This is a genomic window from Streptomyces sp. NPDC058375, from assembly GCF_042723425.1.
GTDB classification, from domain to species: domain Bacteria; phylum Actinomycetota; class Actinomycetes; order Streptomycetales; family Streptomycetaceae; genus Streptomyces; species Streptomyces durocortorensis.
In genome coordinates, this window is the sequence record NZ_JBHXJG010000028.1 from 1 (window position 1) to 45,030 (window position 45,030).

The window sequence follows — 45,030 nt, forward strand, 5'->3', positions numbered from 1 at the left end:
GTGCCGTCCGGGGCCTTTTCGCGTCCCTGCCGCGCAGAATGCGTGCGCGGTGCCGGAGAAAATTCTCACCCCACAGTTTCCCGGAAGCGGCTTGATCGTTGATCAGGGAGAAAGCGGCAGAAGTCACAGGTAAAGAAAGCTTGTGTGCGGCACGGAAACGTGACCGAAGCAGACGCCGCGCAGAAGGGAACCAGAAAAGTGAAGTACGCGAAGACCGCCGCCCTCGTTGTCGGTTCCGTGGCTGCCCTCGGAACGGCCACCCCCGCCTTCGCCGCTACTACGCCCACGGCCCCCAACTTCAGCCTCGACAGCGGCCTCAACCAGGTCATGGCCAGTGCCCCGCAGGTCGTGGACCCGGTGGTGGACACGGCCGCCGAGACCACGGAGACGCTCGCGGAGGACGGCACGGTAGGCAAGCTGGCGGGCCAGGCAACCGGTGCGGTCGAGGGCGCCGCTCCGCTGCTCGGCGGTGTTCCCCTCGGCGGCTGACCCCCGCGACACGACCATTCCCCTGGCTTCCCCGCCTGACAGCACCACTTTCCAGAAGGGCATTTCCATGTTCAAGAAGTTCATGTCCTCGGCGGCCGTCGCCGTCTCCATCGTCGGCGTCTCCGCCGCGGCCGCCCCGTCCGCCATGGCCATCGCCAACGACGGCGGCACCACGACGGTCAACGGCAACGGAGCCGCGCAGGCGTACGGCAACTCCGAGACCCACGGCGACTGGAGCCCGCAGTTCGCGCTCATCCAGGGCTCGCTGAACAAGCCCTGCATCGCCCTCCCTGCCAAGGCGAACGTCGGCTCGCTGCTCGGCGTCGTGCCGATCTCGGTCCAGGACATCAACGTCCTGTCCTCCCCGCAGAACCAGCAGTGCACCGAGAACTCCACCCAGGCCAAGGGTGACGAGGCTCTGTCGCACCTGCTGAACGACATCCCGGTCCTCTCCGGCAACGGCGCCGGCAACAACTGAGACCGAGTAGCTCCGGTCAGCTCCCGCTGACCCGCCCGGGGCCAGTCCATCCGTGCGGCGACCATTCCTCGCCGCCCCGGACGGACTGGCCCCTTGCCGTGTGCCGCTGTCTCCGGTCGGGTCAACCGGTTGGGCCGGATGCCGTAACCCCGGCTGACGGCCCCAGCCGGGCCGGGTAGGGCCCCCGTATGGATCCGTACGACAGTCAGACCCCGCAGAGCGCCGAGCGGTGGCCCGCCCCGAGCGGCACACCGATCTACGACCGGCTCGTCGCTGAGTGGCAGGCGGCCGGAGGCGACCACCCCCTCGCGGAACCGCAGCCGGGCCCCGCACCCAGCCGCGGGGGTTTCGTGCCTGCGGCCCGCACCTCGGAGCGGGTTCCCGGGCCTGAGACGCCCGGGAATTGACGAGAAGCGTCGACCTTGCGCCGGAACGAACCCATTTGAGTGGTACTGCGCAACCGATCAGGGGCAACGGCAGTTGATCAGTACGTTCCACAACGGGACGCTCCGAAAGGTGAAGTTGATGAAGAAGATGATGGCCGGCGCTGCAGTGGCCGTGTCCCTGCTCGGTCTGTCCGCGGTCGCGGCTCCCACGGCCATGGCGATCGGCAACGACGGCGGCACCACCACGCTCAACGGCAACGGTGCCGAGTCGGAGATCGGCAACGCCGAGACCGAGGGCGAATGGAGCCCGCAGAACCAGCTCGTTCAGGGCACCCTGAACAAGCTGTGCGTCGGCCTGCCCCTCAAGGCCAACGTCGGCTCGCTCGTCGGCATCGTGCCGGTCGCGGTCCAGGACGTCAACGTCCTGTCCAACCCGCAGAACCAGCAGTGCGCCGACAACTCCACCCAGGCCAAGGGCGACGAGCCGCTGTCGCACATCCTGGACGACATCCCGGTCCTCTCGGGCAACGGTGTCGGCAACAACTGACGCACCCCAGCCTGATGGTGTGAGCGCGGGCGGTCCGAGGTCACTCCTCGGGCCGCCCGCCCTCGTTGTCACCGCACCGCACCGCACCGCACCGCATCCGGCACCGGGCACGCGGCGAGGCCCACCACTCCACGGGGGGTGGTGGGCCTCGCCGTGCGCGGGGCGGGGAGCGCTTCAGCCCAGGGAGCGGACCGGGAGGAGGCAGTGGGCGGCGGTGCGGACGACTTCCTCGTCGGCGGCGAAGGCCCGCAGCCGGTCCTCGCTGACCGGCTGTCCGGGAACGGCGTCCGGCCACGGGCTCGTGGCGAACATCCCGTACACCTGGCCCTGCGTCTGGGCGGCGGCCAGCCACTCCGCGGGGGCGGGGTACTGCGCCGAGAGGTGAGGAAGCGTCAGGACGGCCTGTCCTGCCTGGACGAGGAGCTTCGCCTGGACGCCCGGGCTCTGGGCGGCGTCCTGGATCGGGCCGCCGACGTGGAGGCCCGCGCGCTCCAGCGCGGCGCGCATGGCCGAGCGGCCGACCTCCGGACCGTCCTGCCCGTCGCCCAGCGAGTAGGCGAGGAGGTAGGCGGTGTCCTGGTCCGCGTCGGGCTGCCGGCCGCTCCAGCCGATCAGGATCTGGGTGCCCAACTGGGCTTGGGTGAACGTTCCGGTGGAGGCCTGGGGTGTGGTCATGCTCGGCACCCTAACGGCCCCGGACCGGGGCCTATGCATGCGTATCACCCGATCGAGGGAGATTGCGGGTATCCCCGGCGAACTCCCCGTCCGAACCTTCCCCGACCGGGGGCCGGGATAAATCTGTTGACGGTGCTCCCGGGGGCCGGGCTAGGGTGATCACCGTTCCGCCGGAAGCCAGTTCCGGGAACCCGAGGACCAGAGGAATCAGGAGGTGAGGACATTGATGGCTGTCGTTGCGATGGGCACTGCCCACAACCGGAAGAGCATCGTCCTCATCCCCGTGGCCACCGGCTGATCACTTCTCTCCTTCCCGCGCCGAGCGCGCGTGCCGGGGCCACCCTGTGAAGGGTTTCCCTTGTCTTTCTCGTTTCCTTCCCTCTCTTCCTCCGCTCTCTCTTCCTCGCACCCGCTGACTCCGTACGGCTGGGACGAGGACTGGGCGGCCGCTTTCTCCCCGTACGCCGAGCAGGGTCTCGTGCCGGGACGGGTCGTGCGGGTGGACCGCGGTCAGTGCGACGTGATCACCGCCGACGGCACGGTCCGCGCCGACACCGCGTTCGTGGTGCCCCGTGACCCGATGCGGATCGTCTGCACCGGCGACTGGGTGGCGCTCGACGCCGACGGCGACCCGCGCTTCGTCCGTACGCTGCTGCCGCGCCGGACCGCCTTCGTCCGCTCGACCTCGTCGCAGCGGTCCGAGGGCCAGGTGCTCGCCACCAACATCGACCACATCGCCATCTGCGTCTCGCTCGCCGTCGAGCTGGACCTCGGACGGGTCGAGCGGTTCCTCGCGCTCGCCCTGTCCAGCTCCGAAGGCGCCGCACTGCTGGGCGACGGCCCCGGCGGAGAGCACCGGCCCCAGCCGATCGTGGTCCTGACCAAGGCCGACCTGGTGCCCGACGCGGTCACCCTGTCCCACCTCGTCCAGGACATCGAGGCCATCGCGCCAGGCGTTCAGGTGCTGCCCGTCAGCTCCACCACCGGCGAGGGACTCGACATCTTCGGGGCCGTCGTCTCCGGCGGCACGAGCGTGCTGCTCGGCATCTCCGGAGCGGGCAAGTCCACCCTGGCCAACACGCTGCTCGGCCAGGACGTGATGGACGTACAGGCGGCCCGCGACGTCGACGGCAAGGGCCGGCACACCACCACGACCCGCAATCTGCTGCTCCTGCCGCACGGGGGCGTCCTCATCGACACCCCCGGGCTCCGCGGGGTCGGCCTGTTCGACGCCGGGGCCGGGGTCGGCGAGGTCTTCTCCGAGATCGAGGAGCTGGCCGCGGGGTGCCGGTTCCACGACTGCGCCCACGAGGCGGAGCCGGGGTGCGCCGTCCTCGGCGCGCTGGAGGACGGAACCCTGCCCGAGCGGCGGCTGGAGAGCTACCGCAAGCTGATCCGCGAGAACCAGCGGATCGTGGCCAAGACCGACGCCCGGGTACGCGCCGAGATCCTGCGGGACTGGAAGCGCAAGGGCGCGGAGGGGCGCGCGGCCATGCAGGCCAAGCGCGGCCGGGTGCGGTAGCCGGGGGCGTACGGGTTCGACGTCCGAATCCCGCGAGTGCGGCGGCCCCGGCTGCCGCACACTGGACGGTGTGATGGACGATCGGACCCGGTACGAGGCGGTGAGCAGCCGCGACGCGCGGTTCGACGGCGCGTTCTTCTTCGCCGTCGTGACCACCGGCATCTACTGCCGGCCCAGCTGCCCCGCCGTCACCCCCAAACGCGCCAACGTGCGCTTCTACCCCACCGCGGCGGCGGCCCAGGCGGGCGGCTTCCGGGCCTGCCGCCGCTGCCGCCCGGACGCCGTGCCCGGCTCCGCCGAATGGAACGTCCGCGCGGACGTCGTCGGCCGGGCCATGCGCCTGATCGGCGACGGCGTCGTCGACCGCGAAGGCGTCCCCGGACTCGCCGGGCGGCTCGGCTACAGCGCCCGGCAGGTCCAGCGCCAGCTCAACGCGGAGCTGGGCGCGGGGCCCGTCGCGCTCGCCCGCGCCCAGCGCTCCCACACCGCCCGGGTGCTCCTCCAGACGACCGGGCTGTCGGTCACCGAGATCGCCTTCGCCGCCGGGTTCGCCAGCGTGCGGCAGTTCAACGACACCATCCGGCAGATCTACGCCCGCACCCCCAGCGCCCTGCGCGCCGAGGCCGGTACGGGGCTCGGCGGCGGACGCCGTGAGGGGCTGCGGGCCGGGGTTTCGCTGCGGCTCGCCCATCGCGGCCCGTACGCCACCGCCGCCCTGTTCGACCTGCTGGCCGCCGAGGCGGTCGACCGGGTCGAGGAGGTGGCGGGGACACCCGGCTCCCGCACCTACCGGCGCACCCTGCGGCTGCCGTACGGCTCCGGGCTCGTCGCGGTCGACGAGGCGTCGCCCGGCGGCCCGTGGCTGGAGGCCCGGATCCAGCTCACCGACCTGCGCGACCTGACCACCGCCGTTCAGCGGGTCCGCCGGCTGTTGGACCTGGACGCCGACCCGTACGCGGTGGACGAGGCGCTGGCCGCCGATCCCCGGCTGGCCCCGCTGGTCGCCGCCCGCCCCGGGCTGCGCTCGCCGGGCGCGGCCGACCCGGAGGAGGCCGCGGTGCGGACCCTGGTGGGGCGCGCTGAGGCCGGAAAGCTGGTCGAGCGGTACGGGAAGGCGCTGGACGTGCCGTGCGGCGGGCTCACCCATGTCTTCCCGGAGCCGGGCGTGCTCGCGGGTTCGGCCGAGGACCCGGCGCTGCGGGCCCTGGCCACCGCGCTCGCCGACGGCCGGCTGCGGCTGGACGCCGGGGCCGACCGGGACGAGGCGGAGGAGGCGCTGCTGACGCTGCCCGGGATCGGCCGGTCCACCGCCGCCCTGATCCGGATGCGGGCGCTCGGCGACCCCGACGTCGACCCGTACGGAACGCCGGGTGCGGAGCGGTGGCGGCCCTGGCGCTCCTACGCCGTACGCCACCGGGAAGCGGCGGGGGAGGCGGTCCCGAGCTGACGCGGGCCGCGGAGGCTCTCCGGCCACGCGCGGGCGCCCGGCCCTCCCGGGTGACGCGCGGGTGCCGGGCCCCCGGCCATGCGCGGGTGCCGGGCCCCGGCCATGCGCGGATGCTGGCGCCCGGCCCCCTCCGGCTCATGCGCGGGCGCCCGGCTCTCCGGCCCCTCCCGGCCCGCCGGCCACCCCCGCCCCGGTCAGCCCCAGAGCACCGCCCCCAGCCAGGCGCCCGCCACCAGCAGACAGCAGAACAGCTCCACCAGCACCGCATAGCCCGTCGCCCGCATCACCGACCGCACCGACGCCCAGCCCGCGCCCCGACTGCCCAGCCGCAGCCGTTCCGCGCCGAAGACGCCCCCCACGTACCCGAGGATCCCGCCGACCACGGGCACCACGAAGAACCCCACGATCCCCGCGACCCCGCCGATCATCAACGTCCGGCGGGGCGCCCCCGACTCACCCGGGCGGCGCGGTGGCAGCAGCGGTTTGAGGGCCTGGTTCAGCAGCATCAGCCCCGTCGCGCCGATCAGGACGCCCCAGGCGGCCGGTGTCATGTCGGTCAGGGCCCACCACAGCACCGCCGCCCAGACGATCGCCTGCCCCGGCACACCCGGCAGCAGTACGCCGACCAGACCCAGCAGCATGACCAGGCCGACGGCGACGAGCTGCCACACACTCATCTGACCAGCGTGCCGGAGAGTGTCCGGCTCCGCCCGTCAGCGCCCCGGCGACCTGCGGCGATGAGGCGGCGGGGCCCACGAACCCCAGGCCTCAGCCCTGCGGCCCGGTACGGGCCACCCAGCCGCGCTCGTACGCGTGCCAGCCCAGCTGGAGCCGGGTCGAGACGCCGGTCAGCTCCATCAGGCCCTTGACGCGGCGCTGGACGGTCCGCAGCCCCAGATCCAGCTGCTTGGCCACACTGGCGTCGGTCAGCCCCGCCAGCAGCAGCGACAGGATCTCCAGGTCCGTCGGATCCGGCCCGACCCCCTCCTCGCGCACCCCGCCGCCCTCGCCCAGCCGCAGCGGCATCGCCTCCCGCCACACCGCCTCGAAGAGGCCCATCAGCGACTCCAGCAGACCGCTGGCGTGCACGACCAGGGCGGCGGGCTCCGCGTCGCGCGCGGTCAGCGGGACCATGGCGAGGCTCCCGTCGGCCACCACCAGCTTCGTCGGCACCCGGTCCACCACCCGGCACTGCTCGTCCCGGCTCAGCGCCGCCGACAGCTCCAGGATCCCGTACGGCGTCGACAGCACCTCGCGCTCGACCACCACCCGGTAGCTCACCCCGCGCGAGGCGGCCCGCTCCTCGGACTCGTTCTCCATCCCGGTCACCGCGATCGGCTTCCCCGTCACCAGGGCGCACACCTCGGACACCGCGCCCAGCTGCAACTGGTGGAAGCGCTGGGTGACGGCGCTCGCCCCCGTCACCACCTCCACCAAATCGTGCACCGCCGGTTCGCTCGCCTCGGCCCGGTACTCCTCGGCGAGCAGCGCGGACGCCAGCTCCGCCTGCTCCAGCTCGTGCCGCTGCTGGATCAGCAGCGCCCCGAGCGCCACCCCGGGCGGCGCCGCCACCCAGCGCCCCGGCCGGGCCGAGGACTGGGCCGCCAGGCCCTGCTGCTCCAGCCGCCGCAGCACGCGCTCGGCGTCCGCCTCCGGAAGCGCCAACCGGTGCGCGAGATCGGTGAGCTCAGCGGCTCCCGCCGCGACGAGCGCGCGGTACGCGGTCTCCTGTCTCTCGTCGAGACCTATGGCCCCCAGCATTCTCCGACCTCCCCGGACGGTGGTGATCGCGCATCGCGGCGCCCCTGCGGCGGGTCCTGGGTGGCGGGAAAGGGCCACGGCGTAAACCCGCCGCCCACATCATCCCCCGTACCTCTGGCCCCTCTGCCACTGTGGCGCCACCGCAGCACCAACAATCTCCGGGATGCGGCCCCTTGGGCTGCTTTGTTCCGGATTGACCTGGGGAGAGCGATGCGCCCGATATCGCGTACGGCACTGGGAGCGGCGACCGCCGCCGTGCTCGCCGTCACCGTGATCGCGCCGTCGGTGGCCGCGCCACCGGACGGGCGAGACGCGAACAGACCGATCACCGGGAGCGCGGCCACCGCCGCCACCGGCCCGAAGCCCGTCACGCTGACGCTCGTCACCGGCGACCGGGTGCTGGTGACCACGGACGCCTCGGGCGCGCCCGCCGCCTCCGCCCTGCCCCGCGAGGACGGCAGCACCCCCCTCGTCCAGACCCGGCAGTCCGGCCCGGACCTGTACGTCTACCCCGAGTCCGCCGTCGCCGCCCTCGCCGCGGGCACCGTGGACGAGGAGCTGTTCAACGTCACCGGGCTCATCCGCCAGGGTTACGACGACAGCCGCGCCGACTCCGTCCCGCTGATCGCCACCTACACCGGCGATACCGCCCGCCGCACCCTCGTCACCCCGCGCGGGGCCGAGCGCGGGGCGACCCTCGACGTCATCGACGGACTCGCCCTGAAGGCCGACAAGAAGCAGGCCGCCGACTTCTGGGCCGACCTCACCGCGCCCCGCTCCCGCTCGGGCGCCGGCCTCAAGAAGCTCTGGCTCGACCGCAAGGTTCAGGCCAGTCTCGACAAGTCGACGAAGCAGGTCGGCGCGGACCGTGCCTGGGCCGCCGGCTACGACGGCACCGGCACCAAGGTCGCCGTCCTGGACACCGGCGCGGACGCCGAACACCCCGATCTCCAGGACCGGATCACCGCATCGGAGAACTTCACCGACTCACCCGACCCCGACGACCGCCAAGGCCATGGCACCCATGTCGTCTCCACCGTCGGCGGCTCCGGCGCGGCGAGCGACGGGAAGAACAAGGGCGTCGCGCCCGGCGCCGACCTGATGGTCGGCAAGGTCCTCAACGACAGCGGCTCCGGCGCCGCTTCCTGGATCATCGCGGGCATGCAGTGGGCCGTCGACAACAAGGCCGACGTCGTCTCGATGAGCCTCGGCAGCGCCGAACCCACCGACTGCACCGACCCGATGAGCCTGGCCGCCGAGGAACTCGGCAAGAACAAGGACACGCTGTTCGTGGTCGCCGCCGGAAACCTCGGCCCGTCCCTGAACACGGTCTCCTCGCCCGGCTGCGCACCCGGTGTCCTGACCGTGGGGGCCGTCGACCGCGACGACTCCACCGCGAACTTCTCCAGCCGCGGCCCCGCGATCGGCTCGCACACCCTCAAGCCCGAGATCGCCGCGCCCGGCGTCGCCATCTCCGCCGCAGCCGCCGGCGGCCGGGGCCCGGACGCGTACCGCTCGATGTCCGGTACGTCGATGGCGACCCCGCATGTCGCGGGCGCGGCAGCCGTGGTGAAGCAGCGTCACCCCGAGTGGACCGCCCAGCAGATCAAGGCGGCCCTGGTCTCCTCGGCGAGCAGCGCCGTCCCCGGTGACGTACGCGAGACCGGAGGCGGCCGTCTCGACGTCGACCGCGCCGTCCGTACGCCCGTGACCGGCGCTCCCGCCGTGCAGGGCGGCACCTTCAACTGGCCGCAGGACAAGAGCGACCGCACGACCGTCGCCGTGCCCTACACCAACACGAGCGGCAAGCCGGTGAAACTCTCGCTGAAGGTCGCGGGCGTCACCGGCAACGACGGCTCGACGGTCCGCTCGAAGATCGCCTCGCTCGGCCGGACATCCGTCACCGTGCCGGCCAGGGCATCCGTCGAGGTGCCCCTCACGCTCGCCCCCCGACGCCCGGCTGACCGCCGCCCAGTACGGCGATGTCACCGGCCGGGTCCTCGCCACGGCCACCGGGGGAGTGAAGGTCTCCACCCCGTTCTCCCTGTACGTGGCGCCGGAGACCGTCACCCTGCGCGTCAAGCTCGTCGACCGCACCGGAAAGCCCGCTGACGGCGTCTCCTCCCTCGACCTCATCGGCACCGACACCGCCTCCGGTGAACGACGCTTCAACGAGGGCGCCACGGACCAGACCTACCAGGTCCGTCCCGGCGCGTACTTCGTCTCCAGCTTCATCGGCTCACCCGACACCGCCGACCCGACCGGGCAACTCGTGGATTCTGTCGCCTATCTGGCGCGCCCTCAGCTGAATGTCACCAAGGACACCACCCTCGTCCTCGACGCCCGCAAGGCCCACCGCCTGAAGGTACGGACCGAGGACCGGGCCGCCGAGACCCGCGGCGCGACCCTCGCGTTCGGGCGCTCCTGGGACGACACCTGGCTGCACTCCGGATCCATCTCCGGCACCGGGATCATCAAGGACTACCTGATCGACGTCCAGGGCAAGGCCCGTGACGGGGAATTCGAGTTCGCCTCCTTCTGGCGCGCCTACGCCCCGCAGATCCAGAAGTTCTCCCTGGTCGGCGGAGCGGTCCTGCACCCCCGGCCCGCCACCACGGGCTCGGTCAACCTGGACGGCACCGGCCGCGCCGAGGTCGTCGACGCCGGTGCGGGCAGCGCCGCCGAACTGGAGGCCGCCGGAGCGAAGGACCGGATCGCCCTGGTGAAGGTCGGCGACGACACCTCGGGCGTCCTAACCCAGGCACGGGCCGCCCAGGCCGCCGGGGCGAAGGCGCTCCTGGTGCACCGCCCCTCGGCCGGCGACTGGCAGCCGGGCCTCGGCTACGGCGCCGCGCCCCTGCCGGTGCTCGGCCTGCGCGCCGACGAGGCCGCCGTGCTGACGACCGCCCTCGGCAGGGGGAAGGCGGAGGTCTCCTGGACCGCCACGGCCGTCAGCCCCTTCGTCTACAACCTGTCGTTCCCGGAGACGGGGCGGATCACCTCGGACCGCACCTACAAGGTCCGGGACAAGAAGCTCGGCTCGGTCGTCTCCACCCATGAATCCATGGGCGTGGCCGCCGACTTCGTCGACACGCTCCTCGTCTCCCGCCCCTACGGCGCGACCTACAGCGCGTCCTCCCTCGCCCTGGCCGCCGCCCCCGGAAAGCGCACCGAGTTCTACACGGCGGGGGACACCGTCTGGCAGAAGATGCTCTCCTCCAGCTTCCCCTGGGGCGAGCTGATGACGGGCGACGCCCGTGCGTACCAGGCCGGTCGGGCCACGACGGAGGAGTGGTACCGGGGCCTGCTGGTCCCGGGCGCCCCGCGCGACGCCCAGGGCGACGAGGCGCTCGCCGGTGAACGGCAGGGTGATCAGATCGGTTTCGCCCCGGCCTTCATGACCGACTCCGAACACGTCGGCCAGCAGGGCTCGTTCGGCGACATCGGCAATACACGGCTCACTCGGGAGGGCGAAGTCGTGGGCGAGAGCGGCTATCCGTTCGGTGTCTTCACCGTGCCCGCCGAGGACGCCGCGTACGAACTCACCCTGACGACCATGAAGATCGGCTCGCCCGCGGCGGTCTGGAAGCGGTCCACGCAGACGCAGACCACCTGGTCGTTCCGTTCCGAGCGGAAGCCGGACGTGGCGTCCCAGGGGCTCCCGCTGCTCTTCCCGCGCTACGACGTGCCCACCGACGGGATGAAGACGGTGCCCGCGAAGAACGGTCAGCGGATCGGACTCCAGGCGACCGGGCACGCCGGTTACACCCCCGGCGAACTCACCGGCGCGAAGGTCTCGTTCAGCTACGACGGCGGCGAGACCTGGCACGCGGCCACCACCGCGCAGCAGGGCGGCCGCTGGACCGCGACCGTCGACCACGCGGACGCGACCGGCCAGTCCGTCACCCTGCGCACGGAACTGAGCGACGCGAACGGCAACTCCGTCGTCCAGACCGTCAACGACGCGTACGCCGTGCGCTGAGAGGGCGGACACAGAGAGCCGTTGTACCGATGATCGGCTGAGCGTACGAGCGGCTGAAACGCCGAGATGCCGATCACCCGGACCGGTCCGCCGGGCGTCCTTCCCGTGGGGGGTGGGGCCGCCCGGCGGACCCCATTTACGGGCCACTTTTTCCCGATGCCCCGTTTTCGGGCCGCCTTCGCGGTGGACAATAAGGGCATGAGTCAGCAGGGGGAGAAGCCCGCCGCCCACGAGGACGACTGGTGGCGCAAGCTGTACGACGAGTCCGCGCCGGACACCGGTCCCAGCCGCGCGGCCGACAGCCTCGACGACCGCTTCGACTCCGTGTCGGACACGGTGAGCGGCCCGGCGGACACGCGCCGGGCCACCGGGCGCGAAACCGCCCGCGACCCGTACGCGGACGCCTACGAGGACCCGTTCGCGGACCGCTACGAGGCCCCGGACGCCGAGAGCGACGAGGCCCCGTACGCCGATCACTACGAGGCCCCGGCCCCGGATGCGTACCGGCCGCCGCCGGAGCAGGGCCGGTCCGTGGTGGCGCAGAGGGGGCCGGGCGGGGGCGCGGGCCCGGACCGGGCTGCTGCCCCGGACGCCGACACGAGCGTGGCCCCCGGCCCGCCCTCGGCCCCTGGTCCTGGAGCGGCGCCAGGCCCGTCGGCGGCCTCGGGCCCGTCCCCGGCCCCGGGACCGGGCCGGGTGCCGGACCTGGGAGACGCCTCGGATCCGTCGCCGGCCCCGGGCCGTACCCCGGTTTCCGCAGCGGGACCGGGGCCGGACCTCGTGGCGGACCGGCCCGATGGGCCGCCGCCTCCGGGCCGTTCCCCGGCCCCGGCAGCGGATCCGGGCCCGATCGCGGCCCCCGCTCCGGATACCGGCCCGGCCCCGGACCCCCGGCCTGCCCCGGCCGACAGTCCGGGACCGGCCCGGGCCCCCGGCTCGGGGGCGGCCGCGCCGTCGGCCACGGCAAGGGCCTCCGTCCAGCCCACGCCCCCCGCCCCCGCCCCCCGCCCGGGGGCCCCCCCCCCCCCCCCCCCGGCCGCGGCCCCGGAGGGGGCGCCCCCCCCCCCCCCGCCCCCCCGCACCGCCCCCCCCCCCCCCCCCCCCCCCCCCCCCGGCACCCGGCCCTGTGCCCCCGCCCCCCGGCCCCGTGCCGGATCCCCGTATGTCGACCCCGCCCCCGCCTCCCCCCGTAACGTCGCCACCCGCACCCCGGCCCGTATCGCCTCCGGCCTCCCCTCCCGCCGCGCCCCCCACCACCGTCTTCCCCGCCCCCTGGGAAGCGCCCGCCGGGCAGTCGGGGCCCCGGACGTTCGTCACGCCGCGCGTGCCGGAGCAGAGCGAGCCGGACGCGGGGCCCGTCGCGTCCGACCCCAGCGCCCTGCACGAACTGCCGCCGGACCCGGCGACCGCCGTCGACGCACGGCCCGCCGTCGGGCATCTCGGGGACCGGCCGCCCACCTATGACGCCGAGCCCTCCGCCCTGCCCTCCGCCACCTCGGAGAACCTGGACGGCCTTGTCCCCGACACCGTCCTGGACGGCGCGCGCTACGGGACGTACACCCTGCGCGCCGCCTCCGTGCGCGGCGACTCCGCCCGCTTTCGGGGCGAGCCCCGGCGCGACGGGCTGCTCACCGCCCGCTTCGGGGCCGCCGAGAGCGCCCTCGTCCTCGTCGCCGTCGCCGGGGGCAGGCGGGACGGCGAGGCGGCCCACCTCGCCGCGGCCGACGCCTGCCGCTGGATCGGTGGGGCCGTCGCCCGCAGCCACCTCCGGCTCTCCGAGGACATAAGAGCCGGCCGCCGGGGCGACCTGAAGTCAGGTCTGCACCGGCTCACCGACCGTACGTACGGCAAGCTGCGCGCCCGCGCCGCCGAACTCGGCGTCGAACCCGACGCGTACACCGCGAGCCTCCGGTGTCTCCTGCTGTCCGCCGACCCCGACTGCCGCACCCGGGTCTTCTTCGGCGTCGGCAGCGGCGGCCTCTTCCGCCTCCGCGACGGGCTCTGGCAGGATCTGGAGCCCTTCATCCCGGAGGGCGGCCCGGCCGCGCGGCCCGGCGACGAGCCGGAGGCGGGACCGGACGGGGACCGGCTGACCATGGACCTCCAGATCACCGGGCCGGCGTCCCCGAACGCCGAAGGGCCCCCGCAGTCGCCGGCTCAGCCCTTCCGGTTCCGGGCCTCCGTGGCGCGGCCCGGCGACACGCTCATGCTGTGCAGCAACGGACTCGCCGAGCCCATGCGCGGCGAACCGGCCCTCCCCGGCGAACTCGCCGAGCGCTGGGGGAGCGGAGGGCCGCCCGGCCTGCCCGCCTTCCTCGCCGACACCCAGCTCCGCATCAAGGGGTACGCCGACGACCGCACCTGCGCCGCCGTCTGGGAGGCGTAACCGCGCGCCCCGTGGGTTGATGGACTCCGGAGTCCGGCGAACGGCGTTTCGGGCTCCGGAGTCCGGACAACCGAAGTGCACGGAGCACGGGCAAGGAAAGGGCGCGCACCCATGGCCAAGCAGAACGTGGCGGAGCAGTTCGTCGACATCCTCGCCAGGGCGGGCGTCAAACGTCTGTACGGCGTCGTCGGCGACAGCCTGAACCCCGTCGTGGACGCCATCCGGCGTAACTCGGCCATCGACTGGATCCACGTCCGCCACGAGGAGACCGCCGCCTTCGCGGCCGGAGCCGAAGCGCAGGTCACCGGCTCGCTCGCGGCCTGCGCCGGCTCCTGCGGGCCGGGCAATCTGCATCTGATCAACGGCCTGTACGACGCGCATCGCTCCATGGCCCCGGTGCTGGCCCTCGCCTCGCACATCCCCTCCAGCGAGATCGGCCTCGGCTACTTCCAGGAGACCCATCCGGAGCTGCTGTTCCAGGAGTGCAGCCACTACAACGAGATGATCTCCAACCCGGAGCAGATGCCGAGGCTGCTCCAGACGGCGATCCAGCACGCCATCGGCCGCGGCGGCGTCAGCGTCGTCACCATGCCGGGCGACATCGCCTCCAAGCCCGCCCCCGAGAAGTCCATCGAGCATGCCCTCGTCACCGCGCGGCCTACCGTACGGCCCGGCGACGAGGAGATCGACAAGCTCTGCCGCATGGTGGACGAGGCCAAACGGGTGACGCTGTTCTGCGGCAGCGGCACGGCCGGGGCGCACGCCGAGGTCATGCAGTTCGCGGAGAAGGTCAAGTCCCCGGTCGGGCACGCGCTGCGCGGCAAGGAGTGGATCCAGTACGACAATCCGTACGACGTCGGCATGAGCGGGCTGCTCGGTTACGGGGCCGCGTACGAGGCGACGCACGAGTGCGACCTCCTCATCCTGCTCGGCACGGACTTCCCGTACAACGCCTTCCTCCCGGACGACGTGAAGATCGTCCAGGTCGATGTGCGTCCCGAGCACCTGGGACGCCGCTCCAAGCTCGACCTCGCGGTCTGGGGCGATGTGCGCGAGACCCTGCGCTGCCTCATCCCCCGGGTGCAGCCCAAGTCCGACCGCAAGTTCCTCGACCGGATGCTGAAGAAGCACGCGAACGCCCTGGAGGGCGTGGTCAAGGCCTACACCCGCAAGGTCGAGAAGCACGTCCCGATCCACCCCGAGTACGTCGCCTCCGTGCTGGACGAGATGGCCGACGAGGACGCCGTGTTCACCGTCGACACCGGCATGAACAACGTGTGGGCCGCCCGCTATCTGACGCCCAACGGCAAGCGCCGGGTGATCGGTTCGTTCAGCCACGGCTCGATGGCCAACGCCCTGCCGCAGGCGATCGGCGCCCAGTTCACCGACCTGAACCGGCAGGTCGTCGCGATGTCCGGCGACGGCGGATTCTCCATGCTGATGGGCGACTTCCTCACCCTGGTCCAGTACGACCTGCCGGTGAAGGTCGTCCTGTTCAACAACTCCTCGCTCGGCATGGTCGAGTTGGAGATGCTGGTGGCCGGGCTGCCGTCGTACGGGACCACCAACAAGAACCCCGATTTCGCCGCCATCGCCCGCGCGGCCGGCGCCTACGGCGTACGCGTGGAGAAGCCCAAGCAGTTGCAGGGCGCGCTCAAGGACGCGTTCAAGCACAAGGGCCCCGCGCTCGTCGACGTGGTCACCGACCCGAACGCGCTCTCCATCCCGCCGAAGATCAGCGCCGACATGGTCACCGGCTTCGCGCTCTCCGCCAGCAAGATCGTGCTGGACGGCGGAGTGGGCCGGATGCTCCAGATGGCCCGCTCCAACCTCCGTAACGTGCCGCGTCCTTAAGCCCTTCAGGCGGGTGTCAGGCGCACCGTCAGGATCTGGAACGGCCGCAGGTCGAGGACCAGCCCGTCCTCGTCGGTCTCCGCCGGGTGCAGCGGCCGCTCCAGCAGATCGGTGATCCGGGCCTCCGCGACCGGGGACGACACCGTCAGTCGGGTCCGCGCCCGGCCGCCCGCCGACTCGTAGAGCCGTACGATCACGTCCCCGCTGCGGTCCTCGGCGAGCTTGACCGACTCGACCGTCACCGCCGGGTGCCCTGTCGACACGAGTGCGGGCACCACCGGGGCCACCGCCGCCCGCAGCGGGAGGTTCAGCGCCAGGCCCTCCCGTACGGCGTCCGTCACCCCCGCGCCCGGCGCGAGCGCGTAGCGGAAGCGGTGCACGCCCAGGTCGGTGTGCGGGTCGGGGCTGTGCGGGGCGCGCAGCAGCGTGAGCCGGACCGTGGTGCCGAGGCCGTCCGGGTGCGGGGTGCGGGTCACATCGTGGCCGTACGTCGAGTCGTTGAGCAGCGCGATGCCGTAGTCGGGCTCGGCGACCCGCAGCCAGCGGTGGGCGCAGATCTCGAAACGGGCCGCGTCCCAGGACGTGTTGTCGTGGGTCGCCCGGTGGACATGGCCGAACTGGATCTCGGCGGTGGACCGTTCGGCGTGGACGTCGAGCGGGAAGGCCGCCTTGAGGACCTTCTCCGACTCCTGCCAGTCCACCTCGGTGTCGACGTCGAGCTGCCGGCCCCCCGCCGCGAGCCGCAGCTCCTGCACGACGGTCGACTTCCCGAACGAACGCACCACCCGCACGGCCGCCCGGAGCGGCCCGTCCTCCACCAGCGACACGGAATCGGCGGCGGTGAGATCGGTGCGGGTGCGGCGGTAGTGCCGGTCGATGTCCCAGGCGTCCCAGTGGTTGGGGTGGTCCGGGTGCAGCTGGAGGAGGTTGGCGCGGGTGCCGGGGATCAGCACCTCGCGCCCGGCGAGCAGATCGCGGACCGACGGGACCAGCCCGTCGCCGTCCACCACGACCCGCACCAGCCCGTTGTCCAGGACGATGGCACCTGAATCCGAGGCTTCCGCCGTCACCGCGTGCTCCGGGACCGAGGCCCCGTCGAGCAGGCCCGCCCCGAGCCCCGGACTCCGCGCCAGCACCGCGGCCCGGCCCTCGCCGAGCTCCTGGACGTGCGCCCCGGACGGCAGCACCCCGGCCGCCTCCGTGTCCAGCTCGACCACCTGGACCCGGTCGTACGGCGAGGAGTTGAGCGCCACCATGCCCTCGGCCGCGCCCAGCGAGGCCACCGCCTCGGCCACCAGGTCCGCGAGCTCGGCGCGCACCTCCTCATAGGTGTCGCGGGCCTCGCGGTGCACCCAGGCGATCGACGAACCGGGCAGGATGTCGTGGAACTGGTGCAGCAGCACCGTCTTCCACACCCGGTCCAGGCGCTCGTACGGATAGCGGTGGGCGGGGGAGCGCAGCGCGGCTGCCGTTGCCCACAACTCGGCCTCCCGCAAAAGGTGTTCGCTGCGGCGGTTGCCCTGCTTGGTCTTCGCCTGCGTGGTGTACGTGGCCCGGTGCAGCTCCAGATACAGCTCGCCCGACCAGACGGGCGCCCGCTCCCCGTACTCCTCCTCGGCCGCCGCGAAGAACGCCGAGGGCTTCTCGACCGTCACGCGCGGCGAGCCCTCCAGGTCCCGCAGTCGGCGGGCCCGCTCCAGCATCTCGCGAGTCGGTCCGCCCCCGCCGTCGCCCCAGCCGAACGGCACCAGCGAACGCGTCGCCCGGCCCTTGTCGGCGAAGTTCTCCTCCGCGTGCGCCAGTTCGCGGGCATGAAGCTGGGCGTTGTACGTGTCGACCGGCGGGAAGTGCGTGAAGACCCGGGTGCCGTCGATGCCCTCCCACCAGAAGGTGTGGTGCGGCATCTTGTTGTGCTGGTTCCACGACAGCTTCTGGGTGAGGAACCACCGCACCCCGGCCAGCCGGGCCAGTTGGGGGAAGGCGGCGGTGTAGCCGAAGGAGTCCGGCAGCCAGATCTCCTCCGTCTCGACGCCCAGCTCCTCCTCGAAGAACCGTTTGCCGTGCACGAGTTGGCGGGCCAGCGCCTCACCGCCCGGCATGTTGGCGTCCGACTCCACCCACATCGAGCCGACCGGCGACCACTGCCCGGCCGCCACCGCCTCCTTGATCCGCTCCCAGACGTGCGGCTGGTGCTCCTTCACCCAGGCGTACTGCTGGGCCTGCGAACAGGCGAAGACCAGCTCCGGGTAGTCCTGCGCGAGGGCGGTGACATTGGCGAACGTACGCGACGCCTTGCGGACGGTCTCGCGCAGCGGCCACAGCCACGCCGAGTCGATGTGCGCGTGCCCGGCCGCCGAGATCCGGTGCGCGCTCGCGGATGCGGGCCGCGCCAGCACCTCGGCCAGCGCCGCCCGGCCCGCCGCCGCGGTGCCGGAGACGTCGTGCAGATCCAGCGCGTCGAGCATCGACTCCAGCGCCCGGAGGATCTCGTGCCGCCGTGACCGGTCGGCGGGCAGCTCGTGCATCAGCTCGGAGAGCACCTCGATGTCGAGGACCAGATGCCAGACCTCCTCGTCGAGGACCGCGAGGTCGGCGCAGGCGAAGCGGTACAGCGGCCGGTCGCCGGCGGTCAGCACATCGCCGAGGGGGGTCGGCTCGAAACCGTGCTCCAGGACCGCCGGATTGGCCGCCGCCTCCAGCAGCAGATCCACCGGCTCCCCGCCTGCCGCCGGGTGCGCGAGCGGCAGATGCCGATTGCGGGGATGCACACCCTTCAGGGGGACGCCCAGATGGTCGTACAGCATGCCTTCCGCCTGGAACCCCGGCCCCTGGCCGGTGAACCCCGGATCGACGACCACCTCCACCCGGCGCCCCGACCAATCGTCGGGCACCGCGCCCCGGAGCCGGAACCAGCTGGTGGACCAGGGCTTCCCCCACTCCGTACCGGCCGCGAACGGCTCGAAGTCCGCCCCGAGGGCCTCCGACACCGGTACCGGCTCGCCCGGAACGTGCCACACGGTCAGGGCGAGCGGGGTGCGGGCGGCGTACTGGGCCGGGCGGACGAACTGGTGGAGGGCCCTCTCCAGGCGGCCCTCCACCAGGGTGCGGTCGTCGTGCATCACAGCTCCTCGGGAAGGTGCGGGGCTCAGGTTCCTTCCCCGGGAGCGTGCGGAACACCCCTCGGAAGCGGGGTTCAGCAGTCGTGGTCGACCAGGTCGAAGGAGGCGTAGTGGTCGGCGGTGTAGTAGTCCTCCTCCGTCTGCTCGCCGGTGACCATCCGGCGGGCGCCGCGGGTGTCCGAGCCGGGCGTGATGACCGTGTACTCGTGGTAGTAGCCGGTGGACCGGTCGGGGAGCAGGCCCTCCCGGTTCTGGAAGACGGTGCCGTCCTGCTCGTACGGGAACGGCCCGCCCTGCTCGATCAGATCCAGGGTGTCGTGCGCCTGGGGCGGCAGGGCGGAGTAGCAGATGCTGCCCACGGCCGCCGCCCGGAACGCGGTCGCGGAGTAGGCGGTGGTGGAGGTCGTCGCCGGGGTGGCGGCCTGGGCCGTGACCGGTCCCGAGGCGAGCAGGAGGGACAGGAGGGCGGCCGAGCCGCCGAGCCGGGTGATGCGTGGGGGGATGCGCATGCCATCATGATGACGCGCGTAGAAGCCGAGTCGTCAACGTCAACTCAGCGGTGTTCGCGGGACGTTGACCGGAGCTGCGCCTATGTGGTGATGGCGTGCGCGGGTGGGATGTTCCGTGCGCCCCTCACCGCTTCCGACCGTTCACTTCTTGACGGGCCCATAAGCGTGACCGTGTGCGTACAGGGGCATGCATCCCGTGAGGCTGTTCGACGGACAGCCGAATCGAAGGAGGTCGGTTCACTGTGCGGGCGGGGGAAATGGCGAAGCGTCAGAAGAGGACCGTGGTCGTCGAGGGGCGCGGCCCCCGGGGCCGGAGACCGGGTGAGGCGCCGCAGCCGGCCCGGATGCGCCGAAGAGTCGGGCACGCCGAGCGGTCGGCGGTGGGGGAAGTCCGCCGGGAGCTGCGGGAGTTCCTCCGACACCGCTCCGGCCAGGAACAGACCGAGGCGGCGGAGCTGCTCGTGAGCGAGCTGGTGACCAACGCGCTCATCCACACCCGGCACGGGGCCGTGGTCACCGCCACGGCGACCTCCGCCCGACTGCGGGTGGAGGTTCAGGACTTCGCGTCCGAGGATCTGCCCGCGCCGTACGTACCGAACGCCGACGACGGTACGCACGGCAGGGGCCTGATCCTGGTCCGGAGCCTGGCCGACGCCTGGGGCGTGCAGGCACAGGCCCTGGGCAAGACCATCTGGTTCGAGCTGCACGGCGGAAGGGCCTGAGAAGCCCACCGCCGCGCGGCTCGATCAGCCGAACTGCTGCTCCAGATCCTTCAGTTTCTGTTCCAGCGAGTCGAGCCGCGGGAGTGTCTGGGTATCGTCCTCAGCGGTGAGGTCGACGGTCCGAGGGTCACTTCCCTGGTTCGGCGCGTCCAGGCTCTTCGGGCTCGAACCATCGGCTGTCTGCTTCGGGCCGACGGCTTGCAGGGATGGCCGGGGTCGCAGGGGCAGCTGACCCGGCTCCGCTATGGCGGGCTCCGCGACGGCCGGCGTCCCGCCTCCCGAGGCCGGGGCCAGGGCGGGCACATCGACCTGCTGCCCGCTCCGGCCGCGTCCCCAGACCCGGTTCTGCCGGTTCAGGGCCTTGATACGGGCCCGGTCCAGCTTGGCCTGGTCCCTGCGGCGCAGCCGGTCCTGCTCCTGCTCCTTCCGGTCCTCCCGGACCTCGTCCACCGCCTCGTCCAGGGTGCGGACGCCCTCCAGGAGCATCAGCGACCAGGCGCCGAAGGTCTCCCGGGGGGCCCGCAGCCAGCGGACGATCCGGATCTGCGGCAACGGACGGGGCACCAGGCCCTGTTCGCGCAGTGCCGCACGGCGGGTCTGCTTGAGCGCGCGGTCGAAGAGCACCGCGGCCGAGAGCGACATCCCCGCGAAGAAGTGCGGGGCGCCCGCGTGGTCCATGCCCCGGGGGGCGTGCACCCAGTTGAACCAGGCGGCGGCCCCGGCGAACGTCCACACCAGCAGCCGGGAGCCGAGTGCCGCGTCTCCGTGGCTCGCCTCCCGTACGGCCAGCACGGAACAGAACATCGCGGCCCCGTCCAGTCCGAACGGCACCAGATACTCCCAGCCGCCGCTGAGGCTCAGGTTCTGCCGGCCGAAGCCGACGAGCCCGTGGAAGGAGAGCGCGGCGGCGACCGCCGCGCAGCAGAACAGCAGGACGTAACTGGCGGTGGCGTACAGCGCTTCCTTGCGTCTGCGGCGTTCCTCGCTGCGTTCCCAGGAGTCGTCGGCCGCGGCCTTGCCGGCGGCACGCTTGCCGCGTGCGACCACCGTCACCGCCGCCATGACCCCCACGAGCAGTACGGCGCCCGGAAGCAGCCAGTCAAGCGATATGTCGGTCAGTCTCATGCGCGGTCCCTTGCGTCACGTAGGGCGTTTCGTGCGCCATCGTGACGGAATTCCCGTCCCGCTCCGGTGGTTTCGGGACAAGAGCACGCCATGGGGGTGGGAGAGGATATCGATGGGTGGAATCTTCTCGAACGACCGCCCGGTGAGCCGAGTTGCGTTCGATTCCACGTCATCCGGACGGGCGGTGTGGATGCCGCGCGGATCAGGAAGCGGTGGCGAGCTTCCGCACCCGGTCCGCGTCACAGGTACGCGGGCAGGTCACACAGGTGTCCTCGGGGCGCAGGGTGTAGAAGAGGCAGCAGCTCGCCCGGTCCCGGGTCGGCAGCGACTGCCCGTCTGGCCCGGTCAGCTCACGGAAGCCCGCGGTGCCGACGTACGGCTTCGTGGTGCCGGGGAGCAGCAGCTCCAGCTCGGCCATCGCCCGGCGCTCCTCGCCCAGCAGATGCGCGATGTACCAGAGGCCCTCGACGATCTCGTCCGTCGCCATCCCCCACAGGGCCCGCTTCCCGCGCCGCATGCGCGGCCCGAAGCCCTCCAGCACCGGACCGAGGTGCTCGGTCAGCGAGGCCAGGACCTCGGCCCGCAGCGCCGTCCCGTCCGGAACGACCCGGGCCCCGGGCAGGGTCGCCGCAGGGTCGTCCGGCAGGCAGGCGAATTCCCTCACCCGTACGGTCAGGTGTCCCAGCGCCCGCTGGAAGGCCACGTCCTCGACCGGGATCCGCGGCACCCGGCGCTGGAGGAACCACGGCACCGTCACCAGGAGGCAGGCGGGCCAGGCGTACCGGTGGAGGCCGAAGCTCGCCACCACGTCCGGGCGGGCCTGCCGGCCGTAGTCGCGCAGCACCTGGGCGTTGTCCCAGGCCAGGAAGGTGTCCACGGCGGGGCCGCCGGCCGCCAGCTCCGCGGCGCCGACCCAGCCCGCGCCGGACGGGGCGACGGCGTCACCGTCGAGCACGTCGGCCCGCAGACCGGGGAACACCTCGGTCAGGCGGGTGTACGCGGCGGTCACGGGGGACGTCGCGGCACCGGTGAACGGCGGGGAGAGGGTCATGCAGGGGACCACCGAATCGGGATCGTTTGCAGGTAAGGCTTACCTTACCCGACGTCATCGATGTTTGAACCGCGGCCTCCTCCCTCTATCGTGCACAGGAGGTCCGGCGCACGCGAGTCGGCCCGCAGCAGGCGGAGGAGGTCCGGTGGAGCAGGGCAGCGCGCGCGAGGGCGTACGTCCGGCGTACGCCCCCGGAGCGTTCCCGCACGCCCCGGCGGAGAGCCGGACTCCGGGGAACAGAGTGCCGCAGGACCGCGTGCCGGAGCAGGCCCGGGGCGAACACACCCACAGCGAGCCTCCCGCGCCGCGTGCCGTCCAGCGCCACTCCGTGCGCGGCCAGGTCCTGGACGCCCTGCGCTCCGCCCTCGTCGACGGCGAGCTGGTGCCCGGCCAGGTGTACTCCGCCCCCGCGCTCGGCGCCCGCTTCGGGGTCTCCGCGACGCCGGTGCGCGAGGCCATGCAGCGGCTGGCCGTCGAGGGCGCCGTCGAGGTCGTGCCGAACCGCGGCTTCCGGGTCAGCGAACGCGGCCCCCGCGAGCTGGCCGAGCTGGCCGAGGTACGGGCCCTGATCGAGGTCCCGGTGATGCTGCGCCTGGCGCGTACGGTCCCGGCGCACCGCTGGAGCGTCCTGCGCCCGCTGGCGGACGCCACCGTCGCGGCGGCCGCCGTGGGGGACCGGGCCGCCTACGCCGATTCGGACCGGGCCTTCCACCGGGCGGTCCTCACGCTGTCGGGCAACGAGCAGCTCGTGACCGTCGCCGACGAACTCCACCGGCGCTCCCAGTGGCCGCTGGTCGCGGGCCCCGCCACCCGCCGGGCCGAGCTGCTGGCCGACGCCGCCGAGCACACCGCCCTGCTCGACGCCCTCATCGCCCAGGACCTCACCGTCGTGCAGGCCCTGGTCCGCGAACACTTCACCGGCGCCGACGGCTGACCGGCGGCGGCCTCGCGGCCCCGCCGCCGGCCCGCCCGCACGCCTCCGCTCAGCTCGCCTCGGCGGTGCGCGGGGCCGGGGGGCCCAGATACGGGGCCAGCCAGGTGGGCACGCCGCCCAGCAGCCGGAACAGCCGGCCGGCCTCGGCGCGCAGCCGGGTCGCCTCCGGTTCGTCCTCCGCCCCGGCGAGGGAGATCAGCGCCGGGGCCGTACCGACCAGGAACCCCAGCTCCTCCCGGATCCGCAGCGACTCCGCGAAGCCGTGCCGGGCCTCGGCCAGCTCCCCCTCGCGCAGCGCGAGCGCGGCCAGATGGCGCCAGGTGGAGGACAGGAGCAGCTCGTCGCCCAGCGTCGCCGCACCGGCGTGCGCCCGGCGGAAGGCGGCACGCGCCGCCTGCGGCGACTCCGCGATGTTCTGGGCGATCAGCCCCCGGCGGAAGTCCAGCAGCGGCCGGGCGGGTGACGCGGGGGCCAGCAGGGCCGCCGACCGGCTCAACGCCACGCTCGCCTCGTCGGCCCGGTCCCGCACCGCCAGGAGGGTCGAGGCGTACGCCAGATGGCCCCGCTCGGAGGCGGCCGAGCCCCGCTCGTCGTCGCTGCGGGCGATGGCCTCCGCCGTGCGCAGGGCGTCCTCGGCCTCGGTCCAGCCCTGTCCGGTGTACAGGCACCGCTCGGTCAGCAGCGCGGTGCGCTGGAGCGCGGCGGCCGGATCGGTGCTCGTGTGGTGCTCCAGCAGGGCGGCCGCGTCCGTCCAGCAAGCGCGTGACCGCAGCCGCCATACCGCGGTCTGGAGCGGAGGATCGTCATCTGCTGTCGTTCCGGAACCAGACATGGCGGTATGCGCCACATTGCCCTCCCCGAGCGCGCCATTGTGCTGTTGAGTGCTTGAGTGATGCCGCATCTCAGCATGGATCGGCACTCCGGGCCAAGGGGTCCGGGCAATGTCAGGTGAAAGATTTCACAATCGGTCGGAGCGCGACGGGGCCCGGCGGACCCCGTGCGCGGCCGGAAGATCAGCTCATGCGCAGGGCGAGGAAGAAGTCGAGCTTGTCCTCCAGGCGCGAAAGGTCACGCCCCGTCAACTGCTCGATGCGCCCGACGCGATAGCGCAGTGTGTTGACGTGGAGGTGCAGCCGGGCCGCGCAGCGGGTCCAGGACCCGTCGCAGTCCAGGAAGGCCTCCAGCGTCTCGATCAGCTCCGCCCGGTGGCGCCGGTCGTAGTCGCGCAGCGGGTCCAGCAGCCGTGCGGTGAAGGCGCGCCGGACGTCGTCCGGGACGAACGGCAGCAGCAGCACGTGCGAGGCCAGTTCGTGGTGACCGGCCGCGCAGACCCGGCCCGGGCGGGCCGCGGCCACCCGGCGGGCGTGCCGGGCCTCCTCCAGCGCGCCGCGCAGTCCTTCGGCGGAATGCACGGCCGCGCTGACACCCAGTGTCAGCCTGCCGTCCTCGGCCAGTCCCGCCGAGAGCGGTTCGCGCACCGAGGCGAGCAGCGCGTCGGCGTGCAGCCCGGGCTCCCCGTCGAGGGCGTCGGCGTCCTCGCCGCCGGCCGCGTCGACCTCCGTACCCTCGCCGGGCTCGGTGGGCGCGGTGACGATCGCGGGCAGCGGCACCAGGGCGATGGCCTCGTCGCCCGTGTGGGCGACGGCGATCCGGTCGGCGGAGTCGGGGCCGCTGACCGCCGGGTCGACCAGGATCTCCTCCAGCAGCGCCTGGGCCACCGGACCGCTCGCGATCTCGCCCGCGGCGGCGGCCTGGCCGGGGTCGGTCCAGTCGACCCGGGCCACCACGACCTGCCACTGCGGGGCCACGCCGAGGCCGGGCAGCAGGACCGGTGCGGCGACCCGCAGCCTGGCCGCGATCTCGGCGGGGGCGGCGCCCGCCTGGACCAGCTCCAGCACCTCCTGGGCGAGCCTGCGGCGTACCGTACGGGCCGCGTCGCGGCGGTCGCGTTCGACCGCGATCAGCTGGGTGACGCCCTGGAGCAGGTCGAGCCGGGCCGCGGGCCAGTCCGAGGCGTCCGCCTCGACCGCCAGCAGCCAGTCGGACAGCACCGACTCCCGTACGTCGCGGGCGGCCGGCGCCGCGCCCCGGCCGGTGTTCCGGATCGGGAAGAGCGAATACGTCGTACCGGCGACCGCCGCACGGTGCGGACCCCGGCGGCCGGTCCGGGTCGCGGCCAGGTGGTGCCCGGCCAGCGCCGCGCCCAGCGGCCCGGGCAGCGGAGCGCCCGCCCCGGCGATCTGGCGGCCGGTGGGGGAGAGGACCCAGGCCCGCAGGTCCAGGTCGGAGGTGAGGAGGTCCAGGACCACCTCGGGGCCGCCGCCCGCCGGGCCCGAGGTCATCAGCCGCCGGTGCCGGTCCACCACGGCCGCCAGATCGCCCGCCCGCTCGCCGGAGACCTGACGTACGACGTACTCGGTGATCGTCGCGAACGCAACGGTCTCGTGCACGGCGAAAAGAGGGAGGCGGTGGTGCAGGCACGCCTCGACCAGATCGGACGGGATGTCGCCGAGCTCCGCCTCGCCGGCCGCGAGACCGGCCACCCCGGCGCCCGCCAGGATCCGGACGAACGGCTCGGAGTCCGCCGCGTCCCGGCGCCAGGCCAGGCCCGTGAGCACCAGTTCGCCGCCGGAGAGGTAGCGGCTCGGGTCGCGCAGGTCGGTCGTCATGACGCCCCGGACCGTGCGGTCCAGCTCGTCCTCGCCGCCGAGCAGCCGCAGGCCCAGCGCGTCGGTCTCCAGCAGTGCGCGCAGCCGCATCTCGTCGCCGCCGATCTTTTCGTGGAAGGAGCAGGTGAAGGTGGTGGAGGGGGAGGTGGTGAAGGAGGTCGTGGGGCGGGGGGTGAAGCAGGTCGTGGGGTGGGGGAGCGGAGGGGCGAACGGGTATCTGTGAATTACGGAGAGGTTACTGATCTCCGCCATTCGTTCGAATCTACAAGACGAGGACGGAGACCAGCCAACTCCTTCAGTGTTTCGGTGACTGCACCGGCCGGGGCTGGGCTTGTGTACTGGGCCACACACCACGTGAACACCATATGAACGAGCCAGTCGAGGCAGGCCGTCCCCGGCCCCGGCGAACGACCGATTGAGAAGAAGAGAGCCACTCATGGACTTCCTTCGCCCCGCCAGCTGGGAGGAGGCGCTCGCCGCCAAGGCCGAGCACCCCACGGCTGTGCCCATCGCGGGCGGCACCGATGTGATGGTCGAGATCAACTTCGACCACCGGCGGCCCGAGTACCTCCTGGACCTGAACCGCATCGGTGAGCTGTCCGAGTGGGAGGTGGGCCAGGAGAAGGTGCGGCTCGGCGCCTCCGTGCCGTACAGCAGCATCATGGACCACCTGCGGGCCGAGCTGCCCGGCCTGGCGCTCGCCTCGCACACCGTCGCCTCCCCGCAGATCCGCAACCGCGGCGGCGTCGGCGGCAACCTCGGCACCGCCTCGCCGGCCGGCGACGCGCACCCGGCCCTGCTCGCGGCCGACTGCGAGGTCGAGGCCGAATCCGTACGCGGAACGCGGCTGATTCCTATCGACGCTTTCTACACAGGCGTCAAGCGCAACGCCCTGGAGCCGGACGAGCTGATCCGCGCGGTGCACATCAAGAAGGCCGACGGACCGCAGCAGTACTCCAAGGTCGGCACGCGCAACGCCATGGTCATCGCCGTCTGCGCGTTCGGTATCGCGCTGCACCCCGAGACCCGCACCGTGCGCACCGGCATCGGTTCCGCCGCCCCGACCCCGGTCCGGGCCAAGGAGGCGGAGGACTTCCTGAACGCCGCGCTCGACGAGGGCGGCTTCTGGGACAACGGAAAGATCATCACTCCCGCGATCGCCAAGCAGTTCGCCGCCCTCGCGTCCGGCGCCTGCAACCCGATCGACGACGTGCGCGGCACGGCGAAGTACCGCAGGCACGCGGTCGGCATCATGGCCCGCCGCACACTCGGCTGGACCTGGGAGCAGTACCGCGGCGCGGGCCGCACGCTGGAAGGAGCTGCGTAACCATGCGAGTCAATTTCACGGTCAACGGCCGTCCGCAGGAAGCCGACGACGTGTGGGAGGGCGAGTCCCTCCTGTACGTCCTGCGTGAGCGCATGGGCCTGCCCGGCTCCAAGAACGCCTGCGAGCAGGGCGAGTGCGGTTCCTGCACGGTCCGCCTGGACGGCGTCCCGGTCTGTTCCTGCCTGGTCGCCGCCGGCCAGGTCGAGGGCCGCGAGGTCGTCACCGTCGAGGGCCTGGCCGACTACTCCAAGCACCGCGAGGACGCCCACCCCGGCAGCGGCTGCGCCTCCGGCGCGTGCGGCACCTCCCTGGACTCCGCCAAGCGCTGGCAGGCCCGGCCCACCGACGGCCAGACCGGCGAGGCCGTCGAACTGTCCCCGATCCAGCAGGCGTTCATCGACGCCGGAGCCGTCCAGTGCGGCTTCTGCACCCCCGGCCTGCTGGTCGCCGCCGACGAACTGCTGGAGAACAGCCCCTCCCCGTCCGACCAGGACATCCGCGAGGCCCTCTCCGGCAACCTGTGCCGCTGCACCGGTTACGAGAAGATCCTCGACGCGGTCCGCCTCGCGGCCGCCCGTCAGGAAGAGGCGGTCCAGTCATGACGACGCGCCCCGAAGCCACCAAGCGCCCCGCGGCCACGATGCCGAAGGCCCAGAGCGTACCGTCCGGCACGCCCACCAAGATCACCCAGGGTTCGCCCACCAAGGGCGGCATCGGCGAGTCCACGCTCCGCCCCGACGGCACCCTCAAGGTCACCGGCGAGTTCGCGTACTCCTCCGACATGTGGCACGAGGACATGCTGTGGGGCCAGACGCTGCGCTCCACCGTCGCGCACGCCGAGATCGTCTCCATCGACACCTCCGAGGCGCTCGCCACCTCCGGCGTCTACGCGGTGCTGACCTACGACGACCTGCCCGCGGAAATGAAGAACTACGGCCTGGAGATCCAGGACACGCCGGTTCTCGCCAACGGCAAGGTCCGCCACCACGGTGAGCCGGTCGCCATCGTGGCCGCCGACCACCCGGAGACCGCGCGCCGCGCCGCCGCCAAGATCAAGATCGAGTACCGCGAGCTGCCGCTCATCACCGACGAGGCATCCGCGATCGCTCCGGACGCCGTGCTCGTGCACGAGGGCCGCGACGACCACCACATCGGCCACGTCCCGCACCCCAACATCGTGCACCGCCAGCCGATCATCCGCGGCGACGCCGAGGCGGCCGCCGAGCGCGCCGACGTCATCGTCAAGGGCGAGTACACCTTCGGCATGCAGGACCAGGCCTTCCTCGGCCCCGAGTCCGGCCTCGCCGTGCCCTCCGAGGACGGCGGCGTCGAGCTGTACGTCGCCACCCAGTGGCTGCACTCGGACCTCGGCCAGATCGCCCCCGTCCTCGGCCTCCCCGAGGACAAGGTCCGCATGACGCTCTCCGGCGTCGGCGGGGCCTTCGGCGGCCGCGAGGACATCTCGATGCAGATCCACGCCTGCCTGCTGGCGCTCCGCACCGGCAAGCCCGTCAAGATCGTCTACAACCGGTTCGAGTCGTTCTTCGGCCACGTCCACCGGCACCCGGCGAAGCTGTACTACGAGCACGGCGCCACCAAGGACGGCAAGCTCACGCACATGAAGTGCAAGATCGTCCTGGACGGCGGGGCCTACGCCTCCGCCTCCCCGGCGGTCGTCGGCAACGCCTCCTCGCTCTCGGTCGGCCCGTACAAGATCGAGGACGTCGACATCGAGGCGATCGCCCTCTACACCAACAACCCGCCCTGCGGCGCGATGCGCGGCTTCGGCGCGGTCCAGGCGTGCTTCGCCTACGAGGCGCAGATGGACAAGCTGGCCGCGAAGCTGGACATGGACCCGGTGGAGTTCCGGCAGCTCAACGCCATGGAGCAGGGCACCCTGCTGCCCACCGGACAGGCCTGCGACTCCCCGGCCCCGGTCGCCGAGCTGCTGCGCCGGGTCAAGGCCCGGCCGCTGCCGCCCGAGCAGGAGTGGCTGACGGCCGGCAGCGAAGGCACCTCCGTCGACGTGCGTGCCCTGCCCGGCGGGCTCTCCAACACCACCCACGGCGAAGGCGTCGTCCGCGGCGTCGGCTACGCGGTCGGCCTGAAGAACGTCGGCTTCTCCGAGGGCTTCGACGACTACTCCACCGCCCGGGTGCGGATGGAGGTCATCAACGGCGAGCCGGTCGCGACCGTGCACACCGCGATGGCCGAGGTCGGCCAGGGCGGCGTCACCGTCCACGCCCAGATCGCCCGTACCGAACTCGGCGTCAACCAGGTCACCATCCACCCCGCCGACACCCGCGTCGGCTCGGCCGGATCCACCTCCGCCTCCCGCCAGACGTACGTCACCGGCGGCGCGGTCAAGAACTCCTGCGAAGCCGTACGCGAGAAGGTCCTGGAGCTGGGCCGCACCAAGTTCGGCACCTACCACCCGGCCTGGGCCACCGCCGAACTGCTCCTGGAGGGCGGCAAGGTCGTCACCGACGGCGGCGAGGTGCTCGCCGACGTGGCCGACGTGCTGGAGGACGAGGCGATCGACATCGAGCTGGAGTGGCGCCACCGGCCCACCGAGGCGTTCGATCTCCGTACCGGACAGGGCAACGGCCACGTCCAGTACTCCTTCGCCGCGCACCGGGCGGTCGTCGAGGTCGACACCGAGCTCGGCCTGGTCAAGGTCATCGAACTGGCCTGCGCCCAGGACGTCGGCAAGGCGCTCAACCCGCTCTCCGTCCTCGGCCAGATCCAGGGCGGCACGCTCCAGGGCATGGGCGTCGCGGTGATGGAGGAGATCATCGTCGACCCGAAGACCGCGAAGGTGCGCAACCCCTCCTTCACGGACTACCTGCTCCCCACGATCCTCGACACGCCGACCATCCCGGTCGACGTGCTCGAACTCGCCGACGAGCACGCCCCGTACGGGCTGCGCGGCATCGGCGAGGCCCCCACCCTGTCGTCCACCCCGGCCGTCCTCGCGGCGATCCGGAACGCGACGGGCCTTGAACTCAACAGGACACCGGTGCGGCCCGAACACCTCACCAGCACCTGAGAGCCTGCCGGGTGACCTCCCACCGGACGTCACCCGGCACGCTCCGAGCGGTCCCCCCCCGAACTCTCCGGGCGGTGTGCTGAGCCGAGAACGTCACACTTTTCCGCACCCCGCACCGCCCGGAGGCCCAAGTACCGCACCGCTCGCGGTTCTTCACCGCCGTGCCCGTCAGCACGGCAGCGCCTCACGGATCATCCGTGCCGCCGGCACATCCGTTCTGCTTCAACAGTTCGTCCCGGCCGTCCCCGGGTCGTGCAGCCGACGCAGTCATCCCAAATCCCGCAATCAGCAATCTCCAAGCGGGTGCCCCTGTGAACCTTGGGAGTCAGGCATCATGACCCAGCAGTCAGTGGAACCGAAGACCAGCCCGGAAGGTGCGGGCCCCGGCTCGCGCGTCCCCGCCGGAAGATCATGGCTCGACCGGTACTTCCACATATCCGAACGAGGATCCACGGTCGCGCGCGAACTGCGCGGCGGCGTCACGACCTTCATGGCCATGGCGTACATCCTCCTGCTGAACCCGATCATCCTCGGCGGGGAGGACGTCAACGGCAACGTTCTCGGCCAGCCCGGCCTGATCACCGCCACCGCCTTCGCGGCGGCGGCAACGACCCTGCTGATGGGCTTCGTCGGCAAGGTGCCCCTGGCCCTCGCCGCCGGGCTCAGCGTCTCCGGTGTGCTCGCCTCGCAGGTCGCGCCCAACATGACCTGGCCGCAGGCCATGGGCATGTGTGTGATCTACGGTGTGGTGATCTGTCTCCTGGTGGTCACCGGCCTCCGCGAGATGATCATGAACGCGATCCCGCTCGCGCTCAAGCACGGCATCACCATGGGCATCGGGCTCTTCATCGCCCTCATCGGCCTCTTCAAGGCCGGCTTCGTCCACCAGGGCGTGGCGACCCCGGTCTCGCTGGGCCCGGCCGGTGAACTGGCCGGCTGGCCCGTCCTGATCTTCTGCGTGACCCTGCTGCTCATCTTCATGCTCCAGGCGCGCAACATCCCCGGCGCGATCCTGATCGGCATCGCCGTCGGCACCGTGTTCGCCGTCGTGCTCAACGCGATCGTCGACATCGACGCCAAGTCGTGGAGCCCCAGCGGTCCGCCGGAGCTGGACGGCAGCGCGGTCTCCATGCCCGACTTCTCGCTCTTCGGGAACGTCGAGTTCGGCGGCTGGGGCGATGTCGGCGTCATCACGGTCGGCATGATCGTCTTCACCCTGGTGCTCGCTGGCTTCTTCGACGCGATGGCCACCATCATCGGCGTCGGCACCGAGGCCAAGCTCGCCGACGAGAAGGGCCGCATGCCGGGCCTGTCCAAGGCGCTCTTCGTCGACGGCGCCGGTGGCGTCATCGGCGGTGTCGCCTCGGGCTCCGGTCAGACGGTCTTCGTCGAATCGGCCACCGGCGTCGGGGAAGGAGCCCGGACCGGGCTTGCTTCCGCCGTCACCGGCCTGTTCTTCGCCGCCTGCCTCTTCTTCACCCCGCTCACCGCGATCGTGCCGACCGAGGTGGCCTCCGCCGCCCTCGTCGTCATCGGCGCGATGATGATGCAGAACGCCCGGCACGTGGACTGGAGCGACCGTTCCGTCGCCATTCCGGTCTTCCTGACCGTGGTCCTCATGCCCTTCACGTACACCATCACCACCGGTGTCGCCGCGGGTGTCATCGCCTACAGCGCCATCAAGCTCGCCCAGGGCCGGGCCCGCGAGGTCGGGGCCTTCATGTGGGGACTGACGGTGATCTTCATCGTCTTCTTCGCCCTCAACCCGATCGAGAGCTGGCTGGGCGTCCACTGACGCCCCGGCCCCCTTCACCCTTGAGGAGACAACGCCATGCTGGACATCGCCGAAGAGCTGCACCGGTGGGTCTCGCAGGGACGCGAGTTCGCCGTCGCCACCGTGGTGGCGGTCGGCGGCAGCGCGCCCCGGCAGCCCGGCGCGGCCCTCGCCGTCGACCGCGACGGCACGGCCATCGGTTCGGTCTCCGGCGGATGCGTGGAGGGGGCGGTCTACGAGCTGTGCCAACAGGCCCTGGAGGACGGCCGGCCCGTCCGTGAGCGATTCGGCTACAGCGACGAGGACGCCTTCGCGGTCGGTCTGACCTGCGGCGGCATCATCGACATCCTGGTGACACCGGTACGGGCGGAGGATCCCGCCCGACCGGTGTTCGCCGCGGCGCTCGCGGCCGCCGCGGAGGGGACGGCGGCGGCGCTGGCACGGGTCACGGACGGGCCCGAGGAACTGCTCGGCCTGCCGCTCCTGGTCCGCCCCGACGGAAGTTACGAGGGCGGGCTCGGCGGCCACCCGGCGCTCGACCGGACCGCCGCCGCCGAGGCCCGGGCCCTGCTGGACGCGGGCCGCACCGGACCGCTCGCCATCGGCGCGGAGGGCTCCCGCTGCGGCCGGCCCATCGAGCTGCTGGTCGAGTCCAGCGTGCCGCCGCCCCGCATGATCGTGTTCGGCGCGATCGACTTCGCCGCCGCCCTCGTCCGGGCCGGGAAGTTCCTCGGCTACCGGGTCACCGTCTGCGACGCCCGCCCGGTCTTCGCCACCGCGGCCCGCTTCCCCGAGGCCGACGAGATCGTCGTCGACTGGCCCCACCGCTACCTCGCCGGGACGGAGACCGACGCCCGCACCGCACTCTGCGTCCTCACCCACGACGCCAAGTTCGATGTACCCCTCCTTGAGGCCGCGCTGCGTCTTCCGGTCGCCTACATCGGGGCGATGGGCTCGCGCCGCACCCACCTGGAGCGCAACGACCGGCTGCGCGAGGTCGGCGTCACCGAACGCGAACTCGCCCGGTTGCGCTCCCCGATCGGCCTGGACCTCGGAGCCCGTACGCCGGAAGAAACGGCCCTGTCCATCGCGGCCGAGATCGTCGCGGTCCGGCGCGGCGGCAGCGGCGTACCGCTGACCGGGGCCCACACCCCGATCCACCACGACAGCAGCGGACAGCCCCTCGCCTCGGTGGCCTGAAACGCCCGTCAACCCCCGTCCACCTCGGCGGGTTACCGCCACGGCGGTTTCCCGCCCGCCCGGAACGCAGCGGACACGCCGGGTCAGCCGGTAGATCAGCTGCATGACTTCTTCCCCCTCCTCCGTTCCCGGCCGGGCGAGATCCGCTCGCCCAGGACGCAGACCCCTGCTCCTGGCGACCTCGGCGGCCCTCCTGGGCGGCATGCTGGTCCCCTTCGCCGGTGCGGGCACCGCCGGCGCCGCCCCCGCGCCGGGTGCCGACGCCCCAGGTTCCGCCCCGCGCACCGACAGCCACACCGTCACCCTCGTCACCGGCGACGTGGTGCGGTACGTGGACGGCCCCGGCGGCCAGGACACCGTCACCGTGGACCGCCCCGACGGCGCGAGCGGCGGCGTCCGGATCCAGCAGGCGGGCGAGGACGTGTACGTCCTGCCCGACGAGGCCACCCCGCTGATCGCGGCGGGCACTCTGGACCGGCGGCTGTTCAACGTCTCGGCCCTGGTCCGGATGGGGTACGACGACGAGGGCACCGGTGCCATCCCGGTCATCGCCACCTATCCGCCCGCCCGCGCCAAGGCCCTGCCCGCCGCCCCGCGCGGCGCGAAGAAGGTCCGCACCCTCGCCTCCATCCACGGCGCCGCGCTCAGCGCCGACAAGGACGGGGCGCGCACGTTCTGGGACGCCATCACCCGTACGCCCAGCGCCCGTTCGCTCGACAGCGGGATCGCCAAGCTCTGGCTGGACGGCCGCTCCGAGGCGCTGCTCGCCGAGTCGGTGCCTCAGGTGAACGCCCCCGAGGCGTGGGCCGCCGGCTTCGACGGCAAGGGCGCCAAGGTCGCCGTCCTGGACACCGGCATCGACGCCGACCACCCGGACGTCAAGGACCGCCTCGTCGGATCCCGCAGCTTCGTCCCGGGCGAGGAGGTCGACGACAAGAACGGCCACGGCACGCACGTCGCCTCCACCATCGCCGGATCCGGAGCGGCCTCCGACGGCGCGAACAAGGGTGTCGCCCCGGCGGCCGACCTGCTCGTCGGCAAGGTCCTCAGCGACGAGGGCTCCGGCGCGGACTCCGGGATCATCGAGGCCATGGAGTGGGCGAAGGCCGAAGGGGCCGACATCGTCTCCATGAGCCTCGGCTCCCCGGTGCCCGACGACGGCACCGACCCGATGTCCCAGGCGGTGAACTCCCTCTCGGCGGACGGCGGTCCGCTCTTCGTCATCGCGGCGGGCAACGCGTACGGGGCGGGCACGATCGGCTCGCCGGGCTCGGCGGAGCAGGCGCTCACCGTCGCCGCCGTCGACAAGCAGGACGCCCGCGCCGACTTCTCCTCCATGGGCCCGCTGGTCCGCTCGCACGGACTGAAGCCCGACCTGTCGGCACCCGGCGTCGACATCAACGCCGCCGCCTCGCAGTCCGTCCCCGGCACCGAGGGCATGTACCGGTCGATGTCCGGTACGTCGATGGCCACGCCCCATGTCGCGGGCGCGGCCGCCATCCTGAAGCAGCGTCACTCGGACTGGAGCGGTCAGCGCATCAAGGACGCGCTGATGACCTCGTCCAAGAAGCTCGACGCGTACACCCCTTACGAGCAGGGCACGGGCCGCCTCGATGTGAAGGCGGCGATCGACACCACGATCGAGGCCACCGGCTCGGTCGAGGTCGCCTCCTACGCCTGGCCGCACAGCCCGTCCGACGAGGTCGCCGAGCGTACGATCACCTACCGCAACACGGGTGCCACGGACGCCGTGTTGAACCTCGCCCCCGACACGGACGAAGCGGCCTACACGCTCTCCACCGAGACGCTGACCGTCCCGGCGGGCGGCACCGCCGAAGCGGTCCTGTCCCTGGACCCGGCGAAGGTCGCCAACGACACGACCTTCTCGGGCCAGGTCGTCGCGACCGACGCGGCGGGCACGACGGTCGCGCACACCGGCTTCGCGCTCACCAAGGAGAAGGAGCTGCACGATCTGACGCTGAAGCTCCGCGACCGGTCGGGCAAGCCGATGGACGGCCTGGTCGTCCTCGCCGAGCTGGGCGACCCGCAGCTCGGCCTCGTCCAGATCAGCGGCGGCGAGACCACGCTGCGCCTGCCGCCCGGCAACTACTCCGCCTGGGCCTCCGTGGACGTGGACGGCGACCGCCCCGACTCCAAGGCCGTCGCGTTCCTCGCGGCCCCCGAGACGCTCCTGACCGGCTCCACCACGGTCACCCTCGACGCCTCCAAGGCCCGCAAGGTCAGCGTGCGCACCCCGAAGGAGACCGAGACCCGCCAGCTCCGCTACGACATGGCGCGTACCGCGCCGGACGGCACCGTCCAGCGTGACGCGTACCAAATACCGCTCACCCACGACCAGTTGTGGGCGAGCCCCACGAAGAAGGTCAAGGAGGGTGACTTCAGCTTCCTGACCCGCTGGCGGCAGGGAGAGGAGCTGATCGACGTCGAGGCCGACGGCCGTGACGTACCCGTCTTCGCCCAGGGCGGCGCGGCGATCGCCGAGGACAGCAGGCAGAAGCTGAACGCGGTGTACGCGGGCCAGGGCGCACCGGCGGACTTCAAGGGGCTGAACGCGCGCGGCAAGGCCGTCGTGATCACCCGTAGCGCCGACGTCACCCCCGCCGAACGTCTCGCGGCGGCGCTGGCCGCCGGGGCCGAGGCCCTGTTCGTCGTCAACGACGAGCGCGGCGTGGCGATGGAGAGCTACACCCCGTGGGGCGAGCAGACCACGATCCCCGTCGCCTCGGTCCAGAAGTCCGCGGGCCAGGACCTGATCCGCGCCGCACAACGCGGCAAGAAGATCGAGGTCGACCAGAAGAAGTTCGCGGACCACCTCTACGACCTGGTGGACCGCCACGACGGCAGGATCCCGGACCGCTCGCTGGCCTTCGCGCCCTCGACCCGGCAGCTGGCGGAGGTGGAGAACACCTTCTACGGCCACAAGAAGACGCTCGGCGGCGGCTACCGCTACGACATCCCCGACTACGGCCCCGGCCTCGGCTTCGAGGAGTACGAGCAGTTCCCCGACGTCCGCACCGAATGGGTCAACCCGCTGCCGGGCGACTCGTTCTGGTACGAGAACCACTCGGTCCTCAATGCCGACGAGTCCGACCGGGCGCACGAGATGCGCAGCGCGGAGCTGGACTACCGGGCGGGCAAGGACTACCGCGCCGAGTGGTTCGCCCCGGTGACCCGCCCCCGTCTCGGCACCGGCTACTGGGGCCCGTTCCGCACGGTCAACAACGACCTCCAGTTCAACATCACCCCGTGGACGGACGCGGGCGCGGGCCACTCCGGCTCGATGCCCGAGAACGAGTACGACACCACCTCGTACGCCTTCTACCGGGGCGACACGGAGCTGAAGAAGGGCGCGGGCCGGGCCGGTTACATCGGCGACCTCTCCGCCGATGAGCAGTCCTACCGCCTGGTCATCGACTCGCAGCGCGACGCGAAGACCTGGAAGACGTCGACCCGTACGCACTCCGAGTGGGGCTTCGTCTCCGGCGCGCTGGAGGAGGGCGGCCCCTACCAGGCCGACATTCCGCTGCTCCAGCTGGACTACGCCGTCGACACCGACCTGGCCGGCGACGTCCGGGCCGGCCGCACGACGGAGATCGGCCTCACCTCCGGCACCCAGGAATGGCTGCCGGGCGCCGTGAAGGCGAACAAGGCGTCGCTGTCGGTCAGTTACGACGACGGCAAGCACTGGACGAAGGTGGACCTCCGGAAGAAGAAGACCGGTGAGTGGGCCGCGAAGTTCCGCACCCCGTCGAAGGGCGCGGCATCGGTCTCGCTCAAGGCGCACGCGGAGGGCCCCGGCGGGCTAGTCGTCGACCAGGAGATCATCCGGGCGTTCGGCCTGAAGTGACCCCCTGAAACCTGGTCCCGCGCATCCGGGGGAGTGCGGGACCAGGTCGGTCAGCCCCCGGCCGGAAGGGCTGCGGGACCAGGCGGGTCAGCCCCCGGCCGGAAGGGTTGCGGGCGCCCGTCCGAACCGGGCCAGCAGATGCCAGACCCGCTTCAGATCCTGCGCCTCGTGCAGACCGGCCCGTACCGCGTCGCCGATGATCCGCGCGTCCAGCCACCCGTCGACCGCCAGCGCCGAACCGAGGGTCACGAACTCCGGCCCCCGGTAGCCCGGACGGAGTCGCAGTTCCTCCACGGGGAGCCGGAACCCCGGATGCCACTCGACGGGGCACGGCAGCCGGTGGGCCGCCGCCTCCACCTCCGTACCCCGGAACACCGGATCCAGGACCAACGCCTCCACGTCCCCGTCGAGCCGGACCGGCGCGTGGATCTGCGCCTCCACGTAGTCGTCCAACGCGTCACGGTCATCCGCCGCGGCCAGCTCGACGAGCCCCGACATGCGGGCCGTGACCCCGAAGCGCACGGGATCCGCTGCGCTGTCCGGATAGCAGAACGTGGCCGCGGCGAGGACGCCCGCCGCCAGCCTGAAGTGCGCGGACCCGAACCGGGGCGCGGCCCCGAACGGACTTTGCCGGACGTCCAGCGCCCCGTAGACGGGCCGCTCGCCCGCCCCGGCCCCGTCGTACGCGCCGCCGAAGATCCGGCTCTCCCAGCGCCACCGGTCACCGCCGGGGTGCGCGGTGAGCCCGCCGTTACTGGTCCCGGTCACGAACTGGGAGACGTACAGACCGTCCTCGCGCAACCGCTCCAGGATCGGCCGCCCCGCCACCGTACGGTCGGGGTGGAAGTTCAGGGTGATGCGCGGCCCGGTCTCCAGCGGGAGCCCCGAGGACCGCGACGCGACATGCGCCAGCGCCCGCCTGCGGACGGCGGAGAACGGAGGATCGGTGGTCATCGCGCCAGTGTGCCCGGACGGTGTCCGGGGGTGCACGTGAATACCCTCGCCGGCCGGTGCGGTTGGATGAGCCCATGAGCGTTCACGACGTGGCCCGCGGGCTGCCGGGCATATCCGCCCTTTCCGACCTCTGCCGTTCCCTGGCGATGCTCGACGCGATCCTGTGTCCCGAGTGGGACGACCGTTGGCACGGCTTCGACGCCCAGTGGTCGCCGACCGAGGCGATGGCCTCGATGCGGGACGGGGCGGGCGGGGAGTTCTCCATCGTCTTCTCCGCCGACGGCGCGTACGCGCGCGGCTTCGACCACGAGTCGCCGATGAGCCCGTACGTGGACGACGCCCCCTGGCCCGGGGTGCTCGACGAGGTGCCCGCCGTGTTCCGCCGTTACGTGGACGAGCCGTCGTTCTGCGACGAGTTCGGGCTGCCCGTCGTCACGGCCTGCCTCTGGCGGGAGAGCGGCGACGACCGCTGGCGGGCGGGGGCCGTCGAGTTCCCGGAGGACGGGGAGGACTCCGACGGCGCGGACTGGCTCTTCCAGCTCCTCGTCACCGGAACCCCCGAGTCGTACCGGGAGTGGGCCGAGGACCACTTCGAGACGGCCGTCGACCTGGAGGCCGTACGCCACGTCTACGCCCTGCGACCGCTCACCGACGAGGTGATCGCGGCGCTCAACCCGGAACGGATCCCCGCCGAACTGGCCGAGGACATCAAGGAGATCGGATACCCGGCCGGCGCGGGGGAGTGATCCGGTCAGCCCTCCGGGTCACTCCACGGCGTGACGCGGGTGAGCCCTCCGGGGCTGGCCCGCCGCCGGCCCCTGGGTCAGTCGTCCTCCTCCGGGACCGCCGGATCGCGCCGGGCCAGCGCCTCGGCCACCGGCACCCCGGTCCGGGCCGCCACGGCCAGGCGGGCCCGGACCTCCGCGCCGGTGCGCGGGCGGAAACGCGGCCGCTTGCCGCAGCCGCACGGCTTCAGACCCTCGTAGCGCAGGCCCGCCCCCAGCACGGCCGCGACCGCGCTCCAGGCATCGGTGTCACGGCGCGGCGGAGGCGCGAAGTCGTGGCCCGCGCAGACGAGGGCCCGGCCGCAGTTCGGGCAGGGCGGGTCGCCGCCGTCCTGCGGGAACCGCTTGAAGCTGACGCGGCAGGCGACGCAGGCGTGGTGCAGCTTGTAGTGGACCATCGCGTAGAAGCACACCCGGCGACGTTATCGGGCCGGGGCCGGGGCCGGGGCCGACCGCCGCCCGGCAACCCCGGGCGGCAGCCTCCGTGTTCGGGAGAGCCCCGCCCGGGTCCGCGCTCACACCCCGTTCTGAAGCGCCTTCCACGTGGCCGGGCCCACCTGGCCGTCGACGCCCAGCTTGCGGCTGGTCTGGTAGTTGGTGACCGCCGTCTTCGTGGTCGGGCCGAAGCTGCCGTCCACACCCACGGTGGTGCCGAGCGCCGCCGTCAGGGCTCGCTGGAGGCGCTTCACCGCATCACCCGAACTGCCCTGCTTCAGCACCGGGGTCGTGCCGGCCGACAGCAGGGCCGTCCAGGTCTTCGGGCCCACCGTCCCGTCGACGCCGAGGGAGCGGGCCCGCTGGAACGCCTCCACCGCGCTCTTCGTGGTGGGGCCGAACTGGCCATCCACCTTGCCCGGGTTGTACTCCTGCGTGCTCAGCAGCGTCTGGACGGCGGTCACCTGCGGGCCCGACGAGCCGGACTGCTGCGTGGTGTAGAGCGGGAACGTCAGACCGTCGCCGCCGTTGCCCGGGTCACCGCCGACCAGCTCCATGTAGTAGTTCCAGTCCCAGTTGGGGCCGGGGTCGGTGTGGTCGTTGCCGGGCACCTCGACGTGGCCGACGATGTGCGCCCGGTCCTTCGGGATGGCGAACTTCGCGCTGAGATGGGAGGTCAGCGCGGCCGACGAGCGGTACATCGCGTCGGTGAACCAGGCCGGTTCGTCGACCCAGCCCTCGTGCTCGATCCCCACGGACGAGGCGTTGGCGCTGCGCGCGTGCCACGCCGTGTCCTTGTCCCGGACCGTCTGGGTGACCTCCCCGTCCGAGGAACGGATCACATAGTGGGCGCTGACCTGGGACGCCGGGTTCTGGAACCAGCTGATGGAGCCCGCGTACGAGCCCTGGGTGACATGGACGACCACCTTGTCGACCGTCGCGGTGCGGTTGACGGCGAAGTTCTCGGAGTGGGCGGGCACCCAGCGCGCCGAGGGGTAGTCCTCGCTCTGCGCGTAGACGTCGGACGCCGACAGCTCGCCCTTGTCCGGGTCGACCGGCCGGGAGGGCACCAGCACCTCCTCGCCGCCGGCCACCGTCGCCGCCACGCCCTCGGCGAGGAAGGTGAAGACCGCGTCCGCGTAGAGCACAGCCGCCGGTCCGTCGGCGGCGCTGTAGCGGGCCACCGCCGGATACCAGGCGTCCACGTCCCGGCGCTCGGCGGCGTCCAGGCCCAGCGCGTCGGCGTGAGCGCGCAGGACGGCCGCGCCGCCGAGGATGTTGGCCGTCGTGTCCCGGCGCAGCCGGGCCGCGCTCTCGCCCGTCAGCTCGGAGGCCTTCTCCAGGGAACGGTTGGTGGGGTTGCTCGCCAGGTGCATCACGCCGTAGCCGTTCGCCTGGCTGGGCTTGCCCGCGTGTCCGTTCAGCCGGGACTCGCCGTAGCCCACGGCGGCCAGCAGATCGCGCGGTACGCCGTACTCCTGGGACGCCTCGGCGAAGGCGCGGTTCATCGGATCGGCCGTGTCCGCCCGCGGGGCGGCGTTCGCCGGCTGCCCGGCCGTGAGGAGGGCCGTGGCGGTCAGGAGGGCCAGGGCGCAGACGCGGGCCCGGGTCCGGGTCCGGGCGGCGGTACGTGGGGGCATGAGGGCTCCTGCTCGGTGGCGGGGGAGTGGGGGGGGAAGAGAAAAGCCCTCGGGCCGGGGCCGGCCAGAGGGGCATCGAGCACCGCCAGGCTAGCTAGATGAAGTGGGCATGACAACGCGCAGTGCCGGTAGGTTCGTTGGCAACATCCTGCAAACTGACGGCAGTTCACTGCTCCGCTAGGCCTGCCGGGTGACGGTGAACGTCACCCGGCAGGGGAGTCCGCGCAGGTTGACGAGGCTTCGGCTACCAGCGGTCGCGGTGGACGACGTCCGCCACCGGGCGCCGCCGGACGGGACCGAAGTTGCCGGCGGGCCAGTGGACGTCCCGGCCGTGTATCGCGAGTACCGCGTGGTGATCGCCGAACTGCTCGCCGACGCCGAGGCCGAGGGGTCTCCCGCGCAGGGGCGGGCGAAGGTCATGCGGCCGTCGTCGTCGGGGCGATCGAGGGCTGTGTGCTGCAGTGGATTGTCGATCCCGCGCTGCCGATCGCCGAGTTGGCGGCGCCGATCGTCGACGTATGCGTCCAGGGACTGCGCCGCAGGGAGGCGGCGTGAGGACCGCGGGGGCCGCGACGGGCCGGTGGCTCGACGCGCGGTTGGTGGCTCCCGAGGCCGAACGGGGTGAGCGGATCGTCAGCTACGCGGGTGCGCTCGCCGGGGCCGTGTTCGCGACGGCCCTCGCCCTGCCCGCCCAGCACACGTGGCTGTCGCTGACCGTGATCGCCGTGGTGCCTTTCGATCTGTTCGGTGGCACGGTCGTCAACACCACGCGGTCCGCCAAGCGCCGGTTTCACCGCCCGGGACGCTCCTCCCGGCACCACCTCGGGTTCGTGGCCGCCCATGTCCAGCCGTTCGTCCTGGCCCTGCTCGTCCCGGGGTTCGGCCTGCTCTCCGCCCTGATCGTCTACGCGCTCACGCTCGGCGGGGCCGTTATGGTCCTGCTGGCCCCTCTGGATCTACGGCGCCCGGTCGCTTTCGCCGTGTCCGCCCTGGCGATCACGGTGGCGTCGACCTCGGTGGCCGTCCCCCGCGAGTTGGCCTGGTTCGCCCCTGCCCTGGTGATCAAGCTGCTACTGGCCCACCTGCTCCCGGAGGGCGCGGAGCGGTGACCGTTCACCGCCGCCCTCGCCGCCCCGCCCCGTCACCCTGCCCCGCTCCGCCGTCTCAGTTCGGCGTCAGCCGTACGCCGTCTCAGGTCCGCGTGAGCCGCACCACCGGGATGTCCCGCTCGGTGCCCGCCTGGTACTCCCCGTAGCGCGGGAACAGCTCCACCAGCCCCGGCCAGACCCGCGCCTTCTCCTCGGCCGGCAGCGTCGCCGCGACCGCCCCGAACCGCTCGGTGTTCACCCGGAGTTCGACCTCGGGGTTCGCCTGGAGGTTCAGATACCACAGCGGCGGACGGTCCGAGCCGCCGTTGGACGCCACGATCAGGTAGTCCTCGCCGTCCCGCCCGTACATCAGCACCGTGCGCCGCACCGTACCGCTGCGCCGGCCGACGTAGTCCATCAGCAGACAGGGCACCCCGAGCTGGGTCGTGCCCTTCGTGCCGCCGGAGGACTCGTACAGCTCGGCCTGCCGGGCGACCCAGTCGGCGGGGCTCAGTGCGACCTCCGCGTTGCCGTCCTGCTCGGCCGTCATGGGTTTCTCCTTCTCTCGTGCGTCCCGTACGGGCTGCGCCTCCATCCTGGCATCCCCGTCCCCTGTCCTCCCTCGTCGCCGCTGCCCGTATTCGTACACCTGGACAGCCCTCCCATCGCACGGGGGAACGCGGACTGGGAACCCGGCGGGGAGGGCGTATAAAGGGTCCTTCCGGAGCAGCCGGCGTCCCCCGATGGCCCCTCCCCCCACCTCCCCTCACAACGCGGCCGGCGTCACCGCGTCACCGAGCCCAGGAGAGCCGAATGAGCACGTCGGAAGAGATCAGCACGCTGCTGGTGACGAAGTTCGGAACCGACCCCGATGCCATCCGACCCGACGTTCCGCTGCACCGGCTGCGGCTGGACTCCCTCGCGCTGGAGGAGCTGCGGCTGCACATCGAGGACCGGCTGGACGTGGACCTGGAGGACGTCGCGCTCACCTCGCGCGACACCGTCGGCCGCCTCGTCGAGGCCGTGCACGGGAAGGTCTCCGCATGAGCCCGGTCACCGCGGCCCCCTACCGCCGGACCCCGTTCGCCCCGTTCGCCGCCGCCGTCACCGGCGTCGGCCTGGTCACCTCCGCCGGTACGGGCGCCGACGCCGCCTGGTACGGAGTCACCGAGGGCCTCGCGCCGTCCGCCGCGCCCCGGCCCGAACTGGACGGCCTGCCCTGCGACTTCTTCTACTCCGTCACCGACTGCGACCCGGGAGCCGTCCTGGGCGTGGCCACCCAGCGGCTGATGGACCGCTTCGCGCAGCTCGCCGTCATCGCCGCCCGCGAGGCCGTCGCCGACGCCGGGCTCGACCCGGCCGTCTGGGACAGCGGCCGCGTCGGCGTCGTCATCGGCTCCGCCCACGGTGGCCTGCCCTTCTACGACGAGCAGGCCGCCGCCCTCGCCGGGCGCGGCCCCCGCCGGGTCTCCCCGAAGCTCGCCCCGCTCAGCGTCGTCAACGGCGCGGCCAGCAGCGTCAGTCTGGACCTCGGCGTCCACGGCCCCAGCCAGGCCGTCTCCACCGCCTGCTCCTCCGGCACCGTCGCCATCGGCACCGCCCACCAGATGCTCCGCTCCGGGGCCTGCGACATCGTCATCACGGGCGGCGCGGAATCCACCTGCACCCGTCTCCTGATCGCCAGCGCGTGCAGCCTCAAGGCCGTCTCCACCCGCCGCGAGGACCCGACGGCCGCCTGCCGCCCCTTCGACACCCACCGCGACGGCTTCGTCGTCGGCGAGGGCGCGGGCCTGCTCGTCCTGGAACACCCGGACCACGCCCGCGCCCGGGGCGCCACCGTCCGCGCCCACGTGAACGGTTACGGGGCCTCCAGCGACGCCCACTCCGCCGTCGCCCCGGATCCGGACGGCCTCGGCATCGAGCGCGCCCTGCGCACCGCGCTCGCCGACGCGGGCCTCTCCCCGGCCGATGTCGGGCACGTCAACGCGCACGGCACCTCGACGCTCTCCAACGACCTGATCGAGGCCACGATGCTGCGCCGGGTCCTCGGCGAGAGCCCCCTGGTGACCTCCACCAAGGCGATGACCGGCCACACCCTCGGCGCGGCCGGCGGCATCGAGGCCGCGCTCACCGTGCTCGCCCTCCAGCACCAACTGGTCCCGCCCACCGTCAATCTGGACGCACCCGACCCGGAGATCCCGATCGACGTGGTCGCCAAGGAAGCCCGCGCCGCCGCCTTCGACTGCGCCGTCAAGACCTCGCTCGGCTTCGGCGGCCACAACGCGGCACTCGTCCTCACCAGGGCCTGAGCGGAAGGGAACGCACCAGCACATGCCCGAGGAGATCATCCGGACCCTGTCGGTCGACGGAGTGCGCTACGGCTACCGCGTCCTGCCGTACGACCGGAGCGGCGGGGCCCCTCCCCGAACCGAACCGACACTCATTCTCGGCGGCGCGCTCCAGGGCATGTTCGGCTGGCCCCAGATGGACGACCACCTGGGCCCCGCCGCCGACGTCGTCACCGCCGACCTGCCCGGCATGGGCAGCGCCGACCCGCTCCCGCCAGGACCCAGCGCCGATCTGCTGCGCCGGGCCGTTCTCGCCATCGCCGACGACCTCGGCGCCCCCCGGCTCAACGTCTTCGGCTTCTCCTACGGCACCGCCATCGCCTTCGGCTTCGCCCAGCGGCACCCGGAGCGGGTGGCACGGCTGGCCCTCGGTGGCGTCCCCGTTCACATCGACGCGGCTCAGGTCGCCTGCTGGGAGCGGGCGAGGCGGCAGCTGGCCGCCGGGGACCGCGAGGGGTTCGCCGCCACGGCGGCCGACGCGCTGATGTGCCTGGACCCTGAACGGGCGGTGCACCGGCGGGAGTTGGCGCGACGCTATGTGCGGCGCTCCTTCCTGCACGCGCTGACCCACTCGCCACACGCGGCGGACTCCCTCTACCGGGCGCTGGCCGACCGGCCCGACTTCACCGGCGGGCTCACCGGCGTACCGGCGCTGGTCTTCGCCGGGGAGCACGACACGGTGACCTCGCCCGTGCGGCAGCGGGAGTTCGCCGCGACGATCGAGGGCAGCCGGTTCCTCACGATCGAGGAGTCCGACCACTGGGTGGTCCTGGAGCGGGCCGAGGAGGTGGCCTCGCTGGTCACCGGGTTCTTCACCGGGCGGGAGCCGGTGGCCCCCACGACCTGTGCGACCGGCGCGGTCGTGCTGCCGCGTCAGGCCACGGCCCCGGCCGGGCGGACCTGAGC

General features: G+C 72.6%; 34 protein-coding genes and 2 pseudogenes. 22 read left to right on the forward strand and 14 right to left on the reverse strand.

What is annotated here, in order from left to right; all coding sequences use genetic code 11:
• Positions 1–198 precede the first annotated feature (198 nt).
• From ACFWM7_RS07390 to ACFWM7_RS07405, 4 genes are all read left to right on the forward strand, one after another.
• Positions 199–489 (forward strand): hypothetical protein, encoded by a 291-nt coding sequence (locus ACFWM7_RS07390; protein WP_383256199.1) that lies wholly within the window; start codon positions 199–201, stop codon positions 487–489.
• Between the two features lie 67 nt (positions 490–556).
• Positions 557–967, forward strand: coding sequence for a rodlin (locus tag ACFWM7_RS07395; protein ID WP_383256201.1), 411 nt, complete (start codon positions 557–559; stop codon positions 965–967).
• Positions 968–1,155: 188 nt separating this feature from the next.
• On the forward strand, positions 1,156–1,374 hold the full coding sequence (locus ACFWM7_RS07400; RefSeq protein ID WP_383256203.1) for a hypothetical protein: 219 nt from the start codon (positions 1,156–1,158) through the stop codon (positions 1,372–1,374).
• A 118-nt stretch (positions 1,375–1,492) separates the two neighbouring features.
• A complete protein-coding gene (locus tag ACFWM7_RS07405) occupies positions 1,493–1,900 on the forward strand; it encodes a rodlin (RefSeq protein ID WP_383256207.1) in 408 nt (135 codons plus the stop codon).
• A gap of 174 nt (positions 1,901–2,074) precedes the next feature.
• Here the strand turns inward: ACFWM7_RS07405 and ACFWM7_RS07410 are convergent, their stop codons facing one another.
• A complete protein-coding gene (locus ACFWM7_RS07410; RefSeq protein ID WP_383256209.1) occupies positions 2,075–2,575 on the reverse strand; it encodes a DUF5949 family protein in 501 nt (166 codons plus the stop codon).
• Between the two features lie 358 nt (positions 2,576–2,933).
• Here ACFWM7_RS07410 and rsgA point away from each other — a divergent pair, with 358 nt between their 5' ends.
• Positions 2,934–4,097, forward strand: a complete 1,164-nt coding sequence (gene rsgA / locus ACFWM7_RS07415; protein ID WP_383256211.1) for a ribosome small subunit-dependent GTPase A — start codon at positions 2,934–2,936, stop codon at positions 4,095–4,097.
• A 73-nt stretch (positions 4,098–4,170) separates the two neighbouring features.
• Positions 4,171–5,544: an AlkA N-terminal domain-containing protein gene (locus tag ACFWM7_RS07420; protein WP_383256264.1), complete on the forward strand. Its 1,374-nt coding sequence runs from the start codon at positions 4,171–4,173 to the stop codon at positions 5,542–5,544.
• Positions 5,545–5,738: 194 nt separating this feature from the next.
• On the opposite strand, the gene ACFWM7_RS07425 is transcribed toward ACFWM7_RS07420, so the two are convergent.
• Both ACFWM7_RS07425 and ACFWM7_RS07430 read right to left on the reverse strand, forming a co-directional pair.
• Positions 5,739–6,221: a DUF456 domain-containing protein gene (locus ACFWM7_RS07425; protein WP_383256213.1), complete on the reverse strand. Its 483-nt coding sequence runs from the start codon at positions 6,219–6,221 to the stop codon at positions 5,739–5,741.
• Positions 6,222–6,312: 91 nt separating this feature from the next.
• On the reverse strand, positions 6,313–7,305 hold the full coding sequence (locus ACFWM7_RS07430; protein WP_383256215.1) for a helix-turn-helix domain-containing protein: 993 nt from the start codon (positions 7,303–7,305) through the stop codon (positions 6,313–6,315).
• 210 nt (positions 7,306–7,515) lie between these two features.
• Here ACFWM7_RS07430 and ACFWM7_RS07435 point away from each other — a divergent pair.
• The 3 genes and pseudogenes from ACFWM7_RS07435 to ACFWM7_RS07445 all read left to right on the forward strand — a co-directional run bounded on the left by ACFWM7_RS07435 (position 7,516) and on the right by ACFWM7_RS07445 (position 15,527).
• Positions 7,516–11,287 (forward strand): annotated as a pseudogene (locus ACFWM7_RS07435) (S8 family serine peptidase).
• Between the two features lie 868 nt (positions 11,288–12,155).
• Entirely contained in the window at positions 12,156–13,673 is a 1,518-nt protein-coding gene (locus ACFWM7_RS07440) for a protein phosphatase 2C domain-containing protein (RefSeq protein ID WP_383256266.1), read from the forward strand.
• A gap of 111 nt (positions 13,674–13,784) precedes the next feature.
• On the forward strand, positions 13,785–15,527 hold the full coding sequence (locus ACFWM7_RS07445; protein WP_383256217.1) for a pyruvate dehydrogenase: 1,743 nt from the start codon (positions 13,785–13,787) through the stop codon (positions 15,525–15,527).
• Between the two features lie 5 nt (positions 15,528–15,532).
• Here the strand turns inward: ACFWM7_RS07445 and ACFWM7_RS07450 are convergent, their stop codons facing one another.
• Together ACFWM7_RS07450 and ACFWM7_RS07455 are read right to left on the reverse strand one after the other, a co-directional pair.
• Positions 15,533–18,646, reverse strand: coding sequence for an alpha-mannosidase (locus ACFWM7_RS07450; RefSeq protein WP_383256220.1), 3,114 nt, complete (start codon positions 18,644–18,646; stop codon positions 15,533–15,535).
• Between the two features lie 74 nt (positions 18,647–18,720).
• A complete protein-coding gene (locus ACFWM7_RS07455) occupies positions 18,721–19,155 on the reverse strand; it encodes a ribonuclease domain-containing protein (RefSeq protein WP_383256222.1) in 435 nt (144 codons plus the stop codon).
• 257 nt (positions 19,156–19,412) lie between these two features.
• Between ACFWM7_RS07455 and ACFWM7_RS07460 the strand changes: the two genes are divergently transcribed.
• On the forward strand, positions 19,413–19,877 hold the full coding sequence (locus ACFWM7_RS07460) for an ATP-binding protein (protein WP_383256224.1): 465 nt from the start codon (positions 19,413–19,415) through the stop codon (positions 19,875–19,877).
• Between the two features lie 24 nt (positions 19,878–19,901).
• Here ACFWM7_RS07460 and ACFWM7_RS07465 read toward each other — a convergent pair whose 3' ends face one another.
• Together ACFWM7_RS07465 and ACFWM7_RS07470 are read right to left on the reverse strand one after the other, a co-directional pair.
• Positions 19,902–21,002 (reverse strand): DUF2637 domain-containing protein, encoded by a 1,101-nt coding sequence (locus ACFWM7_RS07465; protein ID WP_383256226.1) that lies wholly within the window; start codon positions 21,000–21,002, stop codon positions 19,902–19,904.
• Positions 21,003–21,204: 202 nt separating this feature from the next.
• Positions 21,205–22,053, reverse strand: a complete 849-nt coding sequence (locus ACFWM7_RS07470) for a (2Fe-2S)-binding protein (protein ID WP_383256228.1) — start codon at positions 22,051–22,053, stop codon at positions 21,205–21,207.
• A 145-nt stretch (positions 22,054–22,198) separates the two neighbouring features.
• Between ACFWM7_RS07470 and ACFWM7_RS07475 the strand changes: the two genes are divergently transcribed.
• A complete protein-coding gene (locus ACFWM7_RS07475; RefSeq protein ID WP_383256231.1) occupies positions 22,199–22,987 on the forward strand; it encodes a GntR family transcriptional regulator in 789 nt (262 codons plus the stop codon).
• A gap of 49 nt (positions 22,988–23,036) precedes the next feature.
• On the opposite strand, the gene ACFWM7_RS07480 is transcribed toward ACFWM7_RS07475, so the two are convergent.
• Both ACFWM7_RS07480 and ACFWM7_RS07485 read right to left on the reverse strand, forming a co-directional pair.
• Complete coding sequence (locus tag ACFWM7_RS07480) at positions 23,037–23,819, reverse strand: hypothetical protein (protein ID WP_383256233.1); 783 nt, start codon at positions 23,817–23,819, stop codon at positions 23,037–23,039.
• A gap of 181 nt (positions 23,820–24,000) precedes the next feature.
• Entirely contained in the window at positions 24,001–25,746 is a 1,746-nt protein-coding gene (locus ACFWM7_RS07485) for a PucR family transcriptional regulator (RefSeq protein WP_383256267.1), read from the reverse strand.
• 346 nt (positions 25,747–26,092) lie between these two features.
• On the opposite strand from ACFWM7_RS07485, the gene ACFWM7_RS07490 reads away from it, so the two are divergent.
• The 6 genes from ACFWM7_RS07490 (at position 26,093) to ACFWM7_RS07515 (ending at position 36,874) form a co-directional block, all read left to right on the forward strand.
• A complete protein-coding gene (locus ACFWM7_RS07490; protein WP_383256235.1) occupies positions 26,093–26,983 on the forward strand; it encodes an FAD binding domain-containing protein in 891 nt (296 codons plus the stop codon).
• A gap of 2 nt (positions 26,984–26,985) precedes the next feature.
• On the forward strand, positions 26,986–27,585 hold the full coding sequence (locus ACFWM7_RS07495; protein WP_383256237.1) for a (2Fe-2S)-binding protein: 600 nt from the start codon (positions 26,986–26,988) through the stop codon (positions 27,583–27,585).
• Positions 27,582–30,032 carry a xanthine dehydrogenase family protein molybdopterin-binding subunit gene (locus ACFWM7_RS07500; RefSeq protein WP_383256239.1) on the forward strand — a complete coding sequence of 817 codons (2,451 nt, stop codon included), beginning with the start codon at positions 27,582–27,584 and terminating at the stop codon, positions 30,030–30,032. The genes ACFWM7_RS07495 and ACFWM7_RS07500 overlap by 4 nt, the downstream gene beginning before the upstream one ends.
• Before the next feature lie 334 nt (positions 30,033–30,366).
• The gene (locus ACFWM7_RS07505; RefSeq protein WP_383256241.1) at positions 30,367–31,827 is read left to right on the forward strand and encodes an NCS2 family permease; all 1,461 of its coding nucleotides are present in this window, start codon (positions 30,367–30,369) and stop codon (positions 31,825–31,827) included.
• 36 nt (positions 31,828–31,863) lie between these two features.
• Positions 31,864–33,006 carry an XdhC family protein gene (locus ACFWM7_RS07510; protein WP_383256243.1) on the forward strand — a complete coding sequence of 381 codons (1,143 nt, stop codon included), beginning with the start codon at positions 31,864–31,866 and terminating at the stop codon, positions 33,004–33,006.
• Positions 33,007–33,208: 202 nt separating this feature from the next.
• Complete coding sequence (locus ACFWM7_RS07515; RefSeq protein WP_383256269.1) at positions 33,209–36,874, forward strand: S8 family serine peptidase; 3,666 nt, start codon at positions 33,209–33,211, stop codon at positions 36,872–36,874.
• 87 nt (positions 36,875–36,961) lie between these two features.
• Here the strand turns inward: ACFWM7_RS07515 and ACFWM7_RS07520 are convergent, their stop codons facing one another.
• Positions 36,962–37,828, reverse strand: a complete 867-nt coding sequence (locus tag ACFWM7_RS07520; protein ID WP_383256245.1) for a DUF3626 domain-containing protein — start codon at positions 37,826–37,828, stop codon at positions 36,962–36,964.
• A gap of 74 nt (positions 37,829–37,902) precedes the next feature.
• Here ACFWM7_RS07520 and ACFWM7_RS07525 point away from each other — a divergent pair, with 74 nt between their 5' ends.
• On the forward strand, positions 37,903–38,574 hold the full coding sequence (locus ACFWM7_RS07525; protein WP_383256247.1) for a hypothetical protein: 672 nt from the start codon (positions 37,903–37,905) through the stop codon (positions 38,572–38,574).
• A gap of 77 nt (positions 38,575–38,651) precedes the next feature.
• On the opposite strand, the gene ACFWM7_RS07530 is transcribed toward ACFWM7_RS07525, so the two are convergent.
• From ACFWM7_RS07530 to ACFWM7_RS07540, 3 genes and pseudogenes are all read right to left on the reverse strand, one after another.
• The gene (locus ACFWM7_RS07530) at positions 38,652–39,026 is read right to left on the reverse strand and encodes a hypothetical protein (protein ID WP_383256249.1); all 375 of its coding nucleotides are present in this window, start codon (positions 39,024–39,026) and stop codon (positions 38,652–38,654) included.
• 102 nt (positions 39,027–39,128) lie between these two features.
• On the reverse strand, positions 39,129–40,688 hold the full coding sequence (locus tag ACFWM7_RS07535; protein WP_383256251.1) for a peptidoglycan-binding protein: 1,560 nt from the start codon (positions 40,686–40,688) through the stop codon (positions 39,129–39,131).
• A gap of 244 nt (positions 40,689–40,932) precedes the next feature.
• A pseudogene (locus ACFWM7_RS07540) lies at positions 40,933–41,046 on the reverse strand (nitroreductase); the annotation flags it as partial.
• A gap of 193 nt (positions 41,047–41,239) precedes the next feature.
• Between ACFWM7_RS07540 and ACFWM7_RS07545 the strand changes: the two are divergent.
• Entirely contained in the window at positions 41,240–41,797 is a 558-nt protein-coding gene (locus ACFWM7_RS07545; RefSeq protein ID WP_383256253.1) for a hypothetical protein, read from the forward strand.
• An 82-nt stretch (positions 41,798–41,879) separates the two neighbouring features.
• Here ACFWM7_RS07545 and ACFWM7_RS07550 read toward each other — a convergent pair whose 3' ends face one another.
• Positions 41,880–42,326 (reverse strand): nitroreductase family deazaflavin-dependent oxidoreductase, encoded by a 447-nt coding sequence (locus ACFWM7_RS07550; RefSeq protein ID WP_383256255.1) that lies wholly within the window; start codon positions 42,324–42,326, stop codon positions 41,880–41,882.
• A gap of 263 nt (positions 42,327–42,589) precedes the next feature.
• Between ACFWM7_RS07550 and ACFWM7_RS07555 the strand changes: the two genes are divergently transcribed.
• The 3 genes from ACFWM7_RS07555 to ACFWM7_RS07565 are packed head-to-tail and all read left to right on the forward strand — an operon-like array spanning position 42,590 to position 45,028.
• Complete coding sequence (locus ACFWM7_RS07555; protein ID WP_383256257.1) at positions 42,590–42,823, forward strand: acyl carrier protein; 234 nt, start codon at positions 42,590–42,592, stop codon at positions 42,821–42,823.
• On the forward strand, positions 42,820–44,085 hold the full coding sequence (locus ACFWM7_RS07560; protein WP_383256259.1) for a beta-ketoacyl-[acyl-carrier-protein] synthase family protein: 1,266 nt from the start codon (positions 42,820–42,822) through the stop codon (positions 44,083–44,085). Before ACFWM7_RS07555 ends, ACFWM7_RS07560 begins: the two co-directional genes overlap by 4 nt.
• Positions 44,086–44,107: 22 nt before the next feature.
• A complete protein-coding gene (locus ACFWM7_RS07565) occupies positions 44,108–45,028 on the forward strand; it encodes an alpha/beta fold hydrolase (protein WP_383256261.1) in 921 nt (306 codons plus the stop codon).
• The last annotated feature ends 2 nt before the right edge of the window (positions 45,029–45,030 follow it).

What these genes read in the sequence shown, in the direction of transcription:
- ACFWM7_RS07395 (WP_383256201.1), top strand. Translation starts at nt 557, where the DNA reads ATGTTCAAGAAGTTCATGTCCTCGGCGGCCGTCGCCGTCTCCATCGTC.
- ACFWM7_RS07400 (WP_383256203.1), top strand. Translation starts at nt 1,156, where the DNA reads ATGGATCCGTACGACAGTCAGACCCCGCAGAGCGCCGAGCGGTGGCCC.
- ACFWM7_RS07405 (WP_383256207.1), top strand. Translation starts at nt 1,493, where the DNA reads ATGAAGAAGATGATGGCCGGCGCTGCAGTGGCCGTGTCCCTGCTCGGT.
- ACFWM7_RS07410 (WP_383256209.1), bottom strand. Translation starts at nt 2,575, where the DNA reads ATGACCACACCCCAGGCCTCCACCGGAACGTTCACCCAAGCCCAGTTG.
- ACFWM7_RS07420 (WP_383256264.1), top strand. Translation starts at nt 4,171, where the DNA reads ATGGACGATCGGACCCGGTACGAGGCGGTGAGCAGCCGCGACGCGCGG.
- ACFWM7_RS07425 (WP_383256213.1), bottom strand. Translation starts at nt 6,221, where the DNA reads ATGAGTGTGTGGCAGCTCGTCGCCGTCGGCCTGGTCATGCTGCTGGGT.
- ACFWM7_RS07430 (WP_383256215.1), bottom strand. Translation starts at nt 7,305, where the DNA reads ATGCTGGGGGCCATAGGTCTCGACGAGAGACAGGAGACCGCGTACCGC.
- ACFWM7_RS07445 (WP_383256217.1), top strand. Translation starts at nt 13,785, where the DNA reads ATGGCCAAGCAGAACGTGGCGGAGCAGTTCGTCGACATCCTCGCCAGG.
- ACFWM7_RS07450 (WP_383256220.1), bottom strand. Translation starts at nt 18,646, where the DNA reads ATGCACGACGACCGCACCCTGGTGGAGGGCCGCCTGGAGAGGGCCCTC.
- ACFWM7_RS07455 (WP_383256222.1), bottom strand. Translation starts at nt 19,155, where the DNA reads ATGCGCATCCCCCCACGCATCACCCGGCTCGGCGGCTCGGCCGCCCTC.
- ACFWM7_RS07460 (WP_383256224.1), top strand. Translation starts at nt 19,413, where the DNA reads ATGGCGAAGCGTCAGAAGAGGACCGTGGTCGTCGAGGGGCGCGGCCCC.
- ACFWM7_RS07465 (WP_383256226.1), bottom strand. Translation starts at nt 21,002, where the DNA reads ATGAGACTGACCGACATATCGCTTGACTGGCTGCTTCCGGGCGCCGTA.
- ACFWM7_RS07470 (WP_383256228.1), bottom strand. Translation starts at nt 22,053, where the DNA reads ATGACCCTCTCCCCGCCGTTCACCGGTGCCGCGACGTCCCCCGTGACC.
- ACFWM7_RS07480 (WP_383256233.1), bottom strand. Translation starts at nt 23,819, where the DNA reads ATGTCTGGTTCCGGAACGACAGCAGATGACGATCCTCCGCTCCAGACC.
- ACFWM7_RS07485 (WP_383256267.1), bottom strand. Translation starts at nt 25,746, where the DNA reads ATGCGGCTGCGCGCACTGCTGGAGACCGACGCGCTGGGCCTGCGGCTG.
- ACFWM7_RS07490 (WP_383256235.1), top strand. Translation starts at nt 26,093, where the DNA reads ATGGACTTCCTTCGCCCCGCCAGCTGGGAGGAGGCGCTCGCCGCCAAG.
- ACFWM7_RS07495 (WP_383256237.1), top strand. Translation starts at nt 26,986, where the DNA reads ATGCGAGTCAATTTCACGGTCAACGGCCGTCCGCAGGAAGCCGACGAC.
- ACFWM7_RS07500 (WP_383256239.1), top strand. Translation starts at nt 27,582, where the DNA reads ATGACGACGCGCCCCGAAGCCACCAAGCGCCCCGCGGCCACGATGCCG.
- ACFWM7_RS07505 (WP_383256241.1), top strand. Translation starts at nt 30,367, where the DNA reads ATGACCCAGCAGTCAGTGGAACCGAAGACCAGCCCGGAAGGTGCGGGC.
- ACFWM7_RS07510 (WP_383256243.1), top strand. Translation starts at nt 31,864, where the DNA reads ATGCTGGACATCGCCGAAGAGCTGCACCGGTGGGTCTCGCAGGGACGC.
- ACFWM7_RS07515 (WP_383256269.1), top strand. Translation starts at nt 33,209, where the DNA reads ATGCTGGTCCCCTTCGCCGGTGCGGGCACCGCCGGCGCCGCCCCCGCG.
- ACFWM7_RS07520 (WP_383256245.1), bottom strand. Translation starts at nt 37,828, where the DNA reads ATGACCACCGATCCTCCGTTCTCCGCCGTCCGCAGGCGGGCGCTGGCG.
- ACFWM7_RS07525 (WP_383256247.1), top strand. Translation starts at nt 37,903, where the DNA reads ATGAGCGTTCACGACGTGGCCCGCGGGCTGCCGGGCATATCCGCCCTT.
- ACFWM7_RS07535 (WP_383256251.1), bottom strand. Translation starts at nt 40,688, where the DNA reads ATGCCCCCACGTACCGCCGCCCGGACCCGGACCCGGGCCCGCGTCTGC.
- ACFWM7_RS07550 (WP_383256255.1), bottom strand. Translation starts at nt 42,326, where the DNA reads ATGACGGCCGAGCAGGACGGCAACGCGGAGGTCGCACTGAGCCCCGCC.
- ACFWM7_RS07555 (WP_383256257.1), top strand. Translation starts at nt 42,590, where the DNA reads ATGAGCACGTCGGAAGAGATCAGCACGCTGCTGGTGACGAAGTTCGGA.
- ACFWM7_RS07560 (WP_383256259.1), top strand. Translation starts at nt 42,820, where the DNA reads ATGAGCCCGGTCACCGCGGCCCCCTACCGCCGGACCCCGTTCGCCCCG.
- ACFWM7_RS07565 (WP_383256261.1), top strand. Translation starts at nt 44,108, where the DNA reads ATGCCCGAGGAGATCATCCGGACCCTGTCGGTCGACGGAGTGCGCTAC.